Annotated in this window: 52 protein-coding genes; 45 read left to right on the forward strand and 7 right to left on the reverse strand. The window is 28.3% G+C overall.

The features are described from left to right. The first annotated feature begins 148 nt into the window (after positions 1-148). Complete coding sequence (locus L3B98_RS26725) at positions 149-1,576, forward strand: arabinan endo-1,5-alpha-L-arabinosidase (protein WP_238918937.1); 1,428 nt, start codon at positions 149-151, stop codon at positions 1,574-1,576. 322 nt (positions 1,577-1,898) lie between these two features. Here the strand turns inward: L3B98_RS26725 and L3B98_RS26730 are convergent, their stop codons facing one another. Further along, positions 1,899-2,816: a winged helix-turn-helix transcriptional regulator gene (locus tag L3B98_RS26730; RefSeq protein WP_238918938.1), complete on the reverse strand. Its 918-nt coding sequence runs from the start codon at positions 2,814-2,816 to the stop codon at positions 1,899-1,901. A 656-nt stretch (positions 2,817-3,472) separates the two neighbouring features. Between L3B98_RS26730 and L3B98_RS26735 the strand changes: the two genes are divergently transcribed. Beyond that, positions 3,473-4,489 carry a family 43 glycosylhydrolase gene (locus tag L3B98_RS26735; RefSeq protein WP_238918939.1) on the forward strand — a complete coding sequence of 339 codons (1,017 nt, stop codon included), beginning with the start codon at positions 3,473-3,475 and terminating at the stop codon, positions 4,487-4,489. Positions 4,490-4,647: 158 nt separating this feature from the next. Then, positions 4,648-5,439 (forward strand): HAD-IIA family hydrolase, encoded by a 792-nt coding sequence (locus L3B98_RS26740; RefSeq protein WP_238918940.1) that lies wholly within the window; start codon positions 4,648-4,650, stop codon positions 5,437-5,439. Between the two features lie 160 nt (positions 5,440-5,599). Here L3B98_RS26740 and L3B98_RS26745 read toward each other — a convergent pair whose 3' ends face one another. Continuing rightward, positions 5,600-6,394 carry an HAD family hydrolase gene (locus L3B98_RS26745; protein WP_238918941.1) on the reverse strand — a complete coding sequence of 265 codons (795 nt, stop codon included), beginning with the start codon at positions 6,392-6,394 and terminating at the stop codon, positions 5,600-5,602. A 605-nt stretch (positions 6,395-6,999) separates the two neighbouring features. Here L3B98_RS26745 and L3B98_RS26750 point away from each other — a divergent pair. Both L3B98_RS26750 and L3B98_RS26755 read left to right on the forward strand, forming a co-directional pair. Continuing rightward, a complete protein-coding gene (locus tag L3B98_RS26750; protein WP_238918942.1) occupies positions 7,000-7,602 on the forward strand; it encodes a CoA pyrophosphatase in 603 nt (200 codons plus the stop codon). A 265-nt stretch (positions 7,603-7,867) separates the two neighbouring features. Next, complete coding sequence (locus L3B98_RS26755; protein ID WP_238918943.1) at positions 7,868-8,473, forward strand: hypothetical protein; 606 nt, start codon at positions 7,868-7,870, stop codon at positions 8,471-8,473. 163 nt (positions 8,474-8,636) lie between these two features. Here L3B98_RS26755 and L3B98_RS26760 read toward each other — a convergent pair whose 3' ends face one another. Then, positions 8,637-9,194, reverse strand: coding sequence for a TetR/AcrR family transcriptional regulator (locus tag L3B98_RS26760; RefSeq protein ID WP_238918944.1), 558 nt, complete (start codon positions 9,192-9,194; stop codon positions 8,637-8,639). 372 nt (positions 9,195-9,566) lie between these two features. Here L3B98_RS26760 and L3B98_RS26765 point away from each other — a divergent pair, with 372 nt between their 5' ends. The 3 genes from L3B98_RS26765 to L3B98_RS26775 all read left to right on the forward strand — a co-directional run bounded on the left by L3B98_RS26765 (position 9,567) and on the right by L3B98_RS26775 (position 12,037). Next, positions 9,567-10,046 carry a hypothetical protein gene (locus tag L3B98_RS26765; protein WP_238918945.1) on the forward strand — a complete coding sequence of 160 codons (480 nt, stop codon included), beginning with the start codon at positions 9,567-9,569 and terminating at the stop codon, positions 10,044-10,046. Between the two features lie 17 nt (positions 10,047-10,063). After that, positions 10,064-11,107, forward strand: coding sequence for an NADH:flavin oxidoreductase (locus L3B98_RS26770; protein ID WP_238918946.1), 1,044 nt, complete (start codon positions 10,064-10,066; stop codon positions 11,105-11,107). A gap of 570 nt (positions 11,108-11,677) precedes the next feature. Next, entirely contained in the window at positions 11,678-12,037 is a 360-nt protein-coding gene (locus tag L3B98_RS26775; RefSeq protein ID WP_238918973.1) for a hypothetical protein, read from the forward strand. 34 nt (positions 12,038-12,071) lie between these two features. On the opposite strand, the gene L3B98_RS26780 is transcribed toward L3B98_RS26775, so the two are convergent. After that, positions 12,072-12,722, reverse strand: a complete 651-nt coding sequence (locus tag L3B98_RS26780; RefSeq protein WP_238918947.1) for a Crp/Fnr family transcriptional regulator — start codon at positions 12,720-12,722, stop codon at positions 12,072-12,074. A gap of 108 nt (positions 12,723-12,830) precedes the next feature. Here L3B98_RS26780 and L3B98_RS26785 point away from each other — a divergent pair, with 108 nt between their 5' ends. From L3B98_RS26785 to L3B98_RS26930, 30 genes are all read left to right on the forward strand, one after another. Beyond that, on the forward strand, positions 12,831-13,577 hold the full coding sequence (locus tag L3B98_RS26785; protein ID WP_238918948.1) for a class I SAM-dependent methyltransferase: 747 nt from the start codon (positions 12,831-12,833) through the stop codon (positions 13,575-13,577). A 121-nt stretch (positions 13,578-13,698) separates the two neighbouring features. Then, the gene (locus L3B98_RS26790; protein ID WP_238918949.1) at positions 13,699-14,208 is read left to right on the forward strand and encodes a GNAT family N-acetyltransferase; all 510 of its coding nucleotides are present in this window, start codon (positions 13,699-13,701) and stop codon (positions 14,206-14,208) included. Positions 14,209-14,299: 91 nt separating this feature from the next. Further along, positions 14,300-14,902: a DJ-1/PfpI family protein gene (locus L3B98_RS26795; RefSeq protein WP_238918950.1), complete on the forward strand. Its 603-nt coding sequence runs from the start codon at positions 14,300-14,302 to the stop codon at positions 14,900-14,902. Positions 14,903-15,080: 178 nt separating this feature from the next. Then, complete coding sequence (locus L3B98_RS26800) at positions 15,081-15,560, forward strand: GNAT family N-acetyltransferase (protein ID WP_238918951.1); 480 nt, start codon at positions 15,081-15,083, stop codon at positions 15,558-15,560. A 38-nt stretch (positions 15,561-15,598) separates the two neighbouring features. Further along, positions 15,599-16,348 (forward strand): GNAT family N-acetyltransferase, encoded by a 750-nt coding sequence (locus L3B98_RS26805; protein ID WP_238918952.1) that lies wholly within the window; start codon positions 15,599-15,601, stop codon positions 16,346-16,348. Between the two features lie 453 nt (positions 16,349-16,801). Further along, positions 16,802-17,584, forward strand: coding sequence for a phage replisome organizer N-terminal domain-containing protein (locus L3B98_RS26810; RefSeq protein ID WP_077365009.1), 783 nt, complete (start codon positions 16,802-16,804; stop codon positions 17,582-17,584). Between the two features lie 113 nt (positions 17,585-17,697). Then, the gene (locus L3B98_RS26815) at positions 17,698-18,621 is read left to right on the forward strand and encodes a homocysteine S-methyltransferase family protein (RefSeq protein ID WP_238918953.1); all 924 of its coding nucleotides are present in this window, start codon (positions 17,698-17,700) and stop codon (positions 18,619-18,621) included. A gap of 132 nt (positions 18,622-18,753) precedes the next feature. Next, a complete protein-coding gene (locus L3B98_RS26820; protein WP_238918954.1) occupies positions 18,754-19,425 on the forward strand; it encodes a PadR family transcriptional regulator in 672 nt (223 codons plus the stop codon). A 79-nt stretch (positions 19,426-19,504) separates the two neighbouring features. Beyond that, positions 19,505-20,311, forward strand: coding sequence for a flavodoxin family protein (locus L3B98_RS26825; protein WP_238918955.1), 807 nt, complete (start codon positions 19,505-19,507; stop codon positions 20,309-20,311). Positions 20,312-20,375: 64 nt separating this feature from the next. Next, positions 20,376-21,101 (forward strand): metallophosphoesterase family protein, encoded by a 726-nt coding sequence (locus L3B98_RS26830; protein WP_238918956.1) that lies wholly within the window; start codon positions 20,376-20,378, stop codon positions 21,099-21,101. Positions 21,102-21,481: 380 nt separating this feature from the next. Continuing rightward, positions 21,482-21,958 carry a hypothetical protein gene (locus L3B98_RS26835; protein WP_238918957.1) on the forward strand — a complete coding sequence of 159 codons (477 nt, stop codon included), beginning with the start codon at positions 21,482-21,484 and terminating at the stop codon, positions 21,956-21,958. A gap of 81 nt (positions 21,959-22,039) precedes the next feature. Continuing rightward, positions 22,040-22,303 carry a hypothetical protein gene (locus L3B98_RS26840; RefSeq protein ID WP_238918958.1) on the forward strand — a complete coding sequence of 88 codons (264 nt, stop codon included), beginning with the start codon at positions 22,040-22,042 and terminating at the stop codon, positions 22,301-22,303. 101 nt (positions 22,304-22,404) lie between these two features. Next, on the forward strand, positions 22,405-22,695 hold the full coding sequence (locus tag L3B98_RS26845; RefSeq protein ID WP_238918959.1) for a hypothetical protein: 291 nt from the start codon (positions 22,405-22,407) through the stop codon (positions 22,693-22,695). Positions 22,696-22,781: 86 nt separating this feature from the next. Further along, entirely contained in the window at positions 22,782-22,925 is a 144-nt protein-coding gene (locus L3B98_RS26850; protein ID WP_238918960.1) for a hypothetical protein, read from the forward strand. A 46-nt stretch (positions 22,926-22,971) separates the two neighbouring features. After that, positions 22,972-23,325 carry a hypothetical protein gene (locus L3B98_RS26855; RefSeq protein ID WP_077364989.1) on the forward strand — a complete coding sequence of 118 codons (354 nt, stop codon included), beginning with the start codon at positions 22,972-22,974 and terminating at the stop codon, positions 23,323-23,325. A 183-nt stretch (positions 23,326-23,508) separates the two neighbouring features. Further along, positions 23,509-24,762, forward strand: coding sequence for a S41 family peptidase (locus L3B98_RS26860; protein WP_238918961.1), 1,254 nt, complete (start codon positions 23,509-23,511; stop codon positions 24,760-24,762). A 16-nt stretch (positions 24,763-24,778) separates the two neighbouring features. Continuing rightward, the gene (locus tag L3B98_RS26865; protein WP_238918962.1) at positions 24,779-25,096 is read left to right on the forward strand and encodes a hypothetical protein; all 318 of its coding nucleotides are present in this window, start codon (positions 24,779-24,781) and stop codon (positions 25,094-25,096) included. A gap of 63 nt (positions 25,097-25,159) precedes the next feature. After that, on the forward strand, positions 25,160-25,438 hold the full coding sequence (locus L3B98_RS26870) for a hypothetical protein (protein WP_077364980.1): 279 nt from the start codon (positions 25,160-25,162) through the stop codon (positions 25,436-25,438). Between the two features lie 70 nt (positions 25,439-25,508). Further along, a complete protein-coding gene (locus L3B98_RS26875) occupies positions 25,509-26,024 on the forward strand; it encodes a hypothetical protein (protein ID WP_077364978.1) in 516 nt (171 codons plus the stop codon). 71 nt (positions 26,025-26,095) lie between these two features. Next, a complete protein-coding gene (locus tag L3B98_RS26880) occupies positions 26,096-26,992 on the forward strand; it encodes a GNAT family N-acetyltransferase (protein WP_077364975.1) in 897 nt (298 codons plus the stop codon). Positions 26,993-27,352: 360 nt separating this feature from the next. Continuing rightward, positions 27,353-28,069: an HAD family hydrolase gene (locus tag L3B98_RS26885; protein WP_238918963.1), complete on the forward strand. Its 717-nt coding sequence runs from the start codon at positions 27,353-27,355 to the stop codon at positions 28,067-28,069. A 159-nt stretch (positions 28,070-28,228) separates the two neighbouring features. Then, positions 28,229-28,840, forward strand: a complete 612-nt coding sequence (locus L3B98_RS26890) for an aspartyl-phosphate phosphatase Spo0E family protein (RefSeq protein WP_015394255.1) — start codon at positions 28,229-28,231, stop codon at positions 28,838-28,840. Positions 28,841-28,983: 143 nt separating this feature from the next. Next, entirely contained in the window at positions 28,984-29,676 is a 693-nt protein-coding gene (locus tag L3B98_RS26895; protein ID WP_077364967.1) for a GntR family transcriptional regulator, read from the forward strand. 252 nt (positions 29,677-29,928) lie between these two features. Further along, positions 29,929-30,714: a transporter substrate-binding domain-containing protein gene (locus L3B98_RS26900; RefSeq protein WP_015394253.1), complete on the forward strand. Its 786-nt coding sequence runs from the start codon at positions 29,929-29,931 to the stop codon at positions 30,712-30,714. 493 nt (positions 30,715-31,207) lie between these two features. Beyond that, positions 31,208-31,990 (forward strand): transporter substrate-binding domain-containing protein, encoded by a 783-nt coding sequence (locus L3B98_RS26905; protein ID WP_015394252.1) that lies wholly within the window; start codon positions 31,208-31,210, stop codon positions 31,988-31,990. A 15-nt stretch (positions 31,991-32,005) separates the two neighbouring features. Then, a complete protein-coding gene (locus tag L3B98_RS26910) occupies positions 32,006-32,668 on the forward strand; it encodes an amino acid ABC transporter permease (protein WP_077364963.1) in 663 nt (220 codons plus the stop codon). Continuing rightward, positions 32,652-33,380: an amino acid ABC transporter ATP-binding protein gene (locus tag L3B98_RS26915; RefSeq protein WP_077364961.1), complete on the forward strand. Its 729-nt coding sequence runs from the start codon at positions 32,652-32,654 to the stop codon at positions 33,378-33,380. The genes L3B98_RS26910 and L3B98_RS26915 overlap by 17 nt, the downstream gene beginning before the upstream one ends. Positions 33,381-33,765: 385 nt before the next feature. Further along, the gene (locus L3B98_RS26920; RefSeq protein WP_238918964.1) at positions 33,766-34,773 is read left to right on the forward strand and encodes an asparaginase; all 1,008 of its coding nucleotides are present in this window, start codon (positions 33,766-33,768) and stop codon (positions 34,771-34,773) included. Positions 34,774-34,870: 97 nt separating this feature from the next. Further along, positions 34,871-35,803, forward strand: a complete 933-nt coding sequence (locus L3B98_RS26925) for a metallophosphoesterase (protein WP_238918965.1) — start codon at positions 34,871-34,873, stop codon at positions 35,801-35,803. A gap of 57 nt (positions 35,804-35,860) precedes the next feature. After that, entirely contained in the window at positions 35,861-36,604 is a 744-nt protein-coding gene (locus L3B98_RS26930) for an SDR family oxidoreductase (protein WP_238918966.1), read from the forward strand. A gap of 1 nt (position 36,605) precedes the next feature. On the opposite strand, the gene L3B98_RS26935 is transcribed toward L3B98_RS26930, so the two are convergent. Next, the gene (locus L3B98_RS26935) at positions 36,606-38,120 is read right to left on the reverse strand and encodes a HAMP domain-containing sensor histidine kinase (protein ID WP_238918967.1); all 1,515 of its coding nucleotides are present in this window, start codon (positions 38,118-38,120) and stop codon (positions 36,606-36,608) included. Next, positions 38,120-38,791: a response regulator transcription factor gene (locus L3B98_RS26940; protein ID WP_077364951.1), complete on the reverse strand. Its 672-nt coding sequence runs from the start codon at positions 38,789-38,791 to the stop codon at positions 38,120-38,122. The genes L3B98_RS26935 and L3B98_RS26940 overlap by 1 nt, the downstream gene beginning before the upstream one ends. A 529-nt stretch (positions 38,792-39,320) precedes the next feature. On the opposite strand from L3B98_RS26940, the gene L3B98_RS26945 reads away from it, so the two are divergent. The 3 genes from L3B98_RS26945 (at position 39,321) to L3B98_RS26955 (ending at position 42,044) form a co-directional block, all read left to right on the forward strand. Next, complete coding sequence (locus L3B98_RS26945) at positions 39,321-40,562, forward strand: pitrilysin family protein (RefSeq protein WP_238918968.1); 1,242 nt, start codon at positions 39,321-39,323, stop codon at positions 40,560-40,562. A 20-nt stretch (positions 40,563-40,582) separates the two neighbouring features. Next, the gene (gene recX, locus L3B98_RS26950; protein WP_238918969.1) at positions 40,583-41,215 is read left to right on the forward strand and encodes a recombination regulator RecX; all 633 of its coding nucleotides are present in this window, start codon (positions 40,583-40,585) and stop codon (positions 41,213-41,215) included. Positions 41,216-41,336: 121 nt separating this feature from the next. Beyond that, positions 41,337-42,044, forward strand: coding sequence for a transglutaminase-like domain-containing protein (locus tag L3B98_RS26955; RefSeq protein WP_015394242.1), 708 nt, complete (start codon positions 41,337-41,339; stop codon positions 42,042-42,044). Between the two features lie 7 nt (positions 42,045-42,051). Here the strand turns inward: L3B98_RS26955 and L3B98_RS26960 are convergent, their stop codons facing one another. After that, positions 42,052-42,411 (reverse strand): tetratricopeptide repeat protein, encoded by a 360-nt coding sequence (locus L3B98_RS26960; protein WP_015394241.1) that lies wholly within the window; start codon positions 42,409-42,411, stop codon positions 42,052-42,054. A 202-nt stretch (positions 42,412-42,613) separates the two neighbouring features. On the opposite strand from L3B98_RS26960, the gene L3B98_RS26965 reads away from it, so the two are divergent. The 4 genes from L3B98_RS26965 (at position 42,614) to L3B98_RS26980 (ending at position 51,015) form a co-directional block, all read left to right on the forward strand. Beyond that, on the forward strand, positions 42,614-46,933 hold the full coding sequence (locus L3B98_RS26965) for a 2-hydroxyacyl-CoA dehydratase (RefSeq protein ID WP_238918974.1): 4,320 nt from the start codon (positions 42,614-42,616) through the stop codon (positions 46,931-46,933). 357 nt (positions 46,934-47,290) lie between these two features. Next, complete coding sequence (locus L3B98_RS26970; protein ID WP_238918970.1) at positions 47,291-48,334, forward strand: phosphodiester glycosidase family protein; 1,044 nt, start codon at positions 47,291-47,293, stop codon at positions 48,332-48,334. Positions 48,335-48,430: 96 nt separating this feature from the next. Next, positions 48,431-49,498: a hypothetical protein gene (locus L3B98_RS26975; RefSeq protein ID WP_238918971.1), complete on the forward strand. Its 1,068-nt coding sequence runs from the start codon at positions 48,431-48,433 to the stop codon at positions 49,496-49,498. 473 nt (positions 49,499-49,971) lie between these two features. Continuing rightward, on the forward strand, positions 49,972-51,015 hold the full coding sequence (locus tag L3B98_RS26980) for a methyl-accepting chemotaxis protein (protein ID WP_238918972.1): 1,044 nt from the start codon (positions 49,972-49,974) through the stop codon (positions 51,013-51,015). The last annotated feature ends 239 nt before the right edge of the window (positions 51,016-51,254 follow it).

A 51,254-nucleotide genomic window follows, 5' to 3' on the forward strand; every position in this document is an offset into this window, starting at 1 on the left:
ATTTCTAGTGTAGTGTTACGATTATAATTTCTCAATGATGTATGTATATTCCATTTATAAGTTTGATTATTAATTTGGATATCTTTAATTGATAAAGTTAATTGCGTGCTGAAGGCACTTTGTTTGTTATTAGAAGGAAGGTGATTGAATGAAAAAGAGTATTTCAATATTTATAATGCTTATATTTATAGTTGGGATAATTGGTTGTACATCAAAAGAAGATAGTGAAAAGAGTTTAGCAAAAGTGAGATTTCCAGAAGATCCAAAGCAAGAAGAATTAAGAGATCCAAGTGTTGTTTTAGATAAAAGCAAATGGGGCACTTTAGGAGCCCATGATCCATCTATTTATAAAGATAAAGATACATACTATGTATTTTCAACAGATGCTAGAGTAGGTGGTCCGGCAACGCCAGGTATACAAATTAGAAAGTCTAAGGATTTAATTAACTGGGAATTTGTAGGCCAAGCCCTAAAAGGAATTCCAGATGAAGCAAAAAGCTGGAGTCGTGCTCAAGGAATATGGGCACCAGAAATAACAAAAGTAGGGGATGAATATTATTTATATTATTGTGCATCAACCTTTGGTAAAAATAGATCATATATAGGGCTGTTAAAAAGTAAAGAAATAGAGGGCCCTTGGGAAGATCAAGGTTTGGTTTTAAAGACTAATCAAGGAGATGATAGAAATGCATTAGATCCTAATATAGTCTTTGATAAAAATGGTGATATGTGGATGTCATATGGGTCCTTTTGGAATGGGATCTATTTAGTAAAACTAGATAAAAATACTGGAAAGCCAATCGATCCAAATGATAAGGGTAAAAACATAGCTAAGAGGGCAGCGTCTGTAAGTGGAGCGGTTGAAGGTCCGTATATTATATATAATGAAGAACAAGGAAAATATTATTTGTTTGTTTCCTACGATTCTTTGAGTTCAAATTATAATGTAAGAGTTGGAAGAGCAGATAATATAGAAGGACTGTATTTAGATAGTGATGGAAATAATATGACTGAAGTGACTAAAGTAGAGCCAAATGAAGTCGGGAATAAAGTTTTAGGTGGATATAAATTTGGAAATGCAGAAGGCTGGATTGCTCCGGGTCATAATTCTATATTAAAAGATGATGGTAACTACTATATAATACATCATGCAAGAACTGAGAAAAAAACTGATTGGTTTTATTTAAATGTGAGAAAAATATTGTGGTCGAAAGATGGATGGCCAATGATTTCTCCAGAAAGGTATGCTGGAGAAAAAGAACAAAAAATTGAGAAGGAAGCTATTGTCGGTAAATGGCAGTTAATAGTACAAGATAAAAACATCAATACAATGATATCTTCTGTAGAATATGATTTAAGTAGTAATGGTAAATTAAAAAATGAAAAAACATCAGGAAAATGGAAGCTGGAAGGAGAAGATGACATAACTGTTGAAATACCAAATTCTAATGGAGAAAGTGTTGAATATACAGGGAAGGTGATGCCTTCATGGGATTGGGAAAATAATAAACAAACACTTATAATTACCGCACTAGATAAAAAAGGTGTGTCGTTGATTGGTAAATTAATAAGATGATGGTTCAATTACTGGTTTCAAATTATCAATTGTCAATTTTGAGGAATTAGAACAATTGAATTTTATGAACTAGATGAGTTGCTGTCAATTATCAATGGCAAATTTTAGGCTACATGATCTTTTCGTATGGGCGTTTAATTGTTTATTCTGTGAACTTTTTATTAGAACTACAATCTTTAACTGATAATTGGATATTTGTAATAGGTGAATAGATATGTATGAAAATAAAGAAAAGATATTTTAGTGGAAACATAATGATATCTTTTCTTATTTTTTTATTGTGAAAAAGTTACTTTAGGTGAAAATGTAATTAGTTATGCGGTTATTGAGTTAAAGGATTGTAGATTAATCTAACGCTTATACCTTGGTTATAGTTTCCGAAATTCTTTCCGAAAATAGTTAAACCGCCAACGTGCTTTGTATCTTCTGGAACAGCTAATTTAAATTGTATATCGCTTTTGTAATTTAATTCTAAATCTTCTAAGGTAACATCTGAAATTTTCATTCCATCAATAAAGGTTCCATAGGAATTTATGCTTAAAAGTTTTAATAATCCATATTGATTCCAGTTAGGATTCCACCAAATTGGAGTTAAAATTCCTTTACTATCACCAAAATCTCCTGGACTAGTCCAGCTTCCAATGTTTAGATTATTAATGTAAAAATGTATATCAGAAGGCCATACACTACATACACCAGGAGCTTCTGAACTTATTTCCATAGAAATTTGAAGTTCGGATAAGGTTTCATTAGGTTTTAGATAATTAGGAATTCTATACTCTATGTAGCCTTTAGTAAACCATAAAATATCGGCATTTATTCTTTCAGGATCTGCAAAATAATTAGGGTTATCAACTTCACCTATAAGTTTATCTTTAGTTGCAATTCCGCAAGTAGGTGTAATATCATAGTTTGAATAATGACCTATACTTAAATTAATGTCATAAGAATTATCCACATCTTGTTTTCCTATATCAATAACAAACTTATCTTCATGCAGAGAACATATCTTTTGCAAGCCATGCTTTCCGGTTAAGTTTGTGGTTTTGATTAATCCGCATTCTTCTAATTTCTTTATATGCATTGTTACTGCACCATTGGTCAAATCTAATTTTTCAGATAATTCATTCATGTTTAATTGTTTATATTGAGACAAGATATCGATGATATTTATTCGTACATCTGAACTTAAAGCTTTGAATAAGGGTAAACTATCCTTTAGATTAGTAATATGAATCATAGTAATCTCCTTTATAAGTTAATATTTATATAATAAAAATGAATAATACGATTTAAGTGGTGAATTAAAAAGTAATATATATTCTAATTATCAATGTTCAATTAATGGCAAAATCAATTCTAGATTTTTTGAATAGAAATGTACAATTTTAATTGGAACTTATATATATTATTATACCTATAGATACAAGAAAAGTGAATTATTATTTTAAAAATGTATAAATTAAAACTATTTGTTAATGATCATATTCATGTAAAATATAGAAAAAAATAGGATATAAAAAGATATTTGTGTAATTTTTTTGGGGGAAATATGTGCTTTGAAGTATATTACAAGGTTTTAATCGGTGGAAAACAGCATTGATTTAATTAAATTTAAAATATTTTAATTATATTTAATTTAAAGATGTTGACTTTGGTATATAAGGGTATATAATAATTGTATAAGCATAAATTAGTGGACAATGAATTTGTTGCTGAGGACATTATAAACACAAGCTTTAGTGAGAAATTAAAAAAATGAGAAAAAGATTATATTTAAAAATAAATGCATTTATAGATTTGAAGTATTGTTTAATGTTGTTTAAAATAAAAGGAATTATAAATGCCTATTAAACGTATTAATAATTAAACTTTTTATGAAAAATGGGGGAAGCTATGAGCAAATTAATAAGGGATACTCAAAGTGAGAAAGATGAAATGAATAAAAAATATAAAAATCCAATAATAATTCAAAGGGCAGATCCGTATATCCATAAACATAAAGATGGCTTTTATTATTTTATAGCTTCTGTATCTGAATTTGATAGGATTGAACTTAGAAAAGCAAAGACTATTGAAGAGCTGCAAGCTGCAGAAACAAGGACTGTTTGGAAAAAGCATGACAGTGGAGAAATGAGTGAATTAATATGGGCACCAGAAATTCATTATATACAAGGTAAATGGTACATATATTTTGCTGCTGCTCCAAATAGGGAGGTAACTGGAATTACTTTTAACCATTCTATGTATGTGCTTGAAAATGCTAATGAAGATCCGATGACAGATAATTGGATTGAAAAAGGAAAAATAGAAACTGGCTGGGATAGTTTTGCATTAGATGCAACTACTTTTGAACATGATAATAAGCTTTATTATGTATGGGCTCAAGAAGATCCAGAAGTAGAACCAAATTCTCATTCTAATATTTATATTGCAGAAATGGAGAATCCTTGGACCTTAAAATCTAAGCCTGTATTATTATCTAAACCAGAATTAGATTGGGAAATAAAACTATATTGGGTAAATGAAGGACCAGCTATATTAAAGAAAAATGGGAAGATATTTTTAACTTATTCAGCTAGTGCTACCGATGAAAATTATTGTATTGGTATGCTTACAGCTGATGAAAATAGCAATTTACTAGCCCCTTCATCTTGGGTTAAATCTAAAGAACCTGTGTTTAAAACTTCTTATGAAAATCATCAATATGGACCAGGTCATAATAGTTTCACGGTTTCAGAAGATGGAACCCAAGATTTATTAATTTATCATTCGAGAAATTATACTGAACTTAAAGGAGATCCTTTAAGTGATCCTAATAGACATGCAAGAGTTGAGATAATTAAGTGGAAAGAAGATGGAACTCCTGATTTTGGAGTGCCTTCACCTGATACGCGTATATTTGAAGTTTAATATGTCAACTATTCTAGGTTTATAGCCATATGTAAAAGGTATTAAGCAATTTACATGTGGCTATAATTATATTTATATTTTATAATTACATCATAGTTATTTAAAATTTGTTTTTTTATTTTTAAATAACAAATTTATTTATAATGGAGAAGTGTATTATGTTAAAAGATAAAAAACTATTTTTATTAGATATTGATGGAACAATTGCGTTAGATACTACTTTGATAGATGGAACTTTAGAATTTATGGAGCATGTTTTAAGTATAGGTGGAAAATATATTTTCATAACTAATAACTCTACTACTAGTATTGATGATTATATTAAAAAATTTGAGAAGTTTAAAATAAAAGTTGATGCAACTAGTTTCGTTACCTCTTCTTATGCTACTGCTTTATACTTGAGAGAAAATTATAAGGATAAAAAGATTTTTGTTTTAGGTACAAAGTCCTTTATCCAAGAACTAAAAAGCTTTGATATAAAGGTTACAGAAGAGCAGGAGGATGATATTTTCTGTGCAGTTGTAGGCTTTGATAATGAATTAAATTACAAAAAGATAGAAGATATTTGTGAGCTATTAACTACAAGAAATATAGATTACATAGCAACTAACCCAGATCTTGTTTGTCCAACTAGCTTTGGCTTTATACCAGATTGTGGTTCTATATGCCAAATGATAGGTAATGCAGTTAAAAGAGAACCTATATACATAGGAAAACCTAATAAGGCAATAGTTGAAATGTGTTTAAAGCAAACTGGATATTCAAAGGAAGAGACTTTAGTTATTGGAGATAGATTGTATACTGATATTGCTTGTGGAATTAATGGTGGTGTGGATACGGCGGTTCTATTTACTGGTGAAGCAAAAAAGGAAGACTTAGCTGACACAGAGTTTAAACCAACATACAGTTTTGAATCAATTAAGGAACTGTATGAAGAATTATCAATTTAATACATAGAATAAGAACAAAAGTTAAAATATAAAATAAAAATTAAGAACTCAAGAGTTAAGTATATGTTATAAGCACTTGAGTTCTTGTGATTTGAAGTGCTAAACTAAAAATTACATCTTGAGATTTATCCAAAATAAATTGAAAAGTTAATTAATAGTTTTATTTATCAATGTAACCAAACCTTATCATGGCATTAGATAAACCATCAGCAAAAATATTATCTGTTATATATGTAGCAACTTTTTTTAATTCATCTACTGCATTTCCCATTGCTATTCCTTGTTTTACCGTTTCAAACATGGTAATGTCGTTATAACCATCCCCAAAAGCAATGGTATTTTCTAAAGGGATATTTAGAAAATTAATTACATGTTTAATTCCAGAACTTTTATCAAAATCTTTAAAAGATACATCGGCAGACATGTGAGCACCATGACTGTTAAATACTAAGCTGTCAGAAAAATACTCTCTGCATTTTTTTAGTTGAGATTCATCGTTATAAAAAATATCAAAAGCATTAGCGTGAATGTCTTCTAATTTCCATTCTTTAATTAGATATTCTTCACCAGTAAATTGAGAATTATAGTGCAGAATTTCATCTGCAGCCATTTTATATGGATATCCTTTATATGGACCAGCAAAGGCACCTCTTATATCTAATTCATTAAAAGCTTCAATGAGTCTTGTTATAGTCTCAGGTTCTAGAGTTCTATCATAAATACTTTGGCCGTTATAAACTATATAAGTTCCATTTGCAGATATGTATCCATCAAACATTTTATCTCCAAATATTTGATAAATAAATCTCATTGGTCTGCCAGTGCATATAAAAGCTAAATTCCCTTTTTCTCTGAACTTTTTTATAGCTAAGACAGTACTATCTGGAATTCTGTGTGTAGTTCCATCATTGCCATATAAGGTACCATCAATATCAAAAAACGCAATTTTTTTCACTTTAAGTCCCTCCCCAATATTAAAATCAATTACACTTTATTTTAACATTGTTACAATAATATTGAAACTTTTTAATAGAGGTTCAATGATTTAATATATATGAAAATAAGGTTATAAATCTTCGATTATAAATTAGTCTTTGATACAGATATCCAATTTAATAATCAAACTTATAAATGGAATGTACATGCATCATTGAGAAATTATAATCGTAACACTACACTAGAAATTAGATACATTTTTCTGGAAGCAGGCATGTGAAATTGAGATGATGATGGTTCTTAATTGGGGCTTGTCTCATTTACAGCTTGTCCGAATTTTGCATTCGGAACACGCTGTAATGACGACAAGCCGCCATTTAGAACCTTCCAGCGAAAATTTCACTAGTCCTGTGGAAGATAAATGTATCTGATTTCGGTAAGTTTCGTATATGTCTAATTCTCGCCTTGGATATCTATAAGGAAAACTCTATGAAGAAAGTTTATTTTTAAGGCATTAATTTTTTCAAAATTTGTTAAATTGAGATGTAAAATATTAATTAGAAATTGTATAATAGAATTTAATCAACAGAAATTTTTAAATTTTATAAGTAGGAAGGTGACAGTATGGATATAGAAAACATTAAAAGTAAAATTAAAGATATTAAACCATATATTAATGGTTGGAGAAAAATGAGAAGATCAGCAATAATAATTCCTATTATAAATGTTGATGGAGAAGTACAAGTTTTGTTTGAAGTAAGATCAAAAAAGTTGAATAGCCAGCCTGGTGATATTTGTTTTCCAGGAGGAAAAATAGATGAGGGTGAAACACCAAAGACAGCTGCCTTAAGAGAAATATCAGAAGAGCTTGGAGTAAGCAATATACAAATAATCAATGAATTAGATACAGTAGTTAGATTTGATGGAATAATAATTCATCCTTTTGTTGGAGTGATAGAAGATGTTAAGGATATCAATATAAACAAAGATGAGGTGGATCATATATTTCTTGTTCCATTGGATTACCTTATAAATCATAAATATTTAGAGGTAAATAGCAAAATAAAAATTGATAGACCAAAAGATTTTCCTTATGATTTGATAGTTAACAAGGAAAATTATAAATTTAGGGAAGCTGGTTACAGATCGTTGTTTTATAAATATGAAGACTATAATATTTGGGGAATTACTGCTGAAATGCTACAGGATTTTTTAGATAATTTGTAGCCACCCACCAAACCCTGGCGATTCCTACTAAACCTTGACGAAATCGCCATCATGGTCAGAATTTAACCAAACTAAAAATTCAAACAAGAACCTGCTAAGAAAAATCAACACTTTTTTAGTAGTTTTTTAAAAATAAATATTTATATTTATTTTTAGGGGTATCGCAAACAAGCCAACCAGATATCCTGCTTATATCAATAATACGCCAATAGGTAGTAAAAAGTTAGAAGAAGCTAAATGTTTACAGGATGAAATAAAATTAAATTTGCCCAGTGATGTTAATAATACAAATTATTTAGATATAAAGGTTGCTTTTGACTTAGAACAAAAAAATACTTATTGTGAAAAAAGAGAGGAAGAAACCCCTTGGACTTTAGTAACAGGAGATTCCTATTTATATATTGGAAATAACACTATAAATGAATATTATTTTTCTAGTTATGGTGCTTCATTTGTGAAAGATGGAATGTTTAATGATACAGCAATTAAGCTTTTATCAAATGAAAAATTGGAGTTAACAGATCCTTTTAGCTCAAAAATTGCTGATTTTCAATTTGATGTATCGAAATTTAATAATCAAAAGGCTATGCTTGTATTAACATCACCAGATAGTGAAATATTAAAAGATTCATTAACTTATTTAAGCTCAACTGAAATGCTTTCAAAACTTAATGGAGATTGTGCAATAATAGATCGAAATGGTGATATTAAAACCTATAAAATGAAAAAAGAAACTTCAAAGCCTTCTTATGAAAAACTTCAAGCTTTAAGTGGCAATGCTAAAGCATTGCTTATAATTACAGGATTATTTGTAGTATTTGCAGTAAGTGCTGCAGCATTGTATTTCTTTAAGAATAAGAAAAGGAAATAAATAAAATCAGAATTTGTATTTAAGATATTAGAATAGTAATCGAGAATGTTGAAAATAACAATAAATTAAAAATTATATAAATAAAAAGGTTAAAGGCTTAGTATAATGATACTAAATCTTTAACCTTTTTCGTTTCATATAATGTTAACATAAAAATTTTTTGTTAAATTTTTATAGCTCTCCAGCAGGCTTCTATAGTTTGCTTTATTTCCACTTCGCTTAATGGATACTTATTATTTAAATGGCCTTTAATAACGGATATAATCAGCCCAGTAGCTATCTGACAACACATCATCAAATTCATTTCTCTAATAATTCCTTGCTTTTGCCCTTCAAGTATAATTGAAAAAAAATCATTCATTGCAGGATCAGTTGTGTTTTTAAATTCTTCAGATATATATGGCGAATGATAGTAATTTTCAAGAAATTGTAATTCTTTTGGATAATGGATTGCAAAATCTGCTATTCTATTTAAAAGAAATTTAAATCTTTCATATAATGCTTCTGTAGGATCATAATTTTCTATTATGAACTTTGACATATGAATAGCTATAGCTTTGTATAATTCATTTACTAGTTCTTCTTTATTTTTAAAATAGTTATAAACAGTTCCAGATCCAACATTTGCTCGTTTAAAAATTTTTGCAAATGTAACAGATTGCAAACCTTCTTCTGTAATTAAATCAAGAGTTGACATCAAAATGTCATCACGTTTTCCCATTTCATTCACCTCTAGTACTATGGAATTTTTGTTCTAATTAATTTTATATTTTTTTCATTTTGATGTCAATTATAGATATATAAATTCCAAAAGAATGTTTTTATGTTGCAAAAATTAAATGAGATAGCATGATATAATATAAAAAATAATTATAAATGGCATGTTAATTCCAATAAATATTAAAAAATATATAATTTAAATTAAAAAATGCGTATTTAAGTTAAAATATTGGAATAAAAATTCTAAAATTTATTGACAATATTGATATAAGTATTTATAATTTTATTTAGAATATATATTCCAAAAAATAATAAATAGTGAAAATATGAATAAGATAACGGGAAAAAATTAAAGCTTTAATGGAGGTTCAACATGTCAGAAAAAACATTAGTTTTATATCATTCAGTTCAAGGGAATACAGAAAAAGTGGCTAAGATTTTATCAGACGAGCTAAGTTGTAACATAATTAAAATTAATGGAAAAGATAACGCATCACAATTGACTGCTATAAAAATTATCAGACATATTGCTCAAGGACGCCAATTTAAAAGTAGAATTAAAGAAATTGATTTTTCACAATATAATCGTATTTATGTAGGAGGACCTTGTTGGAATTACACTTATACACCAGCTATAGGGCAATTTTTAAAGGAAGCAGATTATAAAAATAAAGAAATTATATTTTTTATAACCCATAGAGGAGATTTTGGAAAAAGCTTTGAAAAGTTTAAGGCTGCAATGGCAGGCGGAAAGTTTATTGGGAATATGGATTTTTATAAAGTTAAGGAAATGCAAAATGATGAAGTTAGAAAAAAGGTTAAGGAACAATTAAATAAATTGAAATTAATATAAAGGAGAGAAATGAATATATGAAAAAATTATTAGATACAACTAAAATGGGAAATATGACTTTAAAAAATCGTTTTATCAGTGCAGCCATAGGTGATTTTACAGGTGAAGGTCTCATCAATGAGAGAATTATTGAAAAATATGAGACTTTAGCAAAAGGTGGCGTAGGAACAATTATTACTGGATTTACATTAGTAGATGAAGCAGAAAAATCATTTCCTATATTATCAATATACGAGGATTCATTTATTGAGAATTTCAAAAAGTTAACTGATAAAATTCATTCTCATGGAGCTAATTTTATATCTCAATTAGTATATATAGGTTCCTATGTCATGGGTGATGTAGGGGATAGAGAGATTCTTGGACCAAGTGCCGTAGCAAACCCAAATACTAATGTTATTCCTAAAGAGATGAATATTAGTGAAATAAAAGCTGTTCAACAAAAATTTGCAGAAGCAGCACTTAGAGCTAAAAAGTCAGGATTTGATGGTATTGAAATTCATGCTGCTCACGGATTTCTTTTAAATCAGTTTATTACGCCTTATTATAATCGTAGAAATGATATTTATGGTGGGTCTATAGAAAACAGAGTAAGAATGCTGCTTGAAACATATTCAGCAATTAGAGAAGCAGTTGGACCTGAATATCCAATTTGGGTTAAAGTTAATAGTATAGAGGGATTTGAAGGAGGATTAACTTTAGAGGATTGCCTTTATACATGTAAGGAATTAACAAAACTTGGTGTTAATGCAATAGAAGTAAGTGGTAACTTTATGTCGCTATCCTCAAATAAAGGGATTTATTTTAAAGAAGAAGCAGCTGCAATAGCTAAAGAAAATAATGTTGCCGTTATAGTTACAGGAGGAAATCGTAACTTCGAAGAAATGGAAAAACTGCTAAGTAGTACAAGAATTGAATACTTTGGGATGGCAAGACCTTTTATTTCAGAACCTGATCTTATAAATAAGTATGAGAAAGAACATATAACTCAAACAAAGTGTGTTAGCTGTAATCAATGTGCTAATCCTAGTAATGGTTTCAGGTGTGTTTTAAACAAATAAAGCTTAACTATAGAGTAAATGTAAAGTTATTAAAAATATAAAATATTTACATATCTTATTTAGAGCATCCTGCGAAGCTTAAGATTATATATAGCATAAAATAATACTTTTAATATAAAAAATAATCCAAGGAAAATTTTATCCTTGGATTATTTCATTTTAAAGCTTGCAAAGATTAGATTATATAAACAGAATTATAATTGTGAAATAATATAAAATATTTAATTAAAACGATTAAAATAAAATTTCAGCAGTGTTAATATAAATATAACAAATGAAAACGTAATCGCCAAAATGCGTAAAATGGAGGAAGAAGTATGGATAGATTAAACCTGAGAAATTTAACTTTTGAAAGGATACAAAATGAGTTAGGGATATTACCTAATGATGTTTAAGTAACAATTTTTGAAACTCCTAAGTACAAGTGGGGATAAGAGGATTACCAGGAGATGAAATAGGATTAAATTATAAAATTAATGTATAGATTGAATAGTTGATAGAAATAACATTGTAATGAAGAAAAAATATAAGAAAGTGGTGATAAAATGGCATTTCTATTAAAAGGATAATATAGTATTTCTAACTTGGAAAAAATTTTGTTGTTTAGATGATTATAGAAAGCCAACAACATTTGCACTAGAGTTACTGAAACAATATGCTAATAGTAATTTTGCAGTTGATGCAAGAAATGGATTTGAAGATGATAAAGCAGATGTTGAATGGGGATTTTCTTTTCTATTGCCAGAAATAGCAAAAACTGATTGTAGATATGTAGTGTTTATAATGAATGAAGTTAACGAAATAGAAGAAGAAATGGATATGTGGACGAGAGAATTTACGAAATATTTTGTTGTGAAAAAAGTAGAAAACTATTCAGAGGCAGTCGAATTCATATTAAAACAAATAGAGAAAACGGAAAATGATGAATAATATGCTGCGTTATGAATATAATGTTCACTGAATATTATGTCTCTAGAAATTCCAAAAGAGAATTCTTGTTTAGTATAAAAATTTTTTTATATTTAGTGCATATCCATTGATGTTTAGAGAATTTATTTAAAGTTCTATTTACAGTAATTCTACTTACACCTACAGATTTGCCAATATCTTCATGAGTAGAATTAATGGGGGAATTTGTATGTCTGCTCATATTTAATAGATATTGAGCTATTCTTTTTTCAGCAGATAAAAATGAAATATTATCAATTTCATTTGATAACATCCTAACTTTTTGTGATAAAAGTTCTATGAAATTTAAGGCAAGAAAAGGTTCGTTTTGAAAATATGACATAATATCAATTTTATTAATAGTGATAATTTCTGAATCGGAAAGAGTTTTAGCTGATGACATTCTTGGAAATCCATCAAAAAAAGAAGCTTCTCCAAAAATTTCACCATTTTTATAAATTTTTAATATTTTTTCTAAACCATCTGAGGAATTTGCAAAAACTTGAACAATTCCTTCCTTTAAGTAATAAAAATTATCAGCAAATTCTCCTTGCTGATAGATTAGCTGATTATTTTTAAATATACGAGTGGGTTTTGTTTTAAAAGTATCAAATAATTTAGCGGGGATATCTATCCTGTGGTCTAAAAATAAAGTTCCTTTATCCAAGAAAAACACCTCCATTGAAATAATATTTTTTTAATTGTATCATAGTTTACATTCTTCGTTAATGTTTTGTGCAATAATATAATAAAAAAATCTCGGAGGTAACGGATTATGAAATGGAATAGTAATCTATATGATAATAAACATTCTTTTGTAGCGGAATATGGTAAATCTATGATTGATTTAGTAAATATTAAGAAAGATCAAAAAATTTTGGATTTGGGTTGTGGTACTGGGATACTAACAAATGAGTTGGCAAAAGAAGAAGCAACTGTTATTGGAATAGATTCGTCAACAGATATGATTGAGAAGGCAAAATTAAATTATCCAAGCTTAAAGTTCCAAGTGGCAGATGCAACAAACTTGGCTTTTGAAAATTATTTTGATACTGTTTTTTCTAATGCGGTTTTTCACTGGATTCCAAATCAAGAAAAATTATTAAGTTCCATTTATAATTCATTAAAAGATAATGGAAAGTTGATTTGTGAATTTGGAGCAAAAAATAATGTGTATCAAATTCAAGCTGCATTTGAAAAAGTACTAAAGCAAAATGGATATTTATATTGTTCAGATTTTTTTCTACCTTCAAAAGAGGAATACAAATTATTATTAGAAAAAACTGGCTTTGAAATAGAACATATAATTGAATATGATAGACCAACGCCACTTGCTGATGGTGAAAAAGGATTACGTAATTGGCTCTGTCAATTTTTTGCAAGTTATTTATCCAATGTATCAGATAAAGAAAGGGAACAAATCTTATTTGAAACAGAAAAAATTTGTAGAAATAGTATATGGAAAGACAATCAATGGATAGCTGATTATAGGCGTATTCAAATTATTGCAGTAAAAAAATAAAGACACATTTCAGCCAGTGAAAAAGGTGGGGAATATATAATGATAATTTCTGAAAGTAAACTTGTAATGTTTTATGGTTGTAAGTATATTGAGGAAAGATTTATAAAATGGAGGTATTACAGTGGAAAAGATATTTGTGGAAGGTGAAAATTTACTTTTAAGACCCTTGTCATTTACTGAACTCTTAAATATTAATAATGATAGAAAAATTAAAACGCCTATAGATACAGAAGCAATATTTGATTTTGTTAAAATAGCAATAACAAAGAAAATAGAGAAAATGAAAAAGGTTAGTGAAGATATCCATGACTGGTATACTTATTGGCTTATTATTAATAAGGATAATGGGGAAGGAATAGGTTTTATTGGATTTAAAGGAATTCCAAATGAAAATGGATATACAGAGGTTGGGTATAGCATATCTTCAAATTGTAGAAGGAAAGGATTTATGACAGAGGCGTTATCTCTATTAATGGATTGGGCGTATAAATATCCATTAATAGAGGGTATAACAGCTAATAAGGTATTAAAAACAAATACAGGCTCTAATAAAGTGTTAAATAATTGTAATTTTACATTAGTAGGCTCTTCAAATGAATTTAATAATTATATTATTAAATTTAAAAAGTAGCATATTTAGAATTTGTAAATTGATTTTTTATTAATTGAATGTGATTTAAAAGAAATTATTATATTCAGATAAAATATTAGGAGTTGATAATATGAATTATAGAGTTGATATACTATTGTTTGATAAATTTGAAACTTTAGATGTATTTGGACCTGTTGAAATACTTGGAAAATTACCAGAGATTTTTAAATTGAATTTTATTTCAGTTGACGGTGGGCTGGTTGAAAGTTCTCAAAAGGTAAAGGTGGAGACTAATTTATATACAAGTGATGATGCTTTGAAAATTTTATTTGTGCCAGGTGGAAATGGTACAAGAGAAAAAGTTAATGATAATGATTTTATTAACTTCATTGAAAATATGTCAAAAGAAGCAAAATATATAATAAGTGTGTGTACAGGGTCAGCTTTACTAGCGAAAGCAGGAATTATAAATGGAAAACGAGCAACAACAAATAAAAGAGCATTTAAATGGGTTACAGAACAAAATGAAGATGTGCTATGGGTAGAGGAAGCTAGATGGATAAGAGATGGCAACATATTTACATCTTCTGGCGTTTCAGCAGGGATGGATATGGCATTAGGTTTTATAGAAGAGTTAATTGGAAAGGAAAAAGCATTAGAGATTAGCAAAAGTATTGAATATTTATGGAATGAAGATAGCAACTATGATCCGTTTTTTAAAATGTATGAATGATTAGATAAAAATTTGTAGATGAGAGAAGTTAAATTGGTAATGATAATTAACTGGAATGATTTTTGGAAGGTTAGCACAATTTATAAGGATAATTGCTAAGGGAATTGTTAAGTCTTTTAATAAACAGTAGGGAATAGTAATTTTAATATTATTAGATATTTTGAAAGAGGTGTTTTTTTTGAAAAGTAACTTAGAGTTTAGATTTGCTGATATAAATGATACAGCAAAGATTTTGTATTTTATAAAAGAATTGGCGTTGTACGAAAAAATGTTAGATGAAGTTGTAGCAACAGAAGATCAATTAAAGGAATGGATTTTTGAAAAGAAAAAAGCAGAAGTGATTTTTGCGATAGAGAATGGGAAAGAAATCGGATTTGCATTATTCTTTCATAATTTTTCTACATTTCTTGGACATTCAGGAATATATTTAGAAGATTTATTTGTTTTGCAAGAGCACCGTGGAAAAGGATATGGCAAGTCAATTTTAAAGTATCTTGCTCAAATAGCTGTTGAGCGTGGTTGTGGTCGTCTTGAATGGTGGTGCTTAGATTGGAATAAGACAAGTATTGATTTTTATTTGTCATTAGGTGCAGAGCCTATGAATGATTGGACAGTGTATCGAATAACAGGAGATACTTTGGTAAATATGGCAAAGTAAATGAGGAAGTTGTTTGAATTAATAGAAGGAGCTACAAAATGGAGGAAGAAATATTACAAATAGAAGAGTTATCAATAAATGCTTTTCCTGCAATATTAACAGAATTATATGATGGGTGGATTTTAAGATATTCAAATGGATATACATACAGAGGAAATAGTATAAATCCATTGTATTCATCAACAATTAATTTAGAAAATAAAATTGACTATTGTGAAGATAAATACTTTAAAAAAGGATTACCATGTATTTATAAGATGACAGAAAATGTTGCTGAAGGTTTGGATACATGTTTAGAAAAACGTGGATATACTATTGAAAAATCAGCAGATATTATGGTTTGTGAAATAGATAAAAGTACAGTGCCCCGGCTTCAAGATGTTAATATCAGTATGGACATGACTGATGAATGGTTAGAGGGATTTCTTAATCTTAATGAAATAATAGAAGAAAGCATAAAAGCTACAGTAAAAACTATGCTTTCCAATATACAAAATCCAGTAATTTGTGTAAATATAAATGAAGGTGATACTATGATAGCTTGTGGTCTCGGTGTTCTTGAAAATAGAAAAATAGGTTTATATGATATTGTTGTTATGGAACAATATAGGTGTAAGGGACTTGATGGAAAAATATGTCAAGCGATTATAGATCAAGGAATTAAAAATGGTGCAGATATGGCATACTTACAAGTAACTTCATTAAATGAGCAAGCAGTTAGATTATATAATTCTCTTGGATTTAAAAAATTATATACATATTGGTATAGAGTGAAAAAAGTAATATAAGAAAACTAATGGAACAGGCTGTAAATTAAGCTTGTTCCTTTTTGATTTGAAAGAAATAAGTGTGTTTTTAACAGTTAAACAAAATTAATATAAAAATTTTTGGATTTTATGTTTTTTCTTTAATAAGTGCATATATATTAAATAGAAATCTATAGAGAGAGCAGCTATTCACATTATAAAAGAGAAGCTATGCGCCTTACAAAAAAAGCAGCTATGCACTTATAAGAAGAGCAGCTATGCTGCAATACGAAACTTTTTACAATTCGTAACTATTCTGCAACTGAAATTTCTTTAACACGGAACATCTTTGAGGGTTTATTTAGTATATATGAAGGGGAATGATATCAATGAGAGAAAGAAAATATGCACATTAGAATAAAGCAGCTATGCTGCAAATAAGAACATTTTTGAATATTAAATTGTTTATTATATATATGAAAGGAAATGAGTAATATGAGAGAAAGAAAGTACGTAAAATTCAGAGTAGACATGCCAGATGACACAAAATTTAAAATAATAGATATGAAACCAGAAAGAGATCTTATTCAATATGTATGGTATAGGCTTGTACTTCTATGTGGAAAAGTTAACTTAGCTGGAGAGTTATATCTATCAAAAAATATTCCTTATACTGCAAAAACTTTAGCTATAGAATTTAATAGAGGTGTTGAACAGATTGAATTGGCTTTAGATGTATTGATTGGGTTAGAAATGGTTGAGCTTACTGAACATAAGGTTTATTATGTGAAAAACTTTGCTAAGCATCAAAATATAAAAGTTAAGGAAAAAACTGAAGCTGATAATAAAGAAGTCCTTGCAAATAATAGAGCCCAAGAAGATGATAACTTAAAAAATGAAATTCAAGAGAATGATAATAATAAATCTGAAAATCAAGTTAATATAAATGAGGGTGAAAGTTTTTTTGTGAGCAATGCGAATGATAATTTTGAAACGGTTAAAGATATTGCAAAGGATGAAATACATGATAATAAAAATAATGAACCAGAAAATCAAGTTACTACAGAGGAAGTTGCAATAACTACGACAAATAATTTGAATGATAATATTGTTATGCCTTTAGATAGAGAGAAAGGTGAGAAAACAAGGAAAAGGAAGAAGGATAATATCATTAATAATACAGATGAAGAAGATGGTGTTGGTGAAATATGTACTCTGACTAGCGGTGAATTTGTACTTGGCAAAGGGGATAAAATTATCTCCGCATGGACATTTTAAGTAATGTAGGCATTTTGTTAAAAAGTCATATAAGGTATAATGTTATATATATGTAACTTAATGTAAAGAAAAGAATTACTAATTATCAATAATTACGAAAATAGGTGATATATTTGAATTTTGAAATATGCTTTAATGAATCGTCAACAATTTTAATGGAGGGTGCATTAGGAGAAAGATTAAAACGGGAATATAATATTATGTTTGAAGATAAAGTTGCGATGGCTAATCTAATTTATGATGATAAATCAAGACAAGCTATGCAAACTATTTTTCAAGAATATGTAAAAATTGCTGAGAAATATAGTTTGCCATTTATTGCAACAACTCCAACTCGCAGAGCTAATAAAGAACGTGTTTTCCAATCTAATTTAAGTGAAAAAATTATTGAAGATAATGTGCGTTTTTTACAAGAAATTAAGAAAAATACTAGCACTAATATGTTTGTTGGTGGTTTAATGGGATGTAAGGGAGATGCATATAAAGCAACAGAAATTTTATCTATGGAAGAGGCTCAGGAGTTTCATTCATGGCAAGCAACTTTATTTAAAAATTCAGGAGTGGATTTCTTATATGCTGGAATTATGCCTGCTTTATCTGAAGCAATAGGAATGGCGAAAGCTATGGAAAGTACAGGACTTCCATATATTATTAGCTTTATGATTAGGAATAATGGGAAGCTAATAGATGGAACCACTATTCATAATGCCATTTTAAATATAGATGAGGCAACAGTTTATAAACCAATTGGCTATATGACAAATTGTATTCATCCAGAAGTTTTAGAAAAGGCGTTGTCTGCTCCGTTCAATAAGACTAAATTGGTAAAAAGTCGTTTCTGTGGTATACAAGCAAACACTTCACCATTATCACCAGAAGAACTAGACAATTATAGTGATTTAAAATCATCTGATAGTGTCAGCCTTGCTGTTGAAATGATGAAGTTAGAGCAGTATTTTACACCTAAAATTTTTGGTGGCTGTTGTGGTACTGATAATACTCATATAGAAGAAATAGCTAAAAGAATAAAAAAATAAACCTGTTGGAATTCATATTAGGTACATAGATTAATAAATTATTGACAATATACAATGTTGGATATATTATAAGTTATATAAAATGTTGGATAGGAGGCGATTTATATTATTAAAGTATTGATTCTATATTATTTGAGTATTAAGCCAACACATGGCTATGAAATTCAAAAGTTTATACAAGTAAATAAAATGGATAGTTGGACTAAAATTCAATCTGGTTCTATATATTATGCGTTAAGTAAGCTTGAAAAAGAAGGGCTTATTATATTAGCTGAGGAGATAGGCAGCGGTACGAAAGCTCGCAAAATTTATTCTATTACAGAAAAAGGCAAAAAAGAATTGAAAGAATTAGTCAAACAAGAATTAAGCCATCATATAAATGAAATTGGTTCAGATAAGTTTATCATTTATCCATTGTTAAACACTCTTGATAAAAATAGTATATCTGATGAAATAATAGAACATATTGAAAAATTAAATAATCAGAAAATATATCTTGAAAAATGGCAAAAAGTTAAAGTTAATCAAAAAACTTTAGAAATAGAAAAAATTGCATTTCAAATGATGATTTCTAATCTTGAATATCAAATTAAGTGGCATAATGCTTTAATTGAGAATATAGATGATTGTGTTGAGGCAAGTAATGAAATAACTAATTTAATAGCAAAATTTGATTTTTCAAATGCAAAAGAGATAGAAGTTGATAGAGCAGAAAATATAGAAGATCTAAAATATGAAATATTAAATAATCCTGATACTGCCCCTGAGAAATTGGAGGAATTGATTAAGGCTTTAAGAAAATAATCATTTATCCTATCTTTGTAGATAGGATAAAAAAATAATACCTATATCCAATGTTGGATACAATGAAAGGGTTGATAAAATGAAAATTACTGTATTAATGGGAAGTCCACGAAAAAAAGATGGTTATAATGTATGTGAATTAATTAAGGAAATATTACAAAAGAAAAATGATATAAATTTTGAATATATATTTTTGAAGGATTATACGGTTGAAGATTGTAAAGGTTGTGATATGTGTTTTAAAAGAAGCGAAAAATTTTGTCCTTGCGAGGATGACTTAAACAAAATTAAAGAAAAATTATTAAATTCAGATGGTATTATTTTGGCAACACCAGTATATGCCTATCAAGTTCCAGCGCCATTAAAACGAGTATTTGATAGATTATCATATTTATTTCATCGACAAGAATTAGTAGGAAAACCTATATTAACAGTTGTAACAACAGGTGGTGGAGGGCATAATCAAGTGACTAAATATCTTAAAATGACTGTGTGTGGATGGGGTGGAAATTTGATTGGATCAATTAATATTATATCACCTATGTTTTTTGAAAACTTAAAGGAAGATTTAGAATGGGTATACGATAGGCGTTACTATAAAAAAAGTGTTGAAAAGATTGAAAGAGATGTGAAAAGTTATGTGGAAATTATAGAGAGTAATAATATACATAATCCAACTTTGTATGATATTTTTATGTTTAACTGTTTAAGGAGTAAAACATTTACGTCACAAGCAGATTATGATTTTTGGAAGAAAAGAGGGTGGTTGGATTCTTATTATTTCTATGATATACAGCTAAATTTCCTAAAAAAAGGATTTGGTTGCATTTTAAAAAATTTAATTAATTTAGCAGGTAGGAGATTGAAAAACAAATCAATTCGTTGAGTTTATTTGAAATAATTAGTATTATAATTATAGTCATAAATTGAACGGATAATGGAGTGATTTTATGAAAGTAGCAGTTTTATCTGATGTTCATGGTAATGGAGTAGCGTTACAATATACTATAAATGATTTGAAAAAATTAGGTGTTAAAAAGATTATTATTTTAGGAGACATAGTTATGAAAGGTCCTATGCCTTCTGAATCCATTGAATTATTAAAAGATAAGGAACTTGAAATTATAGCATGGATTAAAGGAAATACGGATTTATGGCTAGAAGAAATTACTGATGTTTGGATACCAAGAACAAGAAGAGAGAAAGATTTAAATTTGTATTATAAATATGCAAAGGCAAATTTAAAGGAAGAGCAAATGATATTTCTTAAAGAATTACCATTAGAAGCTTCTATTAATATAAATGGAATTAATCTACTTTGTGTTCATGGAACGCCTAAATCAATATCTGAAGCAATAGATAGTAGTGTTCCAGAAGAAGAAATTAGGCAGGCGATAGAAGGTGTGAAAGAACAAGTTATTTTGAGTGGACATTCACATACTTCTTTTATTGGTGAAGTTGAGGAAAGAAAGATATTTAATGTAGGAAGTGTAGGAAATTCTCTTGATGGCGATAATAGAATATCTTATGGAATTTTAGAATTTGATAAAAATAATGTTGATTTGATAAATAGAAGAATTAGCTATCCTGTAAATGAAATTATAAATATGGCAGTAGAAAATAGATTTCCATTACTTGAAGAATATAAAAAAATTATAATAAATGGTTCAAATTAACGAAGATAGTTAATAAAAAGGCCATAAAGAGTTAAATAAGTAAAACTAAAGGAACAAGTTGTGAATTAAGCTTGTTCCTTTTAATTTGCAGGAAATAAATATTATAAAAAATAGGCTTACTTATTTAGATAAAAACTACAAAAATGTGGTAAAATATTAAGTGTAAAAGAATAGTTGATATTGAATAAATTGGTTTCAAATCAGCATGTTTGCTATAAATTGTTATATTGTTAACTTTATTAATTCTTATATTTGAATATTGTAATAAATTTAAAAATATACAAATATTTAAATATATATAAACATATTTATTTAAGTAATGTCTTGAGGTGGACAACTATACAAAATATGTATTAGTTTACAAAAAGGAGCTGTTGAACTTGAATTATATAGCTTATTCTATTTTTAGTGCTGTGATAATAATAAACTTAATAATTTTTATATACAGAAAAAATAAGGTTGGAAATATTTTGACGAGTGTTGGGACCTCTAAAGGTTCATTTATATCTGGAATGATTTTTGGAATAGTATTTTTATTGCTAGATGGTTATTTTATATATCTGGAGAAATTCATTGATCATCAGCCAATAAGAATCGCAAATCATAGTCTGATGTTTATTGGAATAATAATGATAATTAATGCCATTACTTCGACAACTTTTATAGGAGAAAAAGGAGTATCATTTATGACAATACCTTTTTTTATATCGTTGAATAAAATATCTGGTTATAAAATTGAAGATAATAAATTTGTTTTAAATAGAGTAAATAAGGCTGATTATAGTATACCTATTAATATTTCTGATAGTAGTAAAATAACAAAAGTTATGAATGAACTTAAAAATAGAGGATATTAGGTAAAGTTTTTTAAGTTTGAAATTAGGAGGGGATAACTTGAAATCAAAACTATTATATTTTTTGTATGCATTTGTTTTTTAGTGCTAGGTATATTGAATTTAATTGATAAAAAATATGTATTTGGAAGTTTGTATATTATTTTTGCAAGTTCATATTTGTTTTCTTATATAGCTAAAAAACCGATTAAAATACAATTGTCTGAAAAAGAACTCAATGATTTAAATGTTGAGTTAAGAGAATTAATTTCAAAAGGTAATAAAATTGAAGCAATTAAAAAGTATAGAATTGCTACTGGAAATGGATTAGTAGAAGCCAAAGAATATATTGACAAATTAGAAGAATAATTATAAAAGGGCCATAAAAGTAAGTTGAATATCACACTTTCTTGGCTCTTCATTTATGTTGAGGTAAAAGAAAGTAGCTAGAAATAAAAAGAGGTGGAGTTATGAATGGAATTAAGGTGATATTTTTTGATATGGGAAATACACTGTTACATTTTCATCATTGTAAATCGGATGATGATAAGGATGAGCAAGGCTTAACATACCTAACTAAATATCTGAATAGGTTTAATAGTAATATTACAATTGATGAAGTAAAGAATGGCTTTTTCAAAAGGTGGATGCATGGTATAGAAGATAGAAGCAGAACATTTAAAGAGTATCCAATAGATGTGTTTTTAAATGGGTTCCTTGCTAAATATAATGTTGAGCTTAATTTAAATGAATTCATATAGATACTTAACTTTATGTTGTACAAGAAAATTGATCATAAGGATGTATAAAATCTTGTTTAGGATAGTGAGTGTTACTACTTCGGGAAATGAATTTAAATGAAAAGGCTGTTGAGCTTTATGATCCTCTTGGATTTAAAAGATCATATATATATTTGTATGGAGTAAAAAATATTTCAATAATGTTGAATGATATATTAGTAAATTATGTTATAATTTATTTATATTGGTAGAATAATGGATTAGTAGTATAAACAAAATTAGAAGGGGGCAATTGATATGAAATTAAAGTATTATGGAATAGGTATTGGATTAACAATTGCTATCACTTGTATTACTTTAACATTTATTAATTTAAATAATAGCAATAATAAAATTGAAAATAAGTTAGACGTAGTCACTACATCAGCAGAACAAACTTATTCTCAAGATAGTAAAGAAAACATTGCAAATGATAAGTCTCAACCATCAACAAAAAGCAATGATTCAACAGTTTTAGAACCAACAATTAAGAATGATTACTCAAAATCATTAGTACCATTACCTGTACCAGATAGTAGAAAGGAAATAGAAGCAAAAAATTTGCCTAAACCAAATCCAAATTCAAAGATAGTTGTAGAAGATTTGGGCTAAATAATGAACATATTATTGATAATGTAGGATTAAGACGTTGTTCTTAATTCTATTATTTTAAATTAAAATAATTAGGTTTACTAAATTGATTCGAGGTAAAGATGAAAGCTTTAGTTAGTGGTTTTTAAGGTGATGCTAATTAATTATAAGTAGAACATAGTTTTAAACTAGGAGGGTAAGCTTATGAAAAGAAGGAAAAAAGTTATTTTGCTATTTGTTATTATATTTATGATTACTGGATGTAGTATTAATAAGGACAAACCATCAAGTAGCAGCCTCAATGAAAAACAATTGACGGAAAAAGAGAAATTAGAAGATTTTGAATATATGTATACAATACTTAAGGAAAATTATCCTTTTTTTGAAGTAAGCAAAAGACAAAAAGGTGTAGATTGGTTATCAAAAAAGGATGATTATATTAGTAGAATAGAAGCAACACCTAATGATGAAAGTTTTTTTAATACCTTAAATGTAATATTATCAGATCTTAATAATGATCATGTAGCAATGGTAGATAAAGATTTTTATCTATTGCTTAAAAGAGATTATGAAAAGTATTCTGATAGTAAAGGAAGATGGGTAGAAGAAGTAAATAAACCAAAAACTATTGAACGGTATTCTTCTATGAAAGGAAAAGAAACTTCAAATATTCCATTAGGAAATTCAAATAATAATACTGTTAAAACAATGGATATAGAAAATGGAAAAGTTGCTTATGTATATATACACTCATTTTTTGATAAATATCTGGATGAGGATATGAAAATAATTAAGCCGTATTTTGAAAGTATTAAAAACCATAAGGCTCTTATAATTGATATACGAGGTAATACTGGAGGAACTGAAACTTTTTGGATAGATATGGTTCAAATGCTTATTAATAAACCAATGGAATATAAATTCTATATGGCATTCAGAGGTGGAAAATTTAGTGAGCCATTTCTTAAAGAAAAGTATTCGTTTGGTGATAAACTAACTAATCCTATTTATGATGGTCTTAAACCAATTGCAGATATTGATAAAGAAAATCTTAAAAATTTGCCTCCAGAATTGAAAAAAGATTTTAAATATTATTATGTATCCTCATATGAAATTGAACCATATGATTCCAAGGGATTTAACGGTAAAATCTATCTACTTATTGACCATAATGATTTTTCTGCAACAGATCAATTTGCTAATTTTTGCAAAAATACAGGCTTTGCTACATTAGTTGGAGAAAAAACAAGTGGAGATGGTATTGGTTACGAGCCAGAAATATGTTCGCTTCCAAATAGTGGATATCTTTTTAGGTTTTCAAATGATATGGGATTAACTTTGGATGGAAGTTGTGATTTTGAATATAAAACAGAACCAGATATAAATGTACCTGCGCAAAGGACTGACAATATTTCTGATGATCAGGCAATACAAACTGTATTAAAACTTGTAGGTTAATTTTGGAGATTTTTAATTGAATAGTAGAATACTTAGTGAAAAGGTCAATGAGTTAATAATTTATGAGGTGAAAATTATGTATTATAATAATAAATTTAAGATACTAAATATATCAATAGTAATAATAATTATTTTAATAGCAATATTTAGTATGCTAAACCATGAGTTAAAGTTAGGTATGCCAATTCTAATGATTTTATTAGGTTTACAACAATTGGTACTGGGAATTAATTCTTTAAAATTAAACAAGAAAAAGGATTATATTGTATCTATAGGAGCAAGCATATTTATTTTTGCATGTTCAATAATTTCAATTATACTTATAGTTTCGTAAAGGTAAATAAGATAGGCTGATTATAAAATTATGTTTAATAGTAAATTATTGAGGAGGATTTATATGAAAATTTATTATGTTGTAGGGTTAGCTGCATATGTAGCATCTTATATGATATTTTATTTTATATATACAAAATTGAACTTAGAAGAATTATTAATTGGTAGAACAAGCAGAAGAATTGCTTTATTTATGATTGCTATCATATTTGGTATTGTGGGTTATTCAATTACAGATAATTTAAATATTGCAAAAGAATATCAATTATTGGTTAATAGCTTATTTGTTGGTCCTTCATCAGCCCTTATTGTTTATGTATTGCCAGTTAAATCTAATTTGTAATCATTTCTTTTCATTATATTTTAACACTAAAACATAGAAGGAAATAATAAAAAGAGGAGATTCTTAAAGAATGAAAAAACAGCTTACAATTTTGATGTGTATTTTATTAATTATTTCGAACATAGTGTTTATTAGTACAACTGTATTTTATAAAACTAAAATGGATAACCAAGTTCTAAAGGTGTATTCTTTTGGTGGAGAAAATAATGATATTAAAATAACTAATGGAATTATCGTTATTTCAACAAATGAGCACATGGTTAGTGGTGGTGAAATATTATATACAGGCAGCAAGAATGATAAGATAAAAGCTTATTCGGAAAAAATCTATTTAAAAGAGCGAGAAAATAATGAGAAGATAGTTCTACATAATTCAGTGGAATCTCAAGGTGATATTAAAGGGACATCCTTTTCAGATGAGTTCTTATTGAATAAAGGTGTTGGAAGTATAAGTTCAGAGAAGCTTTTTAGTGAAGATGAAATAAATAATATCAAAGACAATATCTATTTTTCGCTTGATTATACAAAAGTTAATGGAGAAAAGGGGAATTATACAATTAAACTGAATTTGAATGAAATTAAATAAAGATTAATATAGAGAAACATTTGACATTGAGAATAAAAAAAGTGTGTTATATGTTAGAAGGGGATAAGTTAGTGGAGTACGTTAATATCAATAATAAAGAATATAAATTAGTTATAGGGAATGGGACTGATGATAAATATAGAAAGAATTTTAATACTTTAACTGAAAAGACCTTTGGCTTTAATTTTGAAAAATGGTACCAAGATGGATATTGGAAAAAGCAATATATACCTTATTCACTTATGGATGGAGATGATGTTGTTTCAAATGTTTCTGTTAATATAATGGATCTTGAGATTTTTGGTAAAATCAAACGGTATATTCAATTAGGAACTGTTATGACTGATGTGAATTATAGAAAGCAAGGACTTCTTAGAGCAATTATGGATAGAGTTATTCTAGATTGGAAGGACAAAGGCGATTTGCTTTATTTATTTGCTAATAATTCTGTACTTAATTTCTATCAAAGATTTGGTTTTTCTGAAGTTAAACAATATCAATGCACAAAATTAATAAGTAATAATGGTAAACTTGGAGTTGCACAAAAACTGAATATGTCAGATGAAGGTGATAGAACTTTGGTTTATAATAAAGCAAATATAATAACACCATTTTCTAAAATTTATATGTGTGGTAATGCAGAATTAATTATGTTTTATTGTACTATGTTTATGAGTAATAATATTTATTATATCAAAGATCATGATGCTGTTGTAATTGCAAACTTTGTTGAAGATACAATGGAAATATTAGATATTTTTTGTGAAAAAGAAGTATCTATAGATTTAGTGCTTGGATATTTTACAGATGAAAATATAAAAAAAGTAAAACTTTATTTTACGCCAAAAGATACAAGTTCTTATATAGAAATACCATTAGTAGGTGAAGATACTCTATTTGTTCTTGGAGAAGATAAAATGCTGCTTAAAAATAATCAATTTATGTTTCCAGAATTATCTCATACTTAATAGATGAAGAACTATCAAAATTAATAATTCAACTTATAAATGTAATATATATATTATTGAGAAATTATAATCGTAACACTAAACTAGAAATCATATACATTTTTCTGGAAGCAGGCATGTGAAATTGAGCTGATGATGGTTATTAGTGGAAGGTTGTCTCATTTTCTGCTTGTCATAAATTTACTTTAGGAACATGCAGAAATGGGTGCAACCTTCCACTTAGAACCTTCCAGCGAAAATTTCACTAGTCCTGTGGAAGATAAATGTATCTGATTTCGGTAACTGTTGCATAAGTATAGTTCTAGCGTTGGATATCTATAACATAGTTTAGTATATATTTTAAAGAAATGAGGGGTAACAGTGGATATTAGCAATGGTATTGAAGTTGTGTTTTTTGATTTATTCTTTACATTAATAACACCACGATATAATGAGTTTAGAAATGAAAATGATGTATTAGGAATAACAAAAGAAGAATGGGAAAAGTATGCAGAAGATGAAAGCTTATATTTAGAGAGAGCAACTGGAAAAGAAATGAATCCGCAAAAAATAATTGAGAGTATTGTTGGAAAAATTGGAATGAAGGTTAGTGAAAATCAAGTAAATGAAATTTTGGAGTTAAGAGAAAATAGATTTAAAAAAGCATTAATTGATATAGAGAGTAAAGTTCTAAATACTCTTTTAGAGATAAAGAAGATCGGGAAGAAGCTATGCTTAATTAGCAATGCAGATATAATTGATGTAATGTGTTGGAATGAATCGTCATTAAGTAATTTATTTGATGAGAGAATATTTTCATATGAAGTGGGATGTCTAAAGCCTCAAAGTGAAATATACGAAATTGCATTAAAGAAAATGAATACTACTCCGTATAAATGTATTTTTATTGGAGATGGTGGTTCTAATGAATTAGAAGGTGCAAAAAAGCTGGGTATGAAGACTATACTTACAGACTATTTATTAGAAAATGACAGAGAAGATTATAATTCAATAAGAAAATTTGCGGATTACTATATAAAAGATTTTAATGAGATTATTGATATAGTAAGGAATTTATCGAAGACGAAAAATAATTAATTTGGGGCTGGTAATATGAAATCAAAATTTATTATTTTAGATCCCCTTGAAAGTGATAAATTATAGTATTAATTGGTGAAAGTAGTCGAGGCTAATATGATGAAAAATATAATGAAAAGTGATATTATGGAATTAATAGTACTTTAGAGGGGTGAGGCTATGCCAAGATTATATGAAGATGTCTTAAAAAGATTAGATGTAATAGAAAGTATGTACGATGCTATTAGAATAGTTGAACCAGCAAATAAAGCAGTCGTATGTGTTAAAGGTCCTGAAATATCTAAGCTCGAGGGGAATTGCTATGATTATTTGAAGGGAGAGCGTTGCAATAATTGTATTTCGTATAGGGCATATAGTGAAGATGTTGTGGTTGCTAAAATAGAAAGTAATTGTAACAAACCAATTGCTGTACTTGCAATTCCTATTAAAATTAATGAGGACACTTATGTTGTTGAGATGTTAAAAAGCATTGGGAAAAAGGATAAAATATTTGAATGTAATAATGATAATATGACTGTTAAAGCCGAGTTGATAGAATTGTTTAATGTTTTTTATCAAGATGAGATAAAAAATATTAATATAGAAATAGAAGATGATTTTATTGAAATAAGTGATGATAAGTTATTACTTTTAGAAAACAAAATTGATGAATTGAGAGAGAATTTGAATCATTTATGTGGACTTGAAGACAAAATTGGAAGAGAAGATGAAATATTGATGGTGAGTCAGGATTTAGATGAACTCATTGTGGAATATATGAAGATAAAATGATATTTACAGAATATTGATAATTAAATAAAAATAAATTAAAATAAAAACTTGACAAAAGGTATTTTGCTGAAATATAATAAGTTCAATGAAGGCAATGGAGCATTTATTTATATAGGTGCTTTATTGTCTTTTTTTATTTATTATTGCTGATATATCAGTGGGATTTCAGTAAGGGGGAGATAATTCTGTGTCAAGCTGACCAATCATATGCTAAAGAAATATATAAGCAAATTAAATTAGACATTTTAAATTTAAAAATAAAAGATGGAGATTTTCTTACATTAGCTGAATTGGCTGAGAAATATAATGTGAGCAAGACACCAGTGAGGGACGCATTGGGTGCACTTGAAATTCAAGGGTATCTGAAGTCTTTACCAAGGAAGGGATATTTGGTAAAGCCAGTTACTAAAAAGAGTATGAGAGAATCTTTCCAAATGCGAGCTATTTTCGAAAAAGCAGCTGTGAGTTTAGCTATTAAGACAGCAAGTGATTCAGAACTTGAAGATATATTAGATTTGGCTATGAAATTTCCTGAAGCATCACAAAACAGCAAGGTTTCAGAATTCAATGAATTGAATAATATATTTCATATGTCCATTGTTCGTGCCGCTCATAATTCATTATTGATTGATATGTGTGAAGGTATTATGGAAAATCTATCTAGAATTCTTATGATTGATTGCAAACAATTGGAGTTTTTAGATGAAAAAAAAGAACATATAAAAATTGCACAAGCATTACTTGAAAGGGATATCAAAAAGTCAGAAGAATTGATAACTGAGCATATAGCACAATTTCAAGCAAGAGTTTATGCAAATGAAAGAGAAATGGTATAGCAATTAAAAGATTTAGGAAAACTTTTAGTACAGCTAGAAATCATAAAATTATTATTTAAGCTAACAATGTATATATAAATGAGTTATGTATATATGTTGTAATAAAGAATTGTTCAAAAATTAAAGATTTCAAAGGAAATCAACATTAATTGAACATTGATAATTGCAATATATATTTTATAAAAAATAAATATTATAATAACAAGGTCAAATTAGATTTTGTAATTTTAAATCATTTAAGGGGGAAATATAATGAATAAAAAATCTTTAGTAGGAATTTTACTAGCATCAGTAATGTCAATTGGTATAATGTCGGGCTGTGGGGCCGCAAAAAATGATACAGCTAAAAGTGATGATGCAAATAAGAAGTATGTAATTGCATGTGATTCAAAATATGCTCCGTTTTCTTTTGAAGAAAGTGGAAAATATAAAGGAATAGATGTTGAATTGTTAGCTGCAATTGCAAAAGAAGAAAAATTTGAATATGACTTAAAGCCAATGGATTTTGATGGAATAATTCCAGGTATTACAGCTGGTCAATTAGATGGAGCAATAGCTGGTATGAGTATAACTGATGAAAGAAAGAAAGTATTAGATTTTTCAGATGGATATTTTGTATCAGGATTATCATTGGTTGTTAACAAAGATGACACTGCAATCAAAGGTGCTAGTGATTTAAATGGAAAAAAGGCATCTATTAAAAAAGGAACAGCAGGAGCTAAATATGCTGAAGATAATGAAAAGAAAGCTGGAATAACATTAAATTATTTTGATGATTCTCCATCAATGTTCCAAGCTGTTGAAAACAAAAATTGTGATTTCTTATTAGAAGATTATCCAGTAATTGCATATAAAATTAAAGTTGATCCTAATTCAAAATTAAAAATCGCTGGAGATAAATTAACAAATGTTGATTATGGTTTTGCAGTTAAAAAAGGTGGAAATGCTGATTTATTAAAGAAATTTAATGAAGGTCTTAAGAAATTAAAAGAAAATGGGGAATATGATAAAATTGTTGGCCAATATATAGGAAAGTAGTCATTGTTGAGTTTGAAAAGTAATTTTATCAAATTCAGCTTTGAATAAAATTATTCATAAGGAGCTATAATTTTAGGAAAGCAAAATTTCTAATTTGTAGCTCCTTGCTGTTTAATAGTACTTTGATTGAATAAATAAGTATATTTTACTAGATTGCAAGAATTTGTGAAAATGAAGGAAAGAATGCAAGTTGATTCATAATTTAAAATCTAATTAATAAAATTAAAACATTTAATAAAACCATAATTAACAAGATAAATAAGTATATTGCAAGGCTTGAATGCATGATTGTTAAATAAAAATGGTAAAAGATAGAATGTGCTGTGTTGACAGTTTTTGAATTAAACTATATAATAAGTTTCAGATAAAGGCGAAAAAATTTGTTGTAGAGTTTTGTGACTAATATTGATAATTGAATATTTTAATTGGAACATATATATACAATAAATTTAAATTTTAGTTTAATTTAATAAATTGCAAAGGGGCAGTAAAAATGAATAAAAGAGCATTAGTAGGAATTTTATTAGCATCAGTTATGTCAATAGGAATATTTGCAGGTTGTGGTGCATCAAAAGGTGATACAAAAGCAGATGGAGGAAATAAAAAGTACATAATTGCATGTGATTCTAAGTTTGCGCCGTTTTCATTTGAAGAAAACGCTAAGTATAAAGGGATAGATGTAGAATTATTAGATGCAATTGCAAAAGAAGAAAAATTTGAGTATGATTTAAAACCAATGGATTTTGATGGAATAATTCCAGGTGTTACAGCTGGTCAAATAGATGGAGCTATAGCTGCAATGACTATAACAGATGATAGAAAGAAAGTATTAGATTTCTCAGATGGTTACTTCGTATCAGGATTATCAGTAGTTGTAAATAAAGATAACACTTCAATTAAATCAGCAGAGGATTTAAATGGGAAAAGTGCTTCAGTTAAGAAAGGTACTGCTGGAGCAAAGTATGCTGAAGAACACGAAAAAGCAAGTGGTTTAAAATTAAATTATTATGATGATTCTCCATCAATGTTCCAAGCTGTTGAAAATAAAAATTCTGATTTCTTATTAGAAGATTATCCAGTTATCGCATACAAAATTAAAGTTGACAGCAATGCCAAATTAAAAATTGTTGGAGACAAATTAGATACTGTTGATTATGGATTTGCAGTTAAAAAAGGTCAAAATGCAGATTTATTAAAGAAATTCAACGAAGGACTTAAGAAATTAAAAGAAAATGGAAAATATGACCAAATAGTTGGACAATATATAGGAAAATAGTAAGGAGAATGAAACATGAATATTTTTCAATTGTTTATAGATAGTTTACCAAGTTTGCTTAGTGGACTTTCAGTAACGATAGAACTTGCAGTAATTTCATTGATATTAGCAGTAATTTTAGGGATTATATTAGGAATATTCTCTATAAGTACTTCAAAGATATTAAAAGGAATAGCTACAATATATATATATGTAATACGTGGAACGCCACTTATGTTGCAAGCATTGTTCTTATACTTTGGTGTTGGACAAGCTCTTAACATTCAATTTGATCCAATCATTGCAGGTATAATAACACTTACAGCTAATGCATCAGCTTATATGGCTGAAATCTTCAGAGGTGGAATTCAAGCTGTAGATAAAGGTCAAATGGAAGCTGCAAGATGTCTTGGGCTTAGTTATTCAAAGGCTATGAGAAAAGTTATTTTACCACAAGCAATTAAAATTATGATTCCATCAATATTAAATCAATTTATTGTTACTTTGAAGGATACCTCAATCTTAACAGTAATAAGTGTAAGGGAACTTACTGAAAGCGGAAAAATTATAATTGCTAGAAACTATATGGCATTTGAAATGTATGCAATTTTAGCTTGTATGTACTTTGTAATAATTACAGCATTGTCTTTAATCTCAAATCATATAGAAAGGAGATCAAGCTATGGTAATAAGCGCTAAAAATATAAAGAAACGTTACGGACATAATGAAGTTCTTAAAGATATATCAGTGGATATAACAGAAGGAGAAGTTCTTTGCATAATAGGACCATCAGGTTCAGGAAAGAGTACTTTCCTAAGATGTTTAAATGCTTTAGAAGAAATTCAAGCTGGAAACATTACGATATTAGGACAAGAACTTGTTAATAATAAGAACATAAATAAATTAAGAGAAGAAATAGGAATGGTGTTTCAATCCTTTAATCTTTTCCCTCATTTAACTGTTCTTGAAAATATGTTACTTGCACCATTAGAATTGAAAAAGATGAACAAAGCAGAAGCTACTGAAAAAGCTCTTGGCTTATTAGATAAAGTTGGATTAAAAGATAAAAAGGATGTTTATCCAGATACATTATCAGGAGGACAAAAACAAAGAGTTGCTATTGCTAGAGCACTTACAATGAATCCTAAAATAATGCTATTTGATGAACCAACTTCAGCTTTGGATCCTGAAATGGTTGGTGAAGTTCTAAAGGTTATGAAGGACTTGGCTCAAGAAGGAATGACAATGGTAGTTGTAACTCATGAAATGAACTTTGCTAAAGAGGTATCTGATAGAGTAATCTTCATGGATCAAGGCTATATAATGGAAGAAGGAGATCCAGAAGAAATCTTTACAGCGCCAACAAGTGAAAGATGTAAAGAATTCTTAGATAAAGTAATTAATCAATAATTAAGGTTTATAAACAAAGCATTGTTTCAATTTCATAAATTGGGACAATGCTTTGTTTATATACGCGGTCAATTATTAATGATGAGTGTACAGTAATCAGTTGTCAGTGTTCAATAATCGATTGTGAATCAACATAGATTGAAGATTGATAATGACAATTATGCATATAAATATTATAAATCTTTTTAAATATGTTAATATATAAGATATATAGGTTAATTAATCGGGTACGCATTAATTTTAGAAATTCTGAAAAAATTGAATGCTTCAAAAGTGAGAATAAAACTTTCTCTTTGGAGTTTTATCATTAACTTACAATTGATAGTTGAGTTAATTGGATAATAAGTAATAAGTAAAAGTGAATAAGTTAGAGGGGGAAAATAAATTGTTAATTAATCAAAAAAATTCTGAACTTAAAAATATTGTAATCTTAGCCACAGGAGGAACAATTGCTGGTACTGGTGAAGAAGGAAAAACAACGAATTATCAGGCTGGTAATTTAGATATACAAACTTTGATCAGCAGTGTTTCAAATCTTGATAAAATTGCAAACATATATGGTGAGCAAATTGCCAACGTTGATAGTAATGATATAACTGTGAATCATTGGTTAACGCTAGCAAATAAAATAAATGAACTTTCAAAACAAGAAGATATAGATGGGTTTGTAATAACCCATGGAACAGATACCTTAGAAGAAACAGCATATTTTTTAGATTTGACAGTTAAAACAAGTAAGCCAGTAGTTCTGACTGGGGCTATGAGACCTTCAACTGCCACAAGCGCTGATGGGCCTTTAAATTTATATCAATCAGTTGCTTTAGCAGCAAGTGATTTATCTGTAGAGCAAGGCTGCATGGTTGTTTTTTCAGATGGAATTTATAGTGGGCGAAATGTACAAAAGGTAAATACCTTTAAAACAAATGCTTTTAGCTCAATAGAATTTGGATGTCTTGGTTATATGAGAGATAATATCCCTTATTTTTTTAATAAGTCTATTAAACCACATACAATTGATTCGCAATTTGATATTTCAAAATTAAATCAATTACCTAAAGTGTCTATAGCATATTTCAATATAGATGCTGATCCTTCAATTCTAAAGTATTTTTCGCAAAGTTCAGAAGGTATTGTAATTGCTGGTGCAGGAAGTGGAACTTTTAGCACTAAATGGCTTCAAGCTATAGAAAGCCTTGAATTAAAAGGTATTCCAGTTGTAAGATCTTCGAGAATAGGCAGTGGAATAATATTAGAAGATGATGCTATGGATAAATATAATAATTGTATACCTAGCTATACCTTATCTCCTCCAAAGGCAAGAATCTTACTTTCTTTAGCTTTAACTAAAACTAAGGACTATGGAGAAATAAAGAAGATATTTGCAGAATATTAATAATGAAGCATTCATAATTTATTTACAAAAACCCATATAACAATCCAAAGAGCCACTTCATATAATAAATGAAGTAATATGGAGAGGAGTGTGCTATATGGGTGAAAGTTGTTCTAAGAGTAAAAGTTTTATTAGCAGGCTTTTAAAAAATGAACCTATGATTGAATTTGATGATTCTTCTAAAATTATAATAATAAGTGATGTTCATAGAGGTGATGGCAGTTATGCTGATTCGCTAAGACAAAATAGAAATATTTATAAAGCAGCCCTTGGATTTTATTATGAAAATGGTTATACTCTAATTGAATTAGGTGATGGCGATGAGTTATGGAAAAATAAAGACTGTTTAGATATTGCTTATACTTATAAGGATATCTTTGCTATTTTAAATAAATTTCATTATAAAGAAAGATTATATTTAGTTTTTGGTAATCATGATATAATTAAGTCAAATCCAGAGTTTATAAAAAAGCAGCAAAAGCTTTTTGAAGAAGTGGGAGTAGAATTTGGACGTGAACTGGTTTATCTCTATAGCAATATACAATTTAATGAAGGAATAATTCTTAAATATATGCCTTCAAATAGTTATATGGTCGCTTTTCACGGGCATCAAGTTGATATGGTAAATTGTGAACTATGGAAGTGGAGTAGATTTTTAGTCAGATATGTTTGGAGATTCTTAGAAGGGGTTGCTGGTTTTAAAGCACCTACTAGCCCTGCTAATAATTATGATAAAGGGACTAAGATAGATGAGTCACTTGAGACTTTAGCTAAAAAAGAAAAAAAGGTTCTTGTTTGTGGACATACTCATAATGATATATTTCCAGAACCTGATCAAGGCTTATACTTTAATGATGGATGTTGTGTCTTTCCATCGGCAATAACCTGCATTGAAATTACTAATGGTGAGATATCCTTGGTTAAATGGCAGATAGAAGTAGGGAAGAAAGATACATTATATATTAGTAAAAGCATAACTGGTGGTCCAGAGAAATTGCAAAAATATTTTGATTATGCTAAACAATTATAAAAGGTGGTGAAGTTTAGTAGAGAATTAGATAATAATTATCTCTTACTAAATAAAAATATGAATAAATTAAGTAATAAAGTTGCTCTTATTACAGGAGCATCAAGAGGTATAGGAAGAGCTATAGCCATAGAATTTGCAAAAGCAGGAGCAAGTGTTTTAATTAATTATTCTTCTGATAATAAAGGCGCCGAGGAGACTTTAGAAGAAATAAAGAAACTAAATGGATATGGTGCAATAATTAAAGGTGATATAGCTAAGTACGATGCTTGCCAGAAAATCGTTGAAGAAGCTTTGAGGTCTATGGGTAAGTTAGACATTCTAGTAAACAATGCAGGAATAAGTAAGATTGGACTATTTATGGATGCAACAGAAGAAGAAATTAATAATGTAATAAATACTAATCTTTTAGGCGCAATGTATTTAACTAAACATGTAGTAAGTCATATGGTTTCAAGAAAATGTGGAAATGTAATAAACATTTCTTCAATGTGGGGAGAGGTTGGAGCATCCTGTGAAGTCTTATATTCAAGTTCAAAAGGCGGGTTGAATTTGTTTACTAAAGCTCTTGCAAAGGAAATTGCACCTTCCAATATAAGAGTAAATTGTATTGCACCAGGTGTTATAAATACTAAAATGAATTCCTTTTTAGGGGAGGAAGAAAAAAAATCCCTAGAAGAAGAAATTCCTCTAGGAAGATTTGGTGATTCTAGTGAAATAGGAAAGCTTGCAGTATTTTTAGCTAGTGAGGATTCCTCTTATATAACAGGTCAAGTAATACGGGCAGATGGTGGATTTATCTAATTTATTCCTCCTCTTCAGAGGAAACTATCTTTTCAAGATAGAAGTAGAATTCTACTCCACCATTTATATTTTGAAAATTAAATTCGCTGTTATGAAGGTGTAAAATATTTTTTACAATTGATAACCCTATACCAGTACTATTTTTTTGAGTTCTTTCTCGAGATTTATCCAAACGATAGAATTTATCAAAAAGTCTTCCTATTTCTTCTTGAGGAATAGATACTCCCATATTTTGAACTGATATTTTAAATTTATCTAAGCCTTCCTCAATACTTACATTAATATCATTTTTAGGAGGTGTATATTTAATTGCGTTGGTTATTAAATTGGTTAATACTTGTTCCATTTGAAATGGGTCAGCATAGACATAACTATATGGAGTTGTAGAATTAAAATTAACGTTAAATTTATTTTCTTCAAAGTCAGGTTTATGCTTTTTTAATATCTTGTTTATTAATCGATTTATATTAAATGCTTCAAAATTTGGTTTAATAGTTCCTGATTCTAACTTTGATAATTCTAGCATATTAGTAACTAATACACTCATTTTTTTAGATTCATCAATTATAGTTTCTAAATACATGGTAGCATCCTCGCCGGAAGCAATTCCATCCTTTAGCCCTTCAGCATATCCTTCAATTATTCCAATTGGAGTTTTGAGTTCATGACTAACATTAGAAATAAAATCTTTTCTCATATCTTCCAATTGTCTTTCTTTTTCAATATCATCTTCTAGTTTCCTATTTTTTTGCTGTAAATCCAGTAAGGCTGCTTGAAGATTTTTAGATAAAAAGTTTAAAGATTTAGCAAGGCTTCCGATTTCATCTTCTCTATCAGTTTCACAAACAGGAGAAAAATCCATATTAGATATCTTATTTGCAACACGAGTTAAATTAACTAATGGTTTAGATATTAAGTTTGAGTAAATTAAAGCTAATATTATTGAAATAGTAATTAAGCCTAAAAATAAATAAATCAAAAATTCTCTAGCAACATCAGAAGCTTCTTTTATTGGCTGTATTGATGAAATACAAAAGAAGATAGAGTCATTTTTACTATTTAAGGATATTGGACTAACTATTCCGATCTTTTTCGTACCACTGCTTTGATTTTCAAAAATTTTATATCTTGTTTGTGAATAAGTTACAACTTGATTAACTAACTCTTCATCATTGATTAATTCAGCACCAAATGCAGTTAATGTATCATAACTTTCTTTATCACTAGCAATATTATTTGAAATATATCTATATTTTCCATCAAGAGAACGAATTATTATTTTTGCATTATTATCACTTTCGAACTTTTGAAGTGCATTAATTAAATCCTTATCAGTTTCAATGTGAAGAGAATATAAATCATTAAATTTATTTACTTCTAGGGCTAATGAGTTTGTCTTCTTATATAAATAAAAGCTTTCAAAAAGAAGAGTTTGTGCAAAAAAAGCAATAACAGCTAAAGCAATAACCAGAGATAATGTTATACCAAATAATCTTCTCGATAAACTATGCTTCATTATCTTGCCTCAAATTTATATCCGCTTCCACGAACAGTTATAATATAGCTAGCTTTTTCGCCAAGTTTTTCACGAAGTCTTTTTACATTAGTATCAACGGTACGAATATCTCCATAATAATCTATTCCCCATACATTATCTAAAATATTATCTCTGCTTAAGGCAATTCCGTCATTAGTAATTAAATAGACTAAAAGTTCATATTCTTTTGGGGATAAGATTATTTCAATGCCATCAATTTTTACCTCATGAGAAAGCTTATTTATGGTGAGACCATTGAAATCTTGAAAGCTAGAATCTAAATCATCTCTGGTTCTTTTTAACAAAGCTTTTACTTTAGCTATTAAAACTTTAGGGCTAAAGGGTTTAGTGATATAATCATCAGCTCCTACGTCATAACCTTGAAGTTTATCTTCTTCTTCACCTTTTGCGGTTAAAAGAATTACAGGAACTGTTGAAACATCTCTTAACTTTTCAAGCATAGTTAATCCATCCATAATTGGCATCATTATATCTAAAAGCACTAAATCAATTTTTTGAGTGCTAAATATATATAAACCTTCTTCACCATTTGAAGCTTCTAAGACATTATAATCTTCTTTAATTAAATAATCTCTAAGTAAAAATCGAATTCTTAATTCATCTTCTACAATTAAAATAGATTTTTTCATAATTATTTCCTCCTCTATATAAAAAGAATATCTGATTTCTTGTATGTATAGTCCAATTAGCAATGTTCAATTGTATGTTAATGGCTAAACCAATTCTAGATTTCTTGAATTGAGATGTTTAATCTTAATTGGAACTTATATATTTTTTATAATTTTAGAATGTATATTACATAGTATATAGCATAAATATTAACATATATAATCTTAATTAAATATTACTACAAAAATGCGTCAATTGTGTTACAATATTGTACAATATTATTAAGTAATTGGGCAATAAAAAATATTAGCAGGGAAAGTAAAAATTAAAGAAAATATAGAAATATATTTAAATTTTATGTTATTATTATGTGTGCTATATTTTTTTGAATTTAGTAATTTATGATTGGAAAAATATTATGATTATTAGAAATGCCTGAAATGTGATGACAGTCATAGAAAAAAATGAAGGGGGAAGCTACAATTAAAGTATGTGAAATTAAACAGTAATTTAAGCTGTGATTTACAATGTTTTGTAGCGAAATAATTAATGATTAAATTAAATTTTGATGTAAAGAGACACATTTTAAATAATGGTTTAGAAGTAATTACAATAAATAAAGATTCTCAAATTGCGGCTATAAATCTTGGCGTTAAAGTTGGTGCATTATATGAAAACATGGCTGAAAAAGGAATAAGCCATTTTATTGAACATACTGTATTTAAAGGGACGGAAACAAGAAATGATGAGCAACTTAATGAAGAATTAGAAGCTTTGGGTGGAGAATATAATGCTTATACAGATTATGATGTGACGGTGTATACAATCAGCTGTTTGATGGAAGAGTTTGAAAATGCTGTAGAACTTTTAGGAGACATGATAATTAATCCTAAATTTGAAGCAGAAGAAATAGAAAAAGAAAGAGGGGTAATTCTTTCAGAAATTAAAACGAGTAAAGATGATATTGAGGATTTTAGTTTTAAAAATGTAAATAAAATAGCTTTTAACGAAAGTCCACTTAAATATGAAGTGATTGGACTTGAGGAAAATGTATCTAGGTTTACAAGAGATGAAATAAAGTCTTACTACGATAAATATTATACTCCTAAAAATTCAGTTATAAGCATAGTTTCAGCATTAAGTCATGAAGATGCAATAAGATTAGTAGAAGAAAAATTTAAGGAATGGAATGGGGAAAAACCAAAACCATTAAAAATGATTAAAGAAAGCAATAAGGAAATAATTAAGGTTAGCTACAAAAAGGATATTGAGCAAAGTACCATGGTGTATTTATATACATTTAATGAGCTTGGAAAGGGAGAAGAGCTCCCTCTTAGAATATTGAATCACAGATTAGGTGAAAGTTCAAATTCACTTCTTTTTAGAGAAATTAGGGAAAAAAGAGGTCTTGCGTATGATATCTATACTCATCTAGAAATAACAAAAAATATAAAGACTTTATATATTTATACAGCTGTAAGTGAAGAAAATATTGATGAGACAAAGGAAGCTATTGATAAAACCTTAAAAGATATTGTAGATGGAAAGATTGAAATTGGGGATAAGGATCTACAGATAATGAAAAAAGTTCACAAAACTGCTGTAATATCAACGCTAGAGGATTCGGCAGAATTATGTAATTATATGTTGCATCAAGCACTTGAAGATGAGGATATATTTGAATTTGTTAAGGATATGGATAGACTAAATAATTTGGATACAGCTAAGATTAGTGAAGTGAGTAAAATAGTATTAAAGAATCCAACAATTCACATATTAAAGTCAAATTAAAGTAAAGGTGAAAAAGAAAAATGGCTATAATAACAAAAATAGAAGTTCAAAAGAGAAATAAAGAAAGAGTAAATTTATTTTTGGATGGTGAATATGCACTATCTATTTCAGCTGAGTTAGTATATAAAGAACATCTTAAGGCGAAGGATAATATAGATTATGATAAACTTAAACTTTTGGCTGAAAAAGAAGGTTTTGCAAAATGCAAAGAATCAGCGTTACGGATTGTGGAAAGAAATTATAAAACTGAAAAGCAAGTGAGAGAAAAATTAAAGCTTAGAGGTTATGAAGAAAATGCTATAGATTATAGCATTGAATTTCTCAAAGAATATAATTTTATTAATGATAATTATTATGCAAGTGCATTTATAAATGATAAGTCAAACTCTATGGGCAGTCAAAAAATTAAATATAATTTAATTCAAAAGGGTGTATCAAAAGAAATAATAGAAGAAGCATTAGCCAATGTAAATAAGGAAAATGAAAGAGATATAGCACTTGAGATAGCAAAGAAAAAATTAGTAGTTATAAAAAAGAAAGAAAATGATAATTATAAAATTTCAGGTAAATTATATAGATATTTAATTTCTAAGGGCTATGAAATGGACATTGTAAGCGATGTTGTAAAAGAAGTAATAAGGTTAGAAGAATAAAAGAAAATGGTTATAATTTAATATTCTACATTTTTAGTATAGATTTTTATATGAATAATTTTTTGATTTTTGGTATAATGGGATTGTAAAATAAATTAGGAAGAATAATTGGGGGGAGAGTGTGAAAGATAATAGATTTATTGTAGTTATTTCAGGAATTATTTTAGGATGTGTTCAAGCAAGTATAATTATTGCGATGCTGGTTATTCCTAATTTATCATTTAATTCTTCAGCGATTAATTCCTTTTTCAATAATAAATTAATATCTAATGAGCATAAAGGGAATTTTGTAAGTACATTTTTCAAAAATAATCAGATAAATAAAAATGGGGAACTAAAGCAAATAACTGTTTATAATGGAGTTACTGTAGATGAAGGCGTAAAGTCTAATAAAGAGATTAATAAAAAAGCAGTTGAATTGACTCAAAAGGCAAAAAGTGACAGGGAAAAAGCTAAAATTTTATATACTTGGGTTGCTAATAATGTTATGTATGATAATCAAAAGGCAAAAGAAGTATTGGAAATTAAAGATATAGATAAAATGCCTAAGAGCGGTGCTATTCCTGCATTCAAAAGTAGAACAGGAATTTGTTTTGATAAAGCATGTCTTTATGTAGCAATGTGTAGGGCTACAAATCTTAAAGTGAGATTAATTGGTGGCCAAGCATTTGATGGACAGAATTATGTAGGGCATGCGTGGAACCAGGTTTATTTACCAAATGAAGAGAAATGGATAAATGTTGATACAACTTTTGGTCAAGAAGGAGACTATTTTGATTCAAATTTATTTGATAAACATAAACAAGAAGAACTTGCAGGCGAATGGTAAAAAACGCCTATGTAGCCTTTTTATGAAATTTTGATATAATAAGGTCAATGGCTTTTTCACAATCCTTATCATTTGGGTCCATTGACCAAGCTAAATTAAAGTGGCGTAATGCAGAATCAAGGCATTCTTTCATTACATAACAATAACCTAAATTGAAGTAATATTTACTTTCACGTTTAATGGAAATTGCTTTATTCAACATTGTTATAGCAGCATTATAATTTTTTAATTTTATGAAACAAACACCGCAATTGTAGTAAGAACATGCTTCGTTTAATTTTTGTGAAGCAGATTTTTTATAACAGTTTATTGCTCTTTCATAATCTTGAATATTGTAAAGTTTATTTCCTTCATTAAAATAATTCATTTTAAACCTCCATGAAGCATAAATATTGCCTTAAAATACCTTTTAAGTATTGACGTGCTTTTAAGTATTTATACATATGGAATTATTTATTATTTTTTAAAATTAAAACATATAAGTTTTCTAATTAAATTAAAATAGCGATTGATAAATCTTAATTGTTAATACAAATATATTGAAAAATAGAGTAGGTGAGCAGAAAAATATGACAAATTATAAAATTGGTTTAGATATAGGATCAACAACAGTAAAATTAGTAGTTCTTAATAATGATGAGAAAAAATTAGCATATAGTAAATATAAAAGACACTTTTCAGATATAAGAAGTACTATTATTGATTTAGTTAAGGAATGCTTTGATGAATTAGGGGATATTAATTGTAAAATTAATATAACTGGTTCAGGGGGATTGTCTGTATCTAAATGGCTTAATCTTGGTTTTGTGCAAGAAGTAATTGCATGTTCAAAAACAGTAGAAACATTTATTCCACAAACCGATGTTGTAATAGAACTTGGTGGAGAAGATGCTAAAATAACATATTTTAAAGGTGGAATAGAGCAAAGAATGAATGGAAGCTGTGCAGGGGGAACTGGAGCTTTCATAGATCAAATGGCAGTATTATTAAATACTGATGCCATGGGCTTAAATGACTATGCCAAGGAATATACTGTTTTGTATCCAATAGCTTCAAGATGTGGTGTTTTTGCTAAAACTGATGTTCAGCCTTTGATAAATGAAGGTGCAAAGAAGAGTGATATCGCAGCATCTATATTCCAAGCAGTAGTAAATCAAACAATTAGTGGACTTGCTTGTGGGAAACCTATCAAAGGAAATGTTGCATTTCTAGGAGGACCATTATTTTTCTTATCAGAACTTAGAAATAGATTTATTGAAACTTTAAATTTGGAAGGAGATCAAATAATTGCTCCAGAAAATTCTCAATTATTTGTTGCTATGGGAGCAGCACTTTTAGCTGAAAAGGAAAAAGCTACAACTTTAAAGAGAATAGTTGAGAGAATATCAGATATTTCTAATATAAAAGATGATACTGAACAAAGACTTGATCCTTTATTTAAAAATGAAGAAGAATATAATGAGTTCAAAAATAGACATAGTAAAGATGTTGTAAAAAGAGCAGAACTTAGTCAGTATAAAGGAAAAGCATTTTTGGGAATAGATGCTGGGTCAACAACTACTAAAGTTGCACTTGTCAGTGAAAATTCAGAACTTTTATATTCTTATTACGGAAGTAATGAGGGAAACCCATTAGCTAAAGTAGTTCAAATTATGAAGGATTTGTATGAAAAGCTTCCAGAAACAGTTGAAATAGTTAAATCTACTGTTACAGGTTATGGAGAGGCCTTAATTAAGGCTGCACTTCATATAGATATTGGGGAAATTGAAACTATTGCCCATTATAAAGCTGCTGATTACTTTTTGCCAGGGGTTGATTTCATTTTGGATATTGGTGGACAAGATATGAAGTGCATCAAAATTAAAAATGGAGCAATTGATAGTATATTATTAAATGAGGCTTGTTCATCAGGTTGTGGATCTTTTATTGAAAGTTTTGCTAAATCATTAGATATGAAGATTGCAGATTTTGCCAATGAAGCTTTAAGCTCAAAAGCGCCTGTAGATCTTGGATCTAGATGCACAGTTTTCATGAATTCAAGAGTTAAGCAATCTCAAAAGGAAGGCGCAGAAATTTCAGATATTTCAGCTGGTCTTTCATACTCAGTTATAAAAAATGCTTTATTTAAAGTTATAAAATTAAGGGATGAAAAAGATATAGGTGAAAAGGTAATTGTACAAGGTGGTACCTTCTACAATGAAGCAGTACTTAGAAGCTTTGAACTTATTTCTGGAAGAGAAGTAGTAAGACCAGATATTTCAGGTCTAATGGGTGCCTTTGGATGTGCAATTATTTCTAGAGAAAGATATATTGAAGGAGAAAAATCAACTTTATTACCTAGAGACAGAATTGATCAATTTAAAATGGAAACATCTTTCGATAGATGTGGAAAATGCGGAAATAATTGTTTACTTACAATAAATAAGTTTTCAACTCAAGAAAAATATATTTCAGGTAATAGATGTGAAAAAGGTCTTGGAATAGATAAACCTAAAGAAAATAAATTACCAAATTTATTTGAATATAAATATAAGAGAACCTTTAATTATAAGCCTCTTAAAGAAGAAGAAGCAAAACGTGGGGTAATTGGTATTCCAAGAGTACTTAATATGTATGAAAATTATCCATTTTGGTTTACTTTGCTTACTAATTTAGGTTTTAGTGTCAAGTTATCGGCACATTCAAGTAAAAAAATATATGAACTTGGAATTGAAACAATTCCATCAGAATCAGCATGTTATCCAGCAAAGTTAGCCCATGGACATATTATGAATTTAATTAATAGAGGAATAAAGAATATATTCTATCCTTGTATATCCTATGAGAAGAAAGAATTTAAGGATGCTCAAAATCATTATAACTGTCCTATGGTAACATCGTATCCGGAAGCTATTAAAAATAATATGGATGAACTAAAAAATAATGATATCAATTTTATGGAGCCATTTTTATCTTTAGATGATGATAAGGAGCTTGCAAAGAGAATTGTGCAAGAATTTAAGATGTTTGATGTTTCATTAAGTGAAGCAAAAGCAGCTGTAAAAGCAGCAAGTTTAGAAAGAGAAGCATTTAAGAAAGATATACAAAATAAAGGTGAAGAAGTTATTGATTATTTAAGAAAGAATAAGAAAAAAGGAATAGTCTTAAGCGGAAGACCATACCATATTGATCCAGAAATAAATCATGGTATTCCTGATATAATAAGTTCTTTTGATATGGCAGTATTAACTGAAGACAGTGTATCACACTTAGGAGTTTTAAAAGATAAACTAAGAGTAGTCGACCAATGGATGTATCATTCAAGATTATATAGAGCAGCAGCTTTTGTAGCAGATGAGCCTTGCGTTGATATAATTCAATTAAATTCCTTTGGATGTGGATTAGATGCAGTTACAACAGATCAAGTATCAGAGATTATTTCATCAAAAGGTAAGTTATATACTGTACTTAAAATAGATGAAGGAAATAATCTTGGTGCTGCAAAAATAAGAATCAGGTCCTTAAAAGCAGCCATGGACGAAAGAGAAAGAAAGAATTATAAGCCAATAGAAGAACAAATAGTTTACAAAAATCCAGTATTTACGCCAGAAATGAGAAAAAAACATACAATCTTATGTCCTCAAATGTCTCCAATACATTTTGATTTAATAGAAACAGCTGTTAGAGAGGCAGGATATAATGTTGAGGTATTACCTTCAATGGATATGAAGGCTGTAGATGAAGGCTTAAAATATGTTAATAACGATGCTTGTTATCCTTCAATAATTGTAATTGGACAAATGATTGAAGCTCTTAAGTCAGGAAAATATGATGTGAATAATACTTCAGTTATAATTTCTCAAACTGGAGGAGGCTGCAGAGCTACTAACTATATTGGATTTTTAAAGATGGCTTTAAAACATGCAGGTTTTGAACAAGTTCCAGTAATATCTTTGAATGCAGTAGGACTTGAACAGCAACCAGGCTTTAAGATAACCTTGAAGTTAATTCATAGGGCAATCATGGCATTAGTTTATGGGGATTTATTTATGCGTGTTGTGTATAGGACAAGACCTTATGAAAAAGTTAAAGGTTCTGCAGATGAACTTCATAGAAAATGGAATGAAAAAGCTAAATTGAATTTAATAAATGGAAGTAAAAGAGAATTTAATAGAAATATTAAAGAAATTATTAATGATTTTGATAAGCTTCCATTACTAAATATTAAAAAACCTAGAGTTGGAGTTGTGGGCGAAATATTAGTTAAGTTCCATCCAACCGCTAATAATGATATTGTTGGAATTTTAGAAAATGAAGGAGCAGAAGCTGTTGTTCCAGATTTATTGGATTTCTTCTTCTATTCAGCTTTTGATGCTGACTTTAAAGCAAAATATCTTGCTGGAAGTAAGTTGTCGCAAAAATTATGTAATGCTGCAATATCGTATATGGAAACATACAGAAATACTATGAAGAAATGTTTAGAAAGTAGTAATAGATTTTCTAAACCAAAGCATATAAAAGAACTAGCTCAAATGGCTTCTCCTATATTATCTCTTGGAAACCAAACAGGGGAAGGATGGTTCTTAACAGCTGAAATGATAGAACTTATTGAAAGTGGAGCTTCCAACATAGCTTGTCTTCAACCTTTTGCATGTTTACCAAACCATGTAACAGGAAAAGGTATGATTAAGGTGCTAAAGGAAAGATATCCTGAATCAAATATTGTAGCAATAGATTATGATCCAGGTGCTTCAAATGTTAATCAATTAAATAGAATAAAGCTTATGTTGTCAGTAGCTTTTAAAAATTTAGAAGATAGAATTGATAAAAATCATAAAGTGCAAAAAGAAACTGTAGATGAAGAACTATTTCATAATGAAGTAAGCTTAACATTAGAGGAAAATATCTAATAGACAAAAAAATAAATATCTTTGATTTTTTGATAGATAGTGAATTTTAATGCAAACAAGGCCAGCTGTACAGATGTTAAAAGTATCTTTTGTATAGCTGGCTTTGTTTCTTATGAAAAAATATTTATTGCCCAGCAAATATGTTTCAAAATATATGGAAAACTATAATTATGAATTATTAAGAGAATTTTTTGAAAATTTATGTTATATTAAAATTAAGCAATATATTTAAAAGTTAAGTTGTAAAAGTTATACATGTATAGTAGAATATATATTGTTTGAAATTATAAAATATACTATATTTGTATAAAAAGAATAACATTTAACTGGACATAAATTATAATATGGAGGTTATGAATGGCCACAGAAAGTGTTAAATCAACAAAAGATGTGAAGAAAAATAAAATGTTTAAGCCTTTAGTAGTTTTTGTAGGAATATTATATATAGCTGTCTTTTTAGCTATAACTACTCCTCTATTATTACTATATGGACCATATGATAATACGAGAAAGGTATTTATATCAACTTTACTAGGTACAAGACATGCATATTTAGTAAATGATTTTATGTCTCAAGAAGAAATAAATAAAATTCTAGGTGTAAATAATCAAAAAGCAGAAGAACCTAAAGATGATACAACTAGTAATTCAGTTACTGATTTAGATAAAATAAAAGTTAAATATACTAGTGGAAATGAAATAACTAGATATGACATTCATACAGATAGATATAATGGATATGTATTAGAAATTAAAAATCCATTAGGTGTAAAAGTAGCGATGACAAAATATTTAGGGAAAATTGGACAAAAGACAAGTGAAATGGCAGAAGATCATAATGCTATAGCAGCTATAAATGGAGGAGCCTTTGTGGATGAGTCTTCAGATGGTACTCTTTATGCTGGAACTGGAGCTGAACCAGGCGGTTTTGTAATTTCAGGTGGAAATTTAATATATCCAAAGACTAATGTAAAGAGAAATAATGTTGAAAATGTTATAGCTTTTACAAAAGGCGGTCAGCTTATTGTTGGAGACCATACCCTTGCAGAATTACAAAAATTAAATGTACAAGAGGCAATGTGCTTTAGAAGACCTAACATAATAATTAATGGAAAGCCGCAAGTTAAGGATAAAATAGCAGATGGGTTAAATCCAAGAACAGCAGTTGGTCAAAAAGAAGATGGTACTGTAATATTTTTAGTTATAGATGGGAGAAAAATTACAGCGCCTGGGGCAAGTTTATATGATGTTCAACAAATAATGTTAGAGAGAGGCGCTATAAACGCAGGTGCTCTAGATGGTGGATATTCATCGACAATGTATTATAAAGGAGATGTAATTAACTCTCCAAATGCATGGGATGGTGAAAGAACTGTTGCTACAGCTTTTTATGTGGATTAGATAAAACTTTCAAAAATAACTAAATAAATTTATCCTATTTTAAGATATGTACTTTATAGGTTAAAATTTCAGAAGCACTTAGGAAAGAGGTAAGGAATGAAAAATCTCGTAAGGATATTAGCATGGACGCTTATAGCTTTAGTAATTCAACATAGTATTTTTTTATACATAGAAAATTTTTATTTGGATTCAGATGTAAAAATACAAGCTGAAAAAGTTGAAGAGAAAGAACCACCTAAAAAAGCAAATCCAAATGAAATAAATATAAAAGATGGAATAGATCAAATTTCAGTTTCTTCAGATGGTAGATTTGTAGCTTATTATGAGAACAATAAGCTTAAAGTCTTTGATAGTATTGATAATAGTGAAAAAGAATTTCAAAGTGAAGAAAACGGAGAAGTGGCGTTTTATAAATGGTTAACAAATGAAAATAGCATAATTGTGATACAAAAAGTTCAAACAAATAATGGAGCATATTATGAACCGGTATCCTTTAATGCTAAAAAAGGTGAAACAAGAGAACTAGCTGATTTTAATTTAAATGAATTGAAAATAAACATTACAAATAAGAATGACAAGGTTGATGATGTAGTGTTTTCGACAGCAACCCATACTCTTTATATTAAAATAAAAAAGGGAAATGGAAAAAGTGATTTGTATTATGCAAACATAATGAATCAATTAGAAAAAGTCAGAGCCAATAAGGATATTGGCGACATAGTGGTTCCAACAACTAGCACAAATGCAGTCATGGAAATGGGGAATGGAGTAACAATTTTAAACAGTGCTGATAATATTGAAATACCTAAAGTTCAAACAATAAGAATATTGGGTAGCGATATAAATGATAATGTTTATTTTGGTGAAGAAGTAAATGGTAAAATAGCTAAAGTGTATTATACTACTTTAAGCAATACGAAACACCAATGGAACTCATTAATATTACCAAAGCCAGTTGATAAAGCAGATATAATAATAGATTACTCAGGTAAGGTTTATGTTAATGATAAAACAGCAAATAGTGTTTTAGAACTTCTGACTAAAAAAACTATTAAATATGAAGGTCAATTGTTACAGTCATACTCTAAGGGTATTATTAGCAAGAATGATAATAAATTAATAAAAATTGAAATAGATCAAAACAAAATATCAACGAACAAGTGATGAAATTAGATATTTTAAATATATAAGTTCTAGTTAATATAGATATCCAAAGCGAGAATTAGACTTATGCAACAATTACCGAAATTAGATACATTTATCTTCCACAGGACTAGTGAAATTTTCGCTGGAAGGTTCTAAGTGGAAGGTTGCAATCATTTCTGCATGTTCCTAAAGTAAATTTATGACAAGCAGAAAATAAAACAACCTTAGAGGAAACTCGACTCACGTTCGTTCGCTGAGTAAGCGATTCACACCAAATCATAGATTTGGGTTCTCTGCTTAATAACCATCATCAGCTCAATTTCACATGCCTGCTTCCAGAAAAATGTATGTAATTTCTAGTTTAGTGTTACGATTATAATTTCTCGATAATGCATACATATTCTATTTATAAGTTTGAGTATTAGTTTGGATATCTATAGAGCTTATATATTTATCATATAAAACTTTACTAATTGAAGGGGAGTAAAAAAATGAAAAATAACAAAATCTTAACAATTAGCGTTATAACAGTAATAATTGTAGCTAGTACTATGGTACCTGCAATTCTAGGAATGTCAATAATAGTTACAGCATCAATAAGCTTAATAGCAGCAGTTGTAGCAGCTATATTTATAAGCTTAGGTATGAATCAAAATGTAAATGTTTCAGAAGTTTATAAGGAAGCACCACAAGAGGTAGTTTCTGCAGTAAGGGAAGAGCCTATAATTAATACAACTTATATGAATGAAGGTAATACAGAAGAAATTAAAGAATTAATGACGTTCCAAGAAGAAACGTTAGGTGATTTAAGTAATATTTTTAGTAATGTAATTAGTAAAGTTGAAAAGGCTGAGAATATTTTTGTAGAGTTAGACCAATCCTCAGAAGCTACAAATGACAAAGTCAATAAGCTTGCTGAAGCATTAGCTAAAACAATGTATCTTTCTAGTGTTAGCAGTGAGAGTATTGAAAATATAACTGTTGCTATGCAAAAATTAAACGATTCCAATAAAATATTAAATGAATCAGTACAGGTTGCTAATAATTACACTAAGGAAGCAACTGAAATAATTCATCTTATAGGAAATATTGCAAATCAAACTAATCTGCTAGCATTAAATGCAGCAATTGAAGCAGCAAGAGCTGGTGAAGCAGGAAAAGGTTTTTCAGTTGTTGCAGCAGAAATTAGGAAGTTGGCTGATAACGTAAAAACCGCCGTAAATAGTGTTAGTGAAATTATTAATAGTATTACAGCTTCAATAAATACAACAACAGATAATGCAAATGAAAGTGGACAACTTATTAGCGAAACAATAGATACAGTAAAAGTATCAGACGATTTGTTTAAGCAAATAGTTGGAGAAATAATTGAAATTGATGGAAATGCTACAATAGTTGGAGAATTAAGTGAAAGAAGTGAAACAGTAAAAGCTGCAATAGAAGAGATATCTGCAAGCCAACAAGAGGCATTTAATAAATTCTCCGAGATTTTGGATAAATTAGTTCAAAATATCAGAACAATGAAAAATATATAAAAAAATTAATATTATAAAGCATAAGCAATTAATTACAATTGCTTGTGCTTTTTTGTACTAAAATAAATAATTACAAAATGTGCTTTTTTTTTACAATCATGGTATACTAAATTTGTTATGCGCACACGATAACAGGATGAGCATTCCTTTTGAGGAATTATAATGATTTTTTATTCTTTAGGAAATTATATTGTTGGACAATCTGTGGATAACTTTTGAAACAGACTAATCAACTAGAT

It is taken from the genome of Clostridium sp. YIM B02555, from assembly GCF_022320955.1.
GTDB classification, from domain to species: Bacteria; Bacillota; Clostridia; order Clostridiales; family Clostridiaceae; genus Clostridium; species Clostridium saccharoperbutylacetonicum.

Coding starts and splice junctions, on each gene's coding strand:
- L3B98_RS26725 (WP_238918937.1), top strand. CDS start 149: ATGAAAAAGAGTATTTCAATATTTATAATGCTTATATTTATAGTTGGG.
- L3B98_RS26730 (WP_238918938.1), bottom strand. CDS start 2,816: ATGATTCATATTACTAATCTAAAGGATAGTTTACCCTTATTCAAAGCT.
- L3B98_RS26735 (WP_238918939.1), top strand. CDS start 3,473: ATGAGCAAATTAATAAGGGATACTCAAAGTGAGAAAGATGAAATGAAT.
- L3B98_RS26740 (WP_238918940.1), top strand. CDS start 4,648: ATGTTAAAAGATAAAAAACTATTTTTATTAGATATTGATGGAACAATT.
- L3B98_RS26750 (WP_238918942.1), top strand. CDS start 7,000: ATGGATATAGAAAACATTAAAAGTAAAATTAAAGATATTAAACCATAT.
- L3B98_RS26760 (WP_238918944.1), bottom strand. CDS start 9,194: ATGGGAAAACGTGATGACATTTTGATGTCAACTCTTGATTTAATTACA.
- L3B98_RS26765 (WP_238918945.1), top strand. CDS start 9,567: ATGTCAGAAAAAACATTAGTTTTATATCATTCAGTTCAAGGGAATACA.
- L3B98_RS26770 (WP_238918946.1), top strand. CDS start 10,064: ATGAAAAAATTATTAGATACAACTAAAATGGGAAATATGACTTTAAAA.
- L3B98_RS26785 (WP_238918948.1), top strand. CDS start 12,831: ATGAAATGGAATAGTAATCTATATGATAATAAACATTCTTTTGTAGCG.
- L3B98_RS26795 (WP_238918950.1), top strand. CDS start 14,300: ATGAATTATAGAGTTGATATACTATTGTTTGATAAATTTGAAACTTTA.
- L3B98_RS26805 (WP_238918952.1), top strand. CDS start 15,599: ATGGAGGAAGAAATATTACAAATAGAAGAGTTATCAATAAATGCTTTT.
- L3B98_RS26810 (WP_077365009.1), top strand. CDS start 16,802: ATGAGAGAAAGAAAGTACGTAAAATTCAGAGTAGACATGCCAGATGAC.
- L3B98_RS26825 (WP_238918955.1), top strand. CDS start 19,505: ATGAAAATTACTGTATTAATGGGAAGTCCACGAAAAAAAGATGGTTAT.
- L3B98_RS26830 (WP_238918956.1), top strand. CDS start 20,376: ATGAAAGTAGCAGTTTTATCTGATGTTCATGGTAATGGAGTAGCGTTA.
- L3B98_RS26845 (WP_238918959.1), top strand. CDS start 22,405: ATGAATGGAATTAAGGTGATATTTTTTGATATGGGAAATACACTGTTA.
- L3B98_RS26850 (WP_238918960.1), top strand. CDS start 22,782: ATGAATTTAAATGAAAAGGCTGTTGAGCTTTATGATCCTCTTGGATTT.
- L3B98_RS26855 (WP_077364989.1), top strand. CDS start 22,972: ATGAAATTAAAGTATTATGGAATAGGTATTGGATTAACAATTGCTATC.
- L3B98_RS26860 (WP_238918961.1), top strand. CDS start 23,509: ATGAAAAGAAGGAAAAAAGTTATTTTGCTATTTGTTATTATATTTATG.
- L3B98_RS26870 (WP_077364980.1), top strand. CDS start 25,160: ATGAAAATTTATTATGTTGTAGGGTTAGCTGCATATGTAGCATCTTAT.
- L3B98_RS26875 (WP_077364978.1), top strand. CDS start 25,509: ATGAAAAAACAGCTTACAATTTTGATGTGTATTTTATTAATTATTTCG.
- L3B98_RS26890 (WP_015394255.1), top strand. CDS start 28,229: ATGCCAAGATTATATGAAGATGTCTTAAAAAGATTAGATGTAATAGAA.
- L3B98_RS26900 (WP_015394253.1), top strand. CDS start 29,929: ATGAATAAAAAATCTTTAGTAGGAATTTTACTAGCATCAGTAATGTCA.
- L3B98_RS26905 (WP_015394252.1), top strand. CDS start 31,208: ATGAATAAAAGAGCATTAGTAGGAATTTTATTAGCATCAGTTATGTCA.
- L3B98_RS26910 (WP_077364963.1), top strand. CDS start 32,006: ATGAATATTTTTCAATTGTTTATAGATAGTTTACCAAGTTTGCTTAGT.
- L3B98_RS26915 (WP_077364961.1), top strand. CDS start 32,652: ATGGTAATAAGCGCTAAAAATATAAAGAAACGTTACGGACATAATGAA.
- L3B98_RS26925 (WP_238918965.1), top strand. CDS start 34,871: ATGGGTGAAAGTTGTTCTAAGAGTAAAAGTTTTATTAGCAGGCTTTTA.
- L3B98_RS26930 (WP_238918966.1), top strand. CDS start 35,861: ATGAATAAATTAAGTAATAAAGTTGCTCTTATTACAGGAGCATCAAGA.
- L3B98_RS26935 (WP_238918967.1), bottom strand. CDS start 38,120: ATGAAGCATAGTTTATCGAGAAGATTATTTGGTATAACATTATCTCTG.
- L3B98_RS26940 (WP_077364951.1), bottom strand. CDS start 38,791: ATGAAAAAATCTATTTTAATTGTAGAAGATGAATTAAGAATTCGATTT.
- L3B98_RS26945 (WP_238918968.1), top strand. CDS start 39,321: ATGATTAAATTAAATTTTGATGTAAAGAGACACATTTTAAATAATGGT.
- recX (WP_238918969.1), top strand. CDS start 40,583: ATGGCTATAATAACAAAAATAGAAGTTCAAAAGAGAAATAAAGAAAGA.
- L3B98_RS26960 (WP_015394241.1), bottom strand. CDS start 42,411: ATGAATTATTTTAATGAAGGAAATAAACTTTACAATATTCAAGATTAT.
- L3B98_RS26965 (WP_238918974.1), top strand. CDS start 42,614: ATGACAAATTATAAAATTGGTTTAGATATAGGATCAACAACAGTAAAA.
- L3B98_RS26970 (WP_238918970.1), top strand. CDS start 47,291: ATGGCCACAGAAAGTGTTAAATCAACAAAAGATGTGAAGAAAAATAAA.
- L3B98_RS26975 (WP_238918971.1), top strand. CDS start 48,431: ATGAAAAATCTCGTAAGGATATTAGCATGGACGCTTATAGCTTTAGTA.
- L3B98_RS26980 (WP_238918972.1), top strand. CDS start 49,972: ATGAAAAATAACAAAATCTTAACAATTAGCGTTATAACAGTAATAATT.